The 57,367-nt window shown below is 45.8% G+C and carries 58 protein-coding genes, 2 tRNA genes and 1 pseudogene (2 of these 61 only partly in view); 47 read left to right on the top strand and 14 right to left on the bottom strand.

Features of this window, described 5'->3' with window-relative positions; all coding sequences use genetic code 11:
- The 10 genes from soxB to mnmH all read left to right on the top strand — a co-directional run.
- On the top strand, positions 1–153 hold the end of the coding sequence (gene soxB / locus ICN45_RS01995) for a thiosulfohydrolase SoxB (RefSeq protein ID WP_216172463.1). 1,578 nt of this gene lie to the left of the window's left edge; the window shows 153 of its 1,731 coding nt (coding positions 1,579–1,731); its start codon lies off the left edge, out of view; its stop codon occupies positions 151–153.
- Between the two features lie 32 nt (positions 154–185).
- Positions 186–626 carry a DsrE family protein gene (locus tag ICN45_RS01990; protein WP_216172462.1) on the top strand — a complete coding sequence of 147 codons (441 nt, stop codon included), beginning with the start codon at positions 186–188 and terminating at the stop codon, positions 624–626.
- Between the two features lie 62 nt (positions 627–688).
- Positions 689–1,612 (top strand): MBL fold metallo-hydrolase, encoded by a 924-nt coding sequence (locus ICN45_RS01985; RefSeq protein WP_255531051.1) that lies wholly within the window; start codon positions 689–691, stop codon positions 1,610–1,612.
- A 58-nt stretch (positions 1,613–1,670) separates the two neighbouring features.
- Complete coding sequence (locus ICN45_RS01980; protein ID WP_255531050.1) at positions 1,671–1,988, top strand: c-type cytochrome; 318 nt, start codon at positions 1,671–1,673, stop codon at positions 1,986–1,988.
- 20 nt (positions 1,989–2,008) lie between these two features.
- Complete coding sequence (locus ICN45_RS01975) at positions 2,009–3,130, top strand: YeeE/YedE family protein (protein WP_216172458.1); 1,122 nt, start codon at positions 2,009–2,011, stop codon at positions 3,128–3,130.
- A gap of 49 nt (positions 3,131–3,179) precedes the next feature.
- Positions 3,180–3,617, top strand: coding sequence for a YeeE/YedE family protein (locus ICN45_RS01970; RefSeq protein WP_216172456.1), 438 nt, complete (start codon positions 3,180–3,182; stop codon positions 3,615–3,617).
- 1 nt (position 3,618) lies between these two features.
- The gene (locus tag ICN45_RS01965) at positions 3,619–4,065 is read left to right on the top strand and encodes a YeeE/YedE family protein (RefSeq protein ID WP_216172454.1); all 447 of its coding nucleotides are present in this window, start codon (positions 3,619–3,621) and stop codon (positions 4,063–4,065) included.
- Between the two features lie 53 nt (positions 4,066–4,118).
- Complete coding sequence (locus ICN45_RS01960) at positions 4,119–4,463, top strand: protein tyrosine phosphatase family protein (protein WP_216172452.1); 345 nt, start codon at positions 4,119–4,121, stop codon at positions 4,461–4,463.
- A 13-nt stretch (positions 4,464–4,476) separates the two neighbouring features.
- Entirely contained in the window at positions 4,477–4,899 is a 423-nt protein-coding gene (locus ICN45_RS01955; RefSeq protein WP_216172450.1) for an acyl-CoA thioesterase, read from the top strand.
- A 5-nt stretch (positions 4,900–4,904) separates the two neighbouring features.
- Positions 4,905–5,978 carry a tRNA 2-selenouridine(34) synthase MnmH gene (mnmH, locus tag ICN45_RS01950; protein WP_216172448.1) on the top strand — a complete coding sequence of 358 codons (1,074 nt, stop codon included), beginning with the start codon at positions 4,905–4,907 and terminating at the stop codon, positions 5,976–5,978.
- A gap of 1 nt (position 5,979) precedes the next feature.
- On the opposite strand, the gene ICN45_RS01945 is transcribed toward mnmH, so the two are convergent.
- Positions 5,980–7,158, bottom strand: coding sequence for an acyl-CoA dehydrogenase (locus ICN45_RS01945; RefSeq protein WP_216172446.1), 1,179 nt, complete (start codon positions 7,156–7,158; stop codon positions 5,980–5,982).
- A gap of 93 nt (positions 7,159–7,251) precedes the next feature.
- Between ICN45_RS01945 and ICN45_RS01940 the strand changes: the two genes are divergently transcribed.
- From ICN45_RS01940 to ICN45_RS10395, 3 genes are all read left to right on the top strand, one after another.
- Complete coding sequence (locus ICN45_RS01940; RefSeq protein WP_216172444.1) at positions 7,252–7,962, top strand: queuosine precursor transporter; 711 nt, start codon at positions 7,252–7,254, stop codon at positions 7,960–7,962.
- Between the two features lie 95 nt (positions 7,963–8,057).
- Complete coding sequence (locus tag ICN45_RS01935; protein WP_216172442.1) at positions 8,058–9,665, top strand: ABC-F family ATPase; 1,608 nt, start codon at positions 8,058–8,060, stop codon at positions 9,663–9,665.
- Positions 9,666–9,985: 320 nt separating this feature from the next.
- Complete coding sequence (locus ICN45_RS10395) at positions 9,986–11,401, top strand: hypothetical protein (RefSeq protein ID WP_255531049.1); 1,416 nt, start codon at positions 9,986–9,988, stop codon at positions 11,399–11,401.
- A gap of 458 nt (positions 11,402–11,859) precedes the next feature.
- On the opposite strand, the pseudogene ICN45_RS10500 reads toward ICN45_RS10395, so the two are convergent.
- A pseudogene (locus tag ICN45_RS10500) lies at positions 11,860–12,099 on the bottom strand (filamentous hemagglutinin N-terminal domain-containing protein); the annotation flags it as partial.
- A 311-nt stretch (positions 12,100–12,410) separates the two neighbouring features.
- Here ICN45_RS10500 and ICN45_RS01925 point away from each other — a divergent pair.
- Entirely contained in the window at positions 12,411–14,120 is a 1,710-nt protein-coding gene (locus ICN45_RS01925) for a ShlB/FhaC/HecB family hemolysin secretion/activation protein (RefSeq protein WP_216172440.1), read from the top strand.
- 34 nt (positions 14,121–14,154) lie between these two features.
- Positions 14,155–15,447, top strand: a complete 1,293-nt coding sequence (locus ICN45_RS01920) for an isoprenylcysteine carboxylmethyltransferase family protein (RefSeq protein ID WP_216172439.1) — start codon at positions 14,155–14,157, stop codon at positions 15,445–15,447.
- A gap of 279 nt (positions 15,448–15,726) precedes the next feature.
- On the opposite strand, the gene ICN45_RS01915 is transcribed toward ICN45_RS01920, so the two are convergent.
- The 4 genes from ICN45_RS01915 to ICN45_RS01900 are packed head-to-tail and all read right to left on the bottom strand — an operon-like array spanning position 15,727 to position 19,227.
- Positions 15,727–15,996: a DUF1289 domain-containing protein gene (locus ICN45_RS01915; protein ID WP_216172437.1), complete on the bottom strand. Its 270-nt coding sequence runs from the start codon at positions 15,994–15,996 to the stop codon at positions 15,727–15,729.
- Entirely contained in the window at positions 15,993–17,165 is a 1,173-nt protein-coding gene (locus ICN45_RS01910) for a GNAT family N-acetyltransferase (protein WP_216172435.1), read from the bottom strand. Before ICN45_RS01910 ends, ICN45_RS01915 begins: the two co-directional genes overlap by 4 nt.
- Positions 17,166–17,167: 2 nt before the next feature.
- The gene (gloA, locus tag ICN45_RS01905; RefSeq protein ID WP_216172433.1) at positions 17,168–17,554 is read right to left on the bottom strand and encodes a lactoylglutathione lyase; all 387 of its coding nucleotides are present in this window, start codon (positions 17,552–17,554) and stop codon (positions 17,168–17,170) included.
- A 2-nt stretch (positions 17,555–17,556) separates the two neighbouring features.
- Positions 17,557–19,227 (bottom strand): electron transfer flavoprotein-ubiquinone oxidoreductase, encoded by a 1,671-nt coding sequence (locus ICN45_RS01900; protein WP_216172431.1) that lies wholly within the window; start codon positions 19,225–19,227, stop codon positions 17,557–17,559.
- A 158-nt stretch (positions 19,228–19,385) separates the two neighbouring features.
- Here ICN45_RS01900 and ICN45_RS01895 point away from each other — a divergent pair, with 158 nt between their 5' ends.
- The 17 genes from ICN45_RS01895 to ICN45_RS01815 all read left to right on the top strand — a co-directional run bounded on the left by ICN45_RS01895 (position 19,386) and on the right by ICN45_RS01815 (position 34,830).
- Positions 19,386–20,084 (top strand): CoA transferase subunit A, encoded by a 699-nt coding sequence (locus ICN45_RS01895; protein WP_216172429.1) that lies wholly within the window; start codon positions 19,386–19,388, stop codon positions 20,082–20,084.
- A 17-nt stretch (positions 20,085–20,101) separates the two neighbouring features.
- Complete coding sequence (locus ICN45_RS01890) at positions 20,102–20,752, top strand: CoA transferase subunit B (RefSeq protein ID WP_216172427.1); 651 nt, start codon at positions 20,102–20,104, stop codon at positions 20,750–20,752.
- Positions 20,753–20,788: 36 nt separating this feature from the next.
- Positions 20,789–22,648 (top strand): alpha/beta fold hydrolase, encoded by a 1,860-nt coding sequence (locus ICN45_RS10495; RefSeq protein WP_369411454.1) that lies wholly within the window; start codon positions 20,789–20,791, stop codon positions 22,646–22,648.
- Between the two features lie 16 nt (positions 22,649–22,664).
- On the top strand, positions 22,665–24,713 hold the full coding sequence (locus ICN45_RS01880) for a RelA/SpoT family protein (protein ID WP_216172425.1): 2,049 nt from the start codon (positions 22,665–22,667) through the stop codon (positions 24,711–24,713).
- A gap of 57 nt (positions 24,714–24,770) precedes the next feature.
- Entirely contained in the window at positions 24,771–26,024 is a 1,254-nt protein-coding gene (locus ICN45_RS01875) for an MFS transporter (RefSeq protein WP_216172423.1), read from the top strand.
- A 77-nt stretch (positions 26,025–26,101) separates the two neighbouring features.
- Positions 26,102–26,178, top strand: a tRNA-Val gene (locus tag ICN45_RS01870).
- A 107-nt stretch (positions 26,179–26,285) separates the two neighbouring features.
- Positions 26,286–28,208 carry a threonine--tRNA ligase gene (gene thrS, locus ICN45_RS01865; RefSeq protein ID WP_216172422.1) on the top strand — a complete coding sequence of 641 codons (1,923 nt, stop codon included), beginning with the start codon at positions 26,286–26,288 and terminating at the stop codon, positions 28,206–28,208.
- Between the two features lie 33 nt (positions 28,209–28,241).
- A complete protein-coding gene (gene infC / locus ICN45_RS01860; protein ID WP_439650792.1) occupies positions 28,242–28,775 on the top strand; it encodes a translation initiation factor IF-3 in 534 nt (177 codons plus the stop codon).
- A gap of 153 nt (positions 28,776–28,928) precedes the next feature.
- Positions 28,929–29,126, top strand: a complete 198-nt coding sequence (gene rpmI, locus ICN45_RS01855; protein ID WP_011902674.1) for a 50S ribosomal protein L35 — start codon at positions 28,929–28,931, stop codon at positions 29,124–29,126.
- Positions 29,127–29,151: 25 nt separating this feature from the next.
- Positions 29,152–29,517, top strand: coding sequence for a 50S ribosomal protein L20 (rplT, locus tag ICN45_RS01850; protein ID WP_011902675.1), 366 nt, complete (start codon positions 29,152–29,154; stop codon positions 29,515–29,517).
- A 28-nt stretch (positions 29,518–29,545) separates the two neighbouring features.
- Entirely contained in the window at positions 29,546–30,592 is a 1,047-nt protein-coding gene (gene pheS, locus ICN45_RS01845; protein WP_216172420.1) for a phenylalanine--tRNA ligase subunit alpha, read from the top strand.
- Between the two features lie 32 nt (positions 30,593–30,624).
- Positions 30,625–33,081 carry a phenylalanine--tRNA ligase subunit beta gene (pheT, locus tag ICN45_RS01840; RefSeq protein ID WP_216172418.1) on the top strand — a complete coding sequence of 819 codons (2,457 nt, stop codon included), beginning with the start codon at positions 30,625–30,627 and terminating at the stop codon, positions 33,079–33,081.
- A 45-nt stretch (positions 33,082–33,126) separates the two neighbouring features.
- Positions 33,127–33,450 carry an integration host factor subunit alpha gene (locus tag ICN45_RS01835; protein WP_216172416.1) on the top strand — a complete coding sequence of 108 codons (324 nt, stop codon included), beginning with the start codon at positions 33,127–33,129 and terminating at the stop codon, positions 33,448–33,450.
- Positions 33,428–33,778, top strand: a complete 351-nt coding sequence (locus ICN45_RS01830; RefSeq protein WP_216172414.1) for a MerR family transcriptional regulator — start codon at positions 33,428–33,430, stop codon at positions 33,776–33,778. The genes ICN45_RS01835 and ICN45_RS01830 overlap by 23 nt, the downstream gene beginning before the upstream one ends.
- Positions 33,779–33,803: 25 nt before the next feature.
- A tRNA-Pro gene (locus tag ICN45_RS01825) sits at positions 33,804–33,880 on the top strand.
- 28 nt (positions 33,881–33,908) lie between these two features.
- Positions 33,909–34,361: a PaaI family thioesterase gene (locus tag ICN45_RS01820; RefSeq protein ID WP_216172412.1), complete on the top strand. Its 453-nt coding sequence runs from the start codon at positions 33,909–33,911 to the stop codon at positions 34,359–34,361.
- A 184-nt stretch (positions 34,362–34,545) separates the two neighbouring features.
- Entirely contained in the window at positions 34,546–34,830 is a 285-nt protein-coding gene (locus tag ICN45_RS01815; RefSeq protein WP_216172410.1) for an H-NS histone family protein, read from the top strand.
- Positions 34,831–34,893: 63 nt separating this feature from the next.
- Here the strand turns inward: ICN45_RS01815 and ICN45_RS01810 are convergent, their stop codons facing one another.
- Positions 34,894–35,592 (bottom strand): helix-turn-helix domain-containing protein, encoded by a 699-nt coding sequence (locus ICN45_RS01810; protein ID WP_216172408.1) that lies wholly within the window; start codon positions 35,590–35,592, stop codon positions 34,894–34,896.
- A gap of 299 nt (positions 35,593–35,891) precedes the next feature.
- Between ICN45_RS01810 and ICN45_RS01805 the strand changes: the two genes are divergently transcribed.
- From ICN45_RS01805 to bamC, 9 genes are all read left to right on the top strand, one after another.
- A complete protein-coding gene (locus tag ICN45_RS01805; protein WP_216172406.1) occupies positions 35,892–38,747 on the top strand; it encodes a 2-oxoglutarate dehydrogenase E1 component in 2,856 nt (951 codons plus the stop codon).
- Positions 38,748–38,791: 44 nt separating this feature from the next.
- A complete protein-coding gene (gene odhB, locus ICN45_RS01800) occupies positions 38,792–39,994 on the top strand; it encodes a 2-oxoglutarate dehydrogenase complex dihydrolipoyllysine-residue succinyltransferase (RefSeq protein ID WP_216172404.1) in 1,203 nt (400 codons plus the stop codon).
- Positions 39,995–40,006: 12 nt separating this feature from the next.
- Complete coding sequence (gene lpdA, locus ICN45_RS01795) at positions 40,007–41,443, top strand: dihydrolipoyl dehydrogenase (RefSeq protein WP_216172402.1); 1,437 nt, start codon at positions 40,007–40,009, stop codon at positions 41,441–41,443.
- The gene (gene zapE / locus ICN45_RS01790; protein ID WP_216172401.1) at positions 41,444–42,547 is read left to right on the top strand and encodes a cell division protein ZapE; all 1,104 of its coding nucleotides are present in this window, start codon (positions 41,444–41,446) and stop codon (positions 42,545–42,547) included. It begins immediately after the preceding gene.
- A gap of 9 nt (positions 42,548–42,556) precedes the next feature.
- Positions 42,557–43,405: a 3',5'-nucleoside bisphosphate phosphatase gene (locus ICN45_RS01785; protein ID WP_216172399.1), complete on the top strand. Its 849-nt coding sequence runs from the start codon at positions 42,557–42,559 to the stop codon at positions 43,403–43,405.
- A gap of 34 nt (positions 43,406–43,439) precedes the next feature.
- Complete coding sequence (locus ICN45_RS01780) at positions 43,440–44,642, top strand: tryptophan--tRNA ligase (RefSeq protein WP_216172397.1); 1,203 nt, start codon at positions 43,440–43,442, stop codon at positions 44,640–44,642.
- An 8-nt stretch (positions 44,643–44,650) separates the two neighbouring features.
- Positions 44,651–45,214: a class I SAM-dependent methyltransferase gene (locus ICN45_RS01775; protein ID WP_216861704.1), complete on the top strand. Its 564-nt coding sequence runs from the start codon at positions 44,651–44,653 to the stop codon at positions 45,212–45,214.
- A gap of 78 nt (positions 45,215–45,292) precedes the next feature.
- Complete coding sequence (gene dapA, locus ICN45_RS01770; protein WP_216172395.1) at positions 45,293–46,165, top strand: 4-hydroxy-tetrahydrodipicolinate synthase; 873 nt, start codon at positions 45,293–45,295, stop codon at positions 46,163–46,165.
- Positions 46,162–47,310, top strand: a complete 1,149-nt coding sequence (gene bamC / locus ICN45_RS01765) for an NlpB/DapX family lipoprotein (RefSeq protein WP_216172393.1) — start codon at positions 46,162–46,164, stop codon at positions 47,308–47,310. Before dapA ends, bamC begins: the two co-directional genes overlap by 4 nt.
- Positions 47,311–47,373: 63 nt before the next feature.
- Here the strand turns inward: bamC and ICN45_RS01760 are convergent, their stop codons facing one another.
- Both ICN45_RS01760 and ICN45_RS01755 read right to left on the bottom strand, forming a co-directional pair.
- Positions 47,374–47,562 (bottom strand): hypothetical protein, encoded by a 189-nt coding sequence (locus ICN45_RS01760; protein WP_216172391.1) that lies wholly within the window; start codon positions 47,560–47,562, stop codon positions 47,374–47,376.
- 109 nt (positions 47,563–47,671) lie between these two features.
- Positions 47,672–48,886: a cupin domain-containing protein gene (locus ICN45_RS01755; protein WP_255531048.1), complete on the bottom strand. Its 1,215-nt coding sequence runs from the start codon at positions 48,884–48,886 to the stop codon at positions 47,672–47,674.
- 67 nt (positions 48,887–48,953) lie between these two features.
- On the opposite strand from ICN45_RS01755, the gene ICN45_RS01750 reads away from it, so the two are divergent.
- Positions 48,954–49,562, top strand: coding sequence for an FKBP-type peptidyl-prolyl cis-trans isomerase (locus tag ICN45_RS01750; protein WP_255531047.1), 609 nt, complete (start codon positions 48,954–48,956; stop codon positions 49,560–49,562).
- Positions 49,563–49,581: 19 nt separating this feature from the next.
- Here ICN45_RS01750 and cysE read toward each other — a convergent pair whose 3' ends face one another.
- On the bottom strand, positions 49,582–50,343 hold the full coding sequence (cysE, locus tag ICN45_RS01745; protein ID WP_216172385.1) for a serine O-acetyltransferase: 762 nt from the start codon (positions 50,341–50,343) through the stop codon (positions 49,582–49,584).
- A gap of 23 nt (positions 50,344–50,366) precedes the next feature.
- Entirely contained in the window at positions 50,367–51,125 is a 759-nt protein-coding gene (locus tag ICN45_RS01740; RefSeq protein ID WP_216172383.1) for an RNA methyltransferase, read from the bottom strand.
- Between the two features lie 127 nt (positions 51,126–51,252).
- On the opposite strand from ICN45_RS01740, the gene ICN45_RS01735 reads away from it, so the two are divergent.
- Positions 51,253–52,041, top strand: coding sequence for an inositol monophosphatase family protein (locus ICN45_RS01735; protein ID WP_216172381.1), 789 nt, complete (start codon positions 51,253–51,255; stop codon positions 52,039–52,041).
- An 18-nt stretch (positions 52,042–52,059) separates the two neighbouring features.
- Here the strand turns inward: ICN45_RS01735 and ICN45_RS01730 are convergent, their stop codons facing one another.
- The 3 genes from ICN45_RS01730 to ICN45_RS01720 are packed head-to-tail and all read right to left on the bottom strand — an operon-like array spanning position 52,060 to position 54,193.
- A complete protein-coding gene (locus ICN45_RS01730; protein ID WP_216172379.1) occupies positions 52,060–52,857 on the bottom strand; it encodes a UDP-2,3-diacylglucosamine diphosphatase in 798 nt (265 codons plus the stop codon).
- Positions 52,854–53,357 carry a peptidylprolyl isomerase gene (locus tag ICN45_RS01725; RefSeq protein WP_216172377.1) on the bottom strand — a complete coding sequence of 168 codons (504 nt, stop codon included), beginning with the start codon at positions 53,355–53,357 and terminating at the stop codon, positions 52,854–52,856. The genes ICN45_RS01730 and ICN45_RS01725 overlap by 4 nt, the downstream gene beginning before the upstream one ends.
- Entirely contained in the window at positions 53,357–54,193 is an 837-nt protein-coding gene (locus ICN45_RS01720; protein WP_255531046.1) for a tetratricopeptide repeat protein, read from the bottom strand. The genes ICN45_RS01725 and ICN45_RS01720 overlap by 1 nt, the downstream gene beginning before the upstream one ends.
- A gap of 60 nt (positions 54,194–54,253) precedes the next feature.
- Between ICN45_RS01720 and cysS the strand changes: the two genes are divergently transcribed.
- The 4 genes in view from cysS to tilS are tightly spaced (at most 9 nt apart) and all read left to right on the top strand, a layout consistent with a single transcriptional unit that may run on beyond the window.
- Complete coding sequence (gene cysS, locus ICN45_RS01715; RefSeq protein WP_216172376.1) at positions 54,254–55,675, top strand: cysteine--tRNA ligase; 1,422 nt, start codon at positions 54,254–54,256, stop codon at positions 55,673–55,675.
- Positions 55,660–56,331, top strand: coding sequence for a DNA-3-methyladenine glycosylase family protein (locus ICN45_RS01710; RefSeq protein ID WP_216172374.1), 672 nt, complete (start codon positions 55,660–55,662; stop codon positions 56,329–56,331). The genes cysS and ICN45_RS01710 overlap by 16 nt, the downstream gene beginning before the upstream one ends.
- 9 nt (positions 56,332–56,340) lie before the next feature.
- On the top strand, positions 56,341–57,312 hold the full coding sequence (locus ICN45_RS01705; protein ID WP_216172371.1) for an acetyl-CoA carboxylase carboxyltransferase subunit alpha: 972 nt from the start codon (positions 56,341–56,343) through the stop codon (positions 57,310–57,312).
- Positions 57,278–57,367: the beginning of a tRNA lysidine(34) synthetase TilS gene (gene tilS / locus ICN45_RS01700; RefSeq protein WP_216172369.1), read on the top strand. Its footprint extends 1,197 nt past the window's final position; 90 of the gene's 1,287 nt are visible here — the first part of the coding sequence; it begins with the start codon at positions 57,278–57,280; the stop codon falls past the right edge of the window. The genes ICN45_RS01705 and tilS overlap by 35 nt, the downstream gene beginning before the upstream one ends.

The following is a 57,367-nucleotide window of genomic DNA, read 5'->3' as shown; positions in this document are numbered from 1 at the left end:
CCTGTCAGCGAAGAGGCTAAAAATGCAGGCGGCGAAGCAATCTGGGATGTGATGGAACGCCATTTGCGCGATGTCAAAGTGGTCAAAGCGGTTAAGCTCAACGAGCCAATTATTAAAGGCGTTGCCAATAACCCAGGTATGGCTCCAATTTAATTAGCTACATATCTAACTACACGAGAATCAGCATGAAAAAACTACTTTCTATCATTACCGTTGTTGCGGCCATTACATTTGGGTTTTGCTCTGCTGCTTCAGCTCAATCTACTGGCAATACCAAAGTGGTTTATCACATTGATGATGCAGAAACTCAGGGTCTAAAAGGCCTGCGCAATATTCGTAACCATTTGGATACTTCTCCCAACACCATCATTATTGTTGTGACTCATGCAAATGGTGTTGATGTGCTGATGGAAGGCGCCAAGGATAAGAAAAATAATGTGGAATATGCGCCATTAGTTGGAGCCCTCAAATCGCGTGGAGTGCGTTTTGAAGTTTGTGAAATTACTTTACAGAATCGCAATCTCAAGAAAGATCAATTCACCTTAGATGCGGATTTCACACCATCAGGGGTAGTGCGTGTGGCGGACCTGCAATATAAAGATGGCTTTGCTTACATTAAGCCTTAAGCAATCAAATGCATACTTATAAGGCTAGCAGCCCTTATCTACAGTGTTCAATAGGGATCCTCATGGGATCCTTTCTCTTTTTTACTGCAGCTTACGGGCAGAAAGCAAACACGGTCGACACCATTCAATTAAATCCAGTGCAGGTGGCACCCCACACGTATTTTGTCCAAGGCCTTCCAGAAATGGGGAGTAGCGCTAATCAAAACTTCATCTCTAATGCGGGCTTTGTGGTCACTCCAAGTGGAGTGGTGGTGGTAGATGCTTTGGGCTCGCCCATTCTGGCAAAAAAACTCATTGCGGAGATCAAGAAAGTTAGCAATCAAAAAGTCGTAGCGCTCATTGTGAGTCATTACCATGCTGATCACGTTTATGGTTTGCAAGAATTTAAAAAAATTGGCGCTAAGATTTATGCGCAAGGGGAAGGTAGAAACTACCTTTCTTCAGAAACAGCTAAGCAACGTTTAATTGCCTCGAGAATTGATTTTGCTCCATGGGTAAGCGCCGACACAAAGCTGATTTCAGCGGATGTATGGATTGATCAAAAACTCAAACTATCTATTGGCGGGGTGGATTTCTTCATTAGTCGTGTAGGGCCTGCGCATGCGCCTGAAGATTTAATGGTTTATGTACCCTCAGAAAAAGTACTCTTTGCTGGAGATTTGGTATTTAGAGGGCGGATACCATTCGTAGGTAATGCCGACAGCAAAGGCTGGTTAATCGCTTTGGATGCAATTGAAAAACTCAATCCCAAGATTGTGATTCCAGGTCATGGCAATTATTCGCTTCAGCCCATTACAGATATTGCCTTCACCAGAAATTACCTCAACTATTTGCGGCAGTCGATGTCTGCGGCAGCCATTAATATGGATCCTTTTGAAGAGGCCTATAAACAAGCGGATTGGTCAGAATACGAAGGAATGCCACTGTTTGGGGCGGCTAACCGTATGAATGCCTATAACGTCTACCTGTCGATCCAGTCTGAATAGGGCAATTTTGGTCATTGGGCCTTAAAATAGACGATTAATGCTAAATCCTTGATTTGTAATGAAAATGATTTTTATTCGATTGATCCCTGCAATTGCCTTGAGCGCGCTGATGTGTGCCCCAGCTTTTGCTGCCCCGGATTTGGCTAACGGTAAAACCATTGACCAGCAGAAATGTTATGCCTGCCATGCCAAGAAAACGGGCTTTGGAAATGGTGACATGATTTATACACGCAGTGATAGCAAGGTGAAATCAGTCGCCAACTTAAAGAGGATGGTTGGCATCTGCAATACCGAACTTCGCTTAGATTTATTTCCAGAAGATGAAGCAGATGTTGTGGCTTATCTCAATCAGCAGTTTTATAAATTCAAACCTTAATTTTTCAAAATACAGTCGCTATGGATGTTGTGGATATTCATTCTTTAAGTAGGTCAGTTCTCTGGGCTACCTTTGCCATTACTTTTGTACTTGGCGCCGTCATGCAAAAAACGGGCTTTTGCACGATGGGTGCCGTTTCGGATGTATTCATCATGTCTAGCTGGGGTCGCTTAAGACAGTGGTTCTTAGCGATTGGGGTTGCTATTATTGGCTTTACTTTAATGTCTTATCTTGGCTTGATAGATCCACTGAAAAGTATCTATACCGGCAATAAGTTTTTATGGCTCTCAAGTATTGTTGGGAGCGTGTTATTTGGTTTTGGTATGGTCTTGGCCTCAGGATGCGGTAGTAAAACTTTGGTTCGCATTGGTGGCGGTAATCTCAAATCGATTATTGTGTTTATGGTTCTAGGCTTAACTGCGTATATGACAATGCGCGGCTTTCTGGGTGTGATTCGAATCAATACGCTTGATACTGTCTTTATTGCCTTCAGTACCCCACAAGATTTACCCAGTCTGCTTAGTGGTCCATTAGGTATGGCGCGTGCTAATTTACATCTTGTTTTGGGCTTGATGATTGGTTTTGTATTTGTTGCCTACGCCTTGGCTAGCAAAGCATTTTGGACTGCTGAAAATTTAATTGCTGGCATCGTAGTTGGTTTGGCTATTTGTGCCGTATGGTGGGTATCTGGAAGTCTGGGTTATGTGGCAGAAGATCCTAATACCTTGGAAGAAGTATTCTTGGTGACCAATTCAGGTCGCATGGAAAGTCTATCGTTTGTTGCACCCTATGCTTACTCCTTAGATTGGCTCATGATGTATAGCGATACTTCTAAAGTGTTAACTGTGGGAATTGTTGCAGTACTCGGCATGATCCTGGGTTCAACTGTAGTTGCCTTATTAACCAAAACGTTCCGCTGGGAATCTTTCCGCAATACCGAAGACACTGCAAATCATCTACTTGGTGCAGCCTTGATGGGCTTTGGTGGCGTGACTGCCTTAGGCTGTACAGTAGGGCAAGGTTTAAGTGGCATTTCCACACTAGCTCTTGGATCACTAATAGCCTTGCCTGGATTTATTTTTGGAGCATATGCCGGGATGCGCTATTTGCAATACCGCCTTGCCCCGAATCCCTGTAGTTAATCGTGTAGTTAAGCCTACAGTTAATCATCAATAGATTGGAAACCAAGTAATGCACATTGACTGGATTTCTTTTACACCAGTACCCTCACTACTTGGCGGAATGATTTTGGGAGTGGCAGCAGCGCTTTACGTATTACTACATGGCCGCATTTTGGGTATTAGCGGAATTGTTTCTGGTTTGCTCCATCCAAAATTGACGGACACGGCATGGCGCCTTTCCTTAGTTCTGGGTTTAATCACGGCACCTTTTTTGGGAGCATTATTTTTTGGTATTTTCCCCATTGTGGAAATTGATTCGAGTTGGTTGGCAATTGGGATTGCCGGTCTCCTAGTCGGCTTTGGTGCGCAATATGGCTCAGGTTGCACTAGCGGTCATGGCATTTGTGGTTTATCACGGCTCTCTCCTAGATCACTGGTGGCCACCCTCGCTTTTATGAGCGCGGGTTTCATCATGGTCTTTGTGCTACGTCACTTGATTGGGGTCTAAGATGAAAAAGCATTTTGGCCTCCTTAGTCAGTACGCTATTGGTGTCCTGTTTGGCTGGGGACTCATTATTTCTGGGATGAGCAATCCCCAAAAGGTATTAGGCTTTCTGGATATCACTGGACTCTGGGATCCTTCCTTGATGTTTGTGATGCTAGGCGCAGTCCTCGTGGGCCTGGGTGGTTTCTATGTGGCGAACACAAGATCTGAGGCCTTTTTTGGGGGCGTCCTGCATATTCCGACTAGAAGGGATATCACTAAACCCTTGATTATTGGTAGCCTGATATTTGGGGCAGGTTGGGGTATTGCCGGTTTTTGTCCCGGTCCAGTGCTGGTGGCGCTTGGGGCAGGTCATCTCAAGGCTATGGTATTTGTTATTGCTATGCTAGCCGGCATGGAGCTCTGTGAGCGCTTCTTTTCAAAGCACAAGAACAAGCCAACTCAGGTCTGAACAAGCCTGATTTAGAATCAAGCCTATTGCATATATTCAATGTAGAGGGTTTCATGAGTCTTCCTATTAGTTGCCATACCGCCCAGTTCGGTACTCTTGGTCAGATCGATCACACCCATTTGGCAGAAATTGCCCAGCAAGGCTACAAAAGCGTGATTAATAATCGCCCTGATGGCGAGGGTGGTCCCGATCAACCCAGTAATGCATCGATTCAGGCAGAAGCAGAAAAGCTTGGTCTAAATTACGCCTATTTACCAGTATTGCCTGGTGCCTTCACTCCAGCGCAGGTTCAAGAAATGGCACGTCTCTTAGAGACGATGCCTGGTCCGATCTTGGCATTCTGTCGTTCTGGTGCTCGCTCAACCAACTTATATCAACTTGCCTTGCAACTTGGCTAACGCGTTTAATTAGATGCGCATCACTATTCCAGAAGAGCGCAAGCTTGTACATGAAGTCATCATGCCGATTCGGTGGGGTGATATGGATGCATACGGTCACGTGAATAACACGGTTTACTTTCGGTACATGGAGCAGGCGCGAGTTGATTGGATTCATTCGCTGGGATATCAGGTTGCTCCAGAGGGTGAGTCAGTGATCATGATCAATGCCTTTTGCAATTTCTTTGTGCAACTAACTTATCCAGGCGATCTTATTATCAAAACATTTGTTGGCACAATTGGTAGAACGAGTATGGATGTATTTCACACCATGACCCTAACTTCTGCGCCTGATATCTTGGCTGCGGATGGTGGCACTACTCTGGTGTGGGTGGACATAAACACAAGTCAGTCTGTACCTTGGCCTGAGGATATCTTGCAAAAGGTGCGCGCGTAAACGGCATGCAACCCAGCAATCCGCACATCTTAAAGCTGGATCAATTTCTTTCTGCGCTGGATGAGTTTGATCTCGTCATTGACGTGAGATCACCTGCCGAGTTTGCTTTAGATCATATTCCAGGTGCAGTGAATTTCCCCGTTCTTAGTAATGAGGAGCGTATTCAGATTGGAACTTTGTATAAACAGGTTTCTCCATTTGCGGCTAAAAAGCTTGGCGCAGCATTGGTCTCTCGCAATATCGCTACCCATCTTGAAAAGAATTTATTAGATCTGCCACGAGAATGGCGACCGCTGATTTATTGTTGGCGTGGTGGTGAGCGTAGTGGGGCATTTACCCATATTCTGAATCGCATCGGTTGGAAGGCGCTGCAACTGGAGGCTGGTTATCAAGGCTTTCGACGCACGGTGATTGATGGCTTAGAACAAGATGCGAGTGCTTTCTCATTCCAGGTCATCTGCGGTATGACTGGCAGTGGCAAAACGAGAGTGCTACAAGAAATTGGCGCACTAGGTGCACAGATACTGGATCTAGAGGGCTTAGCAGTGCATCGCGGCTCTGTTCTAGGGAATGAGCCGAACATTGAGCAACCCTCTCAAAAAGGCTTTGAAACTGCCTTGTGGAATGCCTTACGCAAACTTCACCCCTCCAAGCTAGTCTTTGTGGAGTCCGAGAGTAAAAAGGTGGGAGGGCTTCATATACCCGATGCCTTGATGGAAAAAATCCGTAATGGTTCTTGTATCGAATTGAGATCAAGTACACAAACCAGAGTGTCTTGGCTCATTCGTGAGTATCACCACTTCTTAAGCGATACCAATAATTTCAAGCGCAAGTTAGCTTTACTGACTGCCCATTATGGAAAAGCACAAATGAACAAATGGAATGAAGCGATTGATGCAGGCAACTTTCCAGAGTTGGTAGAGGAGCTGTTAGTGAAACACTACGACCCATCCTATCAATCGTCAATCGTACGAAATTTTCCCCAATACAAAATAGACCATTTTGTGCAACTAGAAAATGACAGTGATCAGGCCTTTGCTAAAGCTGCAAAGGCCATCGTGGCAAAGCTAAAAGATTAGATTAGCTAAACGCCTGAATACCGGTTTGCGCACGACCAAGAATCAAAGCATGAATATCGTGCGTGCCTTCATAGGTATTGACTACCTCTAAGTTGAGCATGTGACGTATCACACCATACTCATCAGAGATCCCGTTACCACCATGCATATCTCGCGCCATCCGAGCGATATCTAGGGACTTACCGCAGGAGTTGCGTTTCATGATGGAGGTAATTTCTGGAGCTGCAATCCCTTCATCTTTCATACGCCCTAAGCGCAAGCAGCCTTGCAAACCAAGAGCGATTTCAGTTTGCATATCCGCCAATTTTTTCTGAATCAGTTGATTGGCAGCCAAAGGTTTATCAAACTGTTTACGATCCATAGTGTATTGACGCGCTGCATACCAACACCACTCAGCTGCACCAAGCGTACCCCAGGCAATGCCATAGCGCGCAGAGTTCAAGCAAGTGAATGGGCCTTTGAGGCCAGTCACTTCGGGGAATTCATTTTCAGCAGGCACAAACACTTCATCCATCACGATCTCACCAGTGATAGAGGCGCGTAAACCCATCTTGCCGCTGATCTTAGGGGCGCTTAAACCTTTCATCCCCTTTTCCAGAATGAAGCCACGAATGACGCCTTCATCATTTTTTGCCCAAACTACAAAGACATCGGCAATCGGGGAGTTTGAGATCCACATCTTGGAGCCCGTTAAAGAAAATCCGCCAGGCACTTTCTTGGCACGGGTGATCATGCCGCCAGCATCAGAACCATAGTTGGGTTCAGTTAAACCAAAGCAACCAATCCACTCTCCAGTAGCTAATTTCGGCAGATACTTTTGTTTTTGCGCTTCGCTACCAAATTCATTGATAGGTACCATTACTAAGGAGGATTGCACACTCATCATGGAACGATATCCAGAATCTACGCGTTCGATTTCACGAGCGATAAGACCGTATGAAACATAGTTCAAATTGGCGCCGCCATATTGCTCAGGGATAGTAATACCTAAGAGGCCAAGCTCACCCATTTCACGGAAGATCGCTGGATCGGTAGTTTCATTGCGGAATGCTTCAAGAACACGCGGCATCAGGCGACCTTGGGCATATTCAGCCGCAGCATCCCGAATCATGCGCTCCTCTTCTGACAATTGAGTATCGAGAAGTAGGGGGTCTGCCCAATTGAAACTGGCTTTGCTCATTTGCTTGGTCATCCTATTATTGGTTTAGCCTGCTTCCTGCGAATTTTCAGGAATGCAGATATTCTTATTTCTATTATCCATTTTTCCAAGCTTATGGACTCACCTAGACGACACCACCGCTTCTATGACCTGATTTTGACGGCCTTCGTGGTGGTTTTGCTTTGCTCCAACTTTATTGGCGCGGGCAAGGCGGCAGTGATTGATCTGCCTTACTTTGGTACGGTGCCATTTGGCGGCGGTATCTTGTTCTTCCCCATTGCCTACTTCTTTGGAGACATTCTGACTGAGGTGTATGGTTATGCCTATGATCGCCGTGCGGTCTGGGCTGGCTTTGCCGCTCTGGCCTTTGCAGCGATCATGGCGCAGATTGTGATTGCCTTGCCGATTGCTCCTGGTGCATACATGGAGAACTATCAGCACGGCCTAGAAACCGTTTTTGGTAACTCCTGGCGCATTGCCTTGGCCTCCATGTTTTCTTTTTGGTGTGGCAGCTTAATTAACAGCTATGTACTTGCCAAAATGAAAATTTGGACTGAAGGGCGCCATTTATGGATGCGCACGATAGGTTCAACTGCGGTAGGTGAGTTGGTGGATTCGTCTTTGTTTTATATGCTGGCTTTTTATGGCATCTGGCCAACCCATGAGCTTATTCAGGTAGCTATGGCGCAGTATGTCCTAAAGACTTCCTGGGAAGTTCTGGCTACACCGCTGACTTATTGGGTCGTGAATTTCCTCAAGCGCAAGGAAAATGAGGATTATTACGATATCCATACGAATTTCACCCCATTCAGGGTCAAAGTCTGAATTAGACCTTTGCATCCTGAACCCGTTAAAATAACGGTCTTTGCCCCCAAAAAGGGTATCTGTTGAATTGAATTTCAGAAAGCTAGAAACCATCCGTGTTGTCCGCATCTAATATCACCATGCAGTTTGGGGCGAAACCCCTGTTTGAAAACATTTCCGTCAAGTTCGGCGGCGGTAATCGTTATGGCCTGATTGGCGCAAACGGTTGCGGTAAATCCACCTTCATGAAAATCTTAGGTGGTGAGCTAGAGCCAACCAGTGGCAACGTGAGCCTGGACCCAGGCGTTCGTTTGGGTAAGTTGCGCCAAGATCAATTTGCTTATGAAGATGTGCGCGTACTTGATGTGGTGATGATGGGCCACGAAGAGATGTGGAAGGCTGCTGCTGAACGCGATGCGATCTACGCTAATGCAGATGCTACAGATGAAGATTACATGAAGGCTGCTGAGTTAGAAGGTAAGTATGCCGAGTACGGCGGCTATACCGCTGAAGCTAAAGCAGGTGAGTTGTTGTTGGGGATTGGTATTCCAATTGAGCAACACAATGGCCCGATGAGTAATGTTGCCCCGGGCTGGAAATTACGTGTTTTGCTAGCGCAAGCCTTGTTCTCTGATCCAGATGTACTGCTTCTGGATGAGCCAACCAATAACTTGGATATTCATTCGATTCATTGGCTTGAAGATATTCTGAATGACATTAAGAGCACCATCGTCATTATTTCCCATGATCGCCACTTCCTCAATGAAGTCTGTACGCATATGGCGGATATGGACTTTGGAACTTTGAAGGTCTATCCCGGAAACTACGACTCGTATATGTTGGCATCCGTGCAGGCACGAACACAACAACTCAGTTCTAACGTGAAGGCCAAAGAAAAAATTGCTGAGTTACAGGCTTTCGTGGCCCGCTTCTCTGCAAATGCTTCAAAAGCGCGTCAAGCCACTTCACGCCAACGTCAATTAGAGAAGATCGAGATTGTTGAAGTAAAGCCTTCTTCACGTCAAAACCCCTTTATTCGTTTTGATACAGAGAAAAAACTGCACAACATGGCAGTAGAGTGCAATGGACTGACTAAATCCTATGACCGAGTAATTTTCAAAAACTTTAAGCTTGGCGTTCGCGCTGGCGAAAAGATTGCCATTATTGGTCAAAACGGCGCTGGCAAAACTACTCTGTTGAACTCTATTCTCAGTAAACGTTTTGAAGGTATTGCGGTTGATAGCGGTGATGTGAAGTGGGCCGAGAATGCCAAGGTTGGCGTAATGCCCCAGGACAATACCGAGATGTTCGCTAAAGACGAATTACTCATGGATTGGATGAACTGGTGGCGCAATACTGGCGATGACGATCAATCCATCCGCGGCACTTTAGGTCGCCTATTGTTTTCGGGCGATGACATTGGTAAATCAGTCAAAGTATTATCTGGTGGCGAAAAGGGCCGAATGATTTGGGGCAAGCTCATGCTCCAAAAATACAATGTGCTTGCAATGGACGAGCCAACCAATCACATGGACATGGAATCGATTGAAAGTTTACAGATTGCCCTTGAGAAATTCGATGGCACCTTAATTTTCGTATCCCATGACCGTGAGTTTGTCTCTGCTTTGGCCAATCGCATCTTAGAAGTGAAGATGGATGGTACGGTTGTAGATTACTCTGGTACTTATGAAGAGTATTTGCGTAGCCAAGCCATTACTGGCTAAGTTAAGTAGTTTTTATCTTATAGTGGTGATTGCTTACTGTGGCCGCTATCGGCCAATTAGAGCCATTTAAAATCTCAGTACCCCCCCTTCCGCCAAGTCAATAGGTATTACAAGAGTTTTTAGCGATACAACACCCTTGTTACCAAAAGTGTTACCAAAGCCATCCTAAGGGGTCGCTTTTCTTTGGGGGGAAAGATATTCATCAAGCACGCGATTTCATGTCTTTAATAACTTACCTTCTGGGTCCTGCGCAGTTATTAATTAAAACTCCAGTTCGATCTATGAATAATGTGCAGACCTGAGAGCCCCTAGCATTGGAGGTGTCGCCCGAAGATGAGCCTGAAGTACTAGAACCTGAAGTGCTTGATCCCGAAGTGCTAGAACCTGAATTTCCCGAAGTGCTAGAACCTGAAGTACTTGAACCGGAAGTGCTAGAACCGGAAGTGCTTGAGCCTGAAGTACTAGAGCCTGAAGTACTTGAACCTGAATTTCCCGAAGTGCTAGAACCGGAAGTACTAGAACCTGAAGTACTTGAGCCTGAAGTGCTAGAACCTGAAGTGCTAGAGCCTGAAGTACTTGATCCGGAAGTACTTGAACCGGAAGTACTAGAACCTGAAGTGCTAGAGCCTGAAGTACTTGATCCGGAAGTACTTGAGCCTGAAGTACTAGAACCTGAAGTGCTTGATCCCGAAGTGCTAGAACCTGAAGTACTAGAACCTGAATTTCCCGAAGTGCTAGAACCTGAAGTGCTAGAGCCTGAAGTACTTGATCCGGAAGTACTTGAGCCTGAAGTACTAGAACCTGAAGTGCTAGAACCTGAAGTACTTGAACCTGAAGTTGAGCTTGAAGTACTTGAACCGGAAGTACTAGAACCTGAAGTGCTAGAGCCTGAAGTACTTGATCCGGAAGTACTTGAGCCTGAAGTACTAGAACCTGAAGTGCTTGATCCCGAAGTGCTAGAACCTGAAGTACTTGAACCTGAATTTCCCGAAGTGCTAGAACCTGAAGTGCTAGAGCCTGAAGTACTTGATCCGGAAGTACTTGAGCCTGAAGTACTAGAACCTGAATTTCCCGAAGTGCTAGAACCTGAAGTGCTTGAGCCTGAAGTACTTGATCCGGAAGTTGAGCCTGAAGTACTTGAACCGGAAGTACTTGAACCGGAAGTGCTAGAGCCTGAAGTGCTTGATCCCGAAGTGCTAGAACTCGACTTACCGCTAGAACTTGATTCACCACTTGAGCTGGACTTACCACTAGAGCTGGACTTACCACTAGAGCTAGATTCACCACTAGAACTCGACTTACCGCTTGAGCTGGACTTACCACTAGAGCTAGATTCACCACTAGAACTCGACTTACCGCTAGAGCTAGATTCACCACTAGAACTCGACTTACCGCTTGAGCTGGACTTACCGCTAGAGCTTGATTCACCACTTGAGCTAGACTTACCACTAGAGCTAGACTTACCACTAGAGCTAGATTCACCACTAGAACTCGACTTACCACTGGAACTGGATTCACCATCCGAACTCTTTGACTTCACACTAGGTTTGCTGGACTTAACGACAGAGCTATTTGATTTAACAGTAGAGCTCGATGGTGAAGTACTTGAATTCGAGTTCGGGGTACTGTCGGAACTAGGCTTACCACCCGGATTTGAACCTGGTAAACCCTCCGGTTCTGATTTAGATAAAGCTAAGGAAATTTCTCCAAATTTACTAATCAGACTATTGGCGTGAACTAGTCCTCCATTATTAATGGTTGAGGAAAAGATTTGATTAGCAGCTGGAGTTGAAAAAATAATGGTTCGATCGTCTACTGGAATGCCCCTACGATCATTAATCATCTGAGTCAAAGTTGCTTTATCTACATTAACTCCAATCAGTTGACTTTGTCTGAATACCAATGAAAAGGACTCTCCGTTATCCGAAGTGACGCGATTCATTGGTCCTACACGCGCAACAATTGCTCCATTATTTGTCACTTGCGGACCAAGAAGGGCAATGTAGCCAGATGGATTGGTATTTAATAATGGCTCTGGGTTCAAATTAGTTCTAAGGGTGGTAAGTGGCGATGAGGAAAACCCGTTGCCAAAATTAAGGCCAGATAATCCTATAGTTGAGACAATAGCGCTCGCCAGGTTTGTTTGAGCTCCGCTCCCAAAAATTAAAGGATTTGGAAAGCCTGCTGTTGAAATAAGAGTGCCACCAAAGCTTACTTGAGCTCCCCTGCCAAAAGTAAATCCGTTTGGATTAAGGAGAATAACCTGGCCATTGGCATTTAATGCACCCTCGATTAAAGCTGTCCCTCCACCATTTACTCGATTAAGCAGGACCGAGTTAAAGCCTGGCTGGGCAATATTTACTCTAGCCTCTGATCCAATATTAAAACTCGTCCAATTAATACTTGCTTTAGATGAACTTTGATTGATATTCATCACCCCAGTACTTGGGTTAGAAATACTGACCGAGCCAGTAGTTACGCTTGGATTGGTTGGAAGCGTTGTAGAGGTTTGTCCATGCGCAACCCCTTGTGTCAGTGCTGTAAATATAGGGAATGCTAGTAAGAAAAAAACAGCTAGTTTGATTTTGAGAGAAATGATCAGAGAATTTTCTGAGTTAACTAGTACTAATGTCATGGGCGCTTAGGATGTGGCGTTCTATGTAATACGACATAATACTCACCAATCTTTAAATCGTATCTTAATATTTCTTTCAAAGAATAAATTAACTTAGAAATTACTTTGAAATGCGTCATTACATACTCACTGCTTTTGCACTTAGCCTAATGGTTATGGGGCATGCAGTTTTTGCCCAATCAAATGCTGGTGCTCTACAACAACAGTTAGAAAAGCAATTACCTCTTCCTAGTCCATTACCGCTACCTGAGGCGGTTAAGCCCACTGCTTCCTCGCCTCTTGAAACCAAAAAGAGTCAAGACATTAGCTTTATTTTAAATGGCGTTAACTTTGTAGGCGCAGATGTCGAGTATGTAAACGAGTTCCAAAATTTAGTGAAGCCTTGGATATCTCAAAGTGTCACGATCGCTGACTTAGACAATCTCACCAATCAAATTGTCAGAATATATCAAAGCGATGGGATTCATGTGCTGGTGACATTGCCTCCACAGGAAATTAAAAATGGCATTGTTGAAATTCTGATTACTAAATCTAAGCTCGGGAAAGTTACTGTCACTATGCCCGATGGCGAAACTCGGTTTGGAGAAAAAAGAGTTCTTGCTTATATTGAAAATACGAGTTCTATCGGCGACACAGTTAATTTGCAAAAACTTCAGCATACCTTAATGATCTTGAATGAGACCCCTGGAGTGAACGTTCAGGGGCAAATCAAACGAGGCGAAAATCCTGGCGAGACAGATTTCCAGATCAACTTAATACAACCGAAGCTATTTGAGGGTAAGGTGGATTTGAATAACTATGGCAGTGAGTACACAGGGACAAATCAAGCCTTAATGTCCTTAGTTGTTAATAATCCTCTAGGTTATGGAGATCAGACGATATTGAATGCCCTTGCTTCCCAGGGCTCTCAATATGGTCAATTAGGTTATAACTTTCCAGTGGGCTACAGCGGGCTTCGCTTCGGTTTAGGTTCATCAGTACTGACTTTTAAAGATGTTGGCGACTACGCCTATCCCAATGGTATTGGAGGAAGTGCATGGACGGTTGGAGCAAATGCCGTATATCCATTATTGAGAAGTGAGGGCGCTAATCTTAACGTAGCATTGAGCTATGACATTAAAAGCTATACCAATTATTTATTAATCAACAATCAAACCACCACCGCATACAATATCAAAGATCTTTCCTTGAGTATTTCTGGAAATATCTATGATTCTTTCTTAGGCGGAGCAACTTCTGCAGGAAATCTATCTTTCATTCTTGGCTACTTAGATAATATTTATCCCAGCGTTACTTTTGATTTAACTCCGCCAGCCAATTTTAATAAAGTGACTTTTTCGGGTAACCGAATTCAGGCTTTAAGTTCTTCTGGGGATACTTCCCTCTATATTGCAGCTTATGGACAATATGCATCTGCTAATTTAAGTGCCGCAGAGCAAATATATTTAGGTGGTCCTTATGGAGTTCGAGCCTACCCAGTAGCGCAAGGTGCTGGAGCGCAGGGCGCATTGGGAACGATTGAGTTACGCCAAAAATTACCACAGCAATTTTTAGGCTATGCATTTTTTGATACAGGAATTGTGCAGCAGTATAAAAATACATTTTTTGGATGGCAAGGCCTTACTAATGCCAATAATACGTATTCATTATCAGGTACTGGCGTTGGTATGAAGTGGATCTATCGTGACATTGTCTTGAATGCGATGGTGGCTTGGCGGGTTGGCTCAAACCCTCTCTATACACAGAATGGACAGGCTCTGAATTCTGATAGCACCAATAAAAATCCGCAGACGTGGTTTTCAGGAAGTTTTTTCTTTTAATTGATCAAGATTCAGATCTGAGTTAGTCACAATCATGCCCGCCAATAATCTTGATATTCAAAAACCAAAATCTGCTACACATGGTTTAGTGGCTCTTTCAGGTTTAGCCTTTTTCCTCTTAGGCGCAATTTTTATTAAGTTTGGCAATGATTTGGGTGGCGATATTGTTATCTGCGCTTTATTTCTAATTGCATGCCAGACAATAGGTATTTTTGTGCCGGACCTAGTGTGGCAAAAGACCTATCTTCGGGCCTCAACCGGGCTAAATTGGACAGGTTTTTCACCCAATTGGACTCGAAGCATTATTAAGATTCTTGGCTTTTGGGGCACGATAGGTCTCCTAGCATTTTTTTATTGGGTTTTTCCTGAGTACCGAGGCGGCTTTTATGAGCGGTATTTCAAAGCTTTTGAATTCATTGCCCCTTATTTAGCAATCGCTTCCATACCGTATATTTTTTTCGTTGATGGGGTAATGCGAGAACCTCATGATGGTTATTGGAATATGGGGATGATTCTCATGCTTCAATGGCATCGTGTAGATGAATTGATTTTTCGTCAGCACCTACTTTCCTGGTTGGTAAAAGGGTTCTTCATTCCTCTAATGTTTATCTACATGTGTAATGACTTAGTTAAATTCATTGCTGTTGATTTTTCAACTGTGAATTCTTTTCAGAAGTTTTGGGATTTTTCCTGGGACTTCTTATATTTTATTGATGTAGGCATGGCCACAATGGCTTATATTATGGCGTTCCGAATCCTAGATACGCAAACGCGTTCAACCGAGCCCACCATGTTTGGCTGGGTTGTTGCCTTGTGTTGTTATGAGCCTTTTTGGTCGCTCATCGGTCGTTTATTTTTGGCTTACGATACTGGATTCCCCTGGGGTGAATGGCTCTGGAATTACCCCGTTGCCTATGGAGCGTGGGGTTCGATCATATTATTTTTAACCCTTATTTACGTATGGAGTTCAGTCATTTTTGGAGGGCGTTTTTCTAATCTCACAAACCGGGGTGTGATTACAAATGGCCCATATAGCTTCACTAAACATCCTGCCTATATTGCTAAAAACCTTTCATGGTGGATGCTATCTATTCCTTTTATGGCTGGCATGAATGAGTTTGAAGTATTAAGGCATTGCCTGCTTTTATTGGGCCTTAACCTGATCTATGCTCTGCGTGCTAAAACTGAAGAGCGTCATCTGTCCGCTGATCCAGATTATGTGGCTTATGCCAATTGGATTGATCAGCACGGCATTCTTCGCTGGACTCGCCATATTCCTATTCTGAAATTCTTTGCCTATAAGCAAAATGAAATTGCAAAACTATAGATCGTAGATGCAAACAATCTTATTCATGTTGAATTTTTCATTGAGAATTTGATTTCTTAATAGTCATCTTCTCGCCATTAGTATCAAAAGCCCCTTTAAATCCTGCACAAACTCATCCATCTTATGGAGCTCTGTGGTAGAGCGCAGGTTAATTCTTATTGACTGCTTTCAGTCAATAAGAAACGCTAGGCCCAGATATATATATTCTTGGCGATTGATCTACTATAAATATCCCATTTGACTTACAGTGACCGTCGCTTAAGGGTCAATCAGAGCCACTCAAATATCAAACGATTTAGATTGTTTTGCCTGTCTTTGAAAGCGCATTGCAGTACCGTCTTCACGAATACGTTTCCACACTGAATCTTTCTCTTCCTGAGAAAAGAACACCCAGTTACTCACTTCACCTAAAGAGCGACCGCAGCCTTGACAGATTTCGTCATACAGAGTGGTGCATACGCCTATGCAGGGGGAATCTGACTCCTCATCTCCTGTGGAGAGAGAATGAGACCCATCTTGTTGATTCGTTTTGGCGCTTCCAGAATTCATAGCTGTACTGTAGTCGATTTCAGCGGACTATGCTCGGCGAGCTCATCAACATAAGCACCGATGCCTTGGTGTTCTCTATCTAAAAAGTGTTTTACTGCTTTCGAAAACTGGGGATCTGCAATGTAATGCGCCGACTGAATGGTAGTAGGTAAAAATCCCCTAGCCATCTTGTGTTCGCCTTGAGCGCCGCCTTCAAATGTCTGGATCTGATGACTAATGCAATACTCAATGGCTTGATAGTAGGCGGTTTCAAAATGCAGGCATGGCACATGCTCTATTGCACCCCAGTACCGGCCATAAACCTTAGACGTAATAGGGTCAACAACAAGGAGAGAGGCGGCAATTGGCATTTCTTCACGCTGCGCAATGATGAGATGTAAGTTATCTGGCAAGCGCTTTACCCACAGCTTTAAAAAGGCTTCATTCAAGTAGGGGTTGGAATGGTGATCTCGATAGGTATTCTCATAACACCGATAAAAGAACTCCCAATCTTGATCTGTTGATGTATTGCCAGGCACATGCCTAAACGAAATATGCTCTTTTGCTACTTTTTCGCGTTCACGCCGAATATTTTTACGCCGCTTCATGGTCAGAAAGCTTAAAAAATGTTCGAAGCTTTGGAAGTCTTGGTTATGCCAGTGAAACTGTACTGAGTCACGCAACATAAAGCCTTGTTTTTTGAAAGACTCTAGTTCTCTCGCATGTGGAAAAAGCACATGAGCAGAAGAAAGATTGTTTTGAACAACCAAGGTTTTTAATCCCTCAGCTATTTTTCCCTGTACTAAATCGGCATCACTGGATGCTGCACTTAATATACGTGAGCCTTGAACTGGGGTAAATGGAATAGCGCTGAGTGCTTTCGGGAAATATTGCATTCCTTGTTGCTCATAGGCTTGTGCCCAGGACCAGTCAAAGACAAATTCACCATAGGAATGTTGCTTGAGGTACAGCGGCATTGCGCCAAGCAATACATTCTGATCTTTGACGAGCAGGTGGGCTGCTTGCCAGCCCGTGTTCCCACCAATACAGCCAGTCTCTTCCAAAGTACTGAGAAATTCATGTTTTAAGAATGGTCCTGCATCTGACGGCAGGAGAGCATTCCATTCTTCAGCAGAGATATCACTAAGGCTATCTAGAATCTCTAAATGGTATTGCTCTGAATCTGCCACTGTTAACGCTGAATGAGTTCTATTTTGTAGTTGTCAGGATCAGTTACAAATGCAATGATGGTGTCACCACCTGCTACCGGACCCGCCTCACGTGTGACATTGCCACCCGCCGCTTTAATTTTGTCGCAGGCAGCATAGGCATCGGGAACTTCGATGGCGATATGCCCATAAGCAGTGCCTAGATCATAAGAGGAAACACCATAGTTATAGGTGAGTTCAATCTCAGATTGTCCATCGGCATTGCCCTTGCCATAGCCCACAAATGCGAGGGAGTATTTTTGTTCAGGACGTTCAGTCATGCGCAGTAAATTCATACCCAAGACCTTGGTGTAAAAATCGATGGCGCGTTGCAGATCGCCTACTCGCAACATAGTGTGAAGGATCATCATGATTACATCTCCGCGTAGTTAGGTCCGCCACCACCTTCAGGGGTGATCCAAACAATGTTTTGGGTGGGGTCTTTAATGTCACAGGTTTTGCAATGCACGCAATTTTGCGAGTTAATTTGCAAGCGTGGTTTGCCATCAGTTTCTACATACTCATAAACACCAGCAGGGCAGTAGCGTTGTTCGGGTCCTGCATAAGTTGCAAGGTTGATATCAACTGGCACTGCTGTGTTTTTCAGAGTCAAATGGCTGGGCTGATTCTCGGCATGGTTGGTATTCGAAATAAATACCGAGGAGAGTCGATCAAAGCTAATCTTGCCATCAGGCTTAGGATAATCAATGGGCTGATGTTGGGCGGCGGGTTCTAGGCACTCATGATCTGTATGCTTTAAATGCACAGTCCAAGGCATATTGCCACCTAAGAGCTTTTGTTCAATGCCAACCATGAGCGTGCCAAGGTAGAGTCCTTTGGACATCCAAGGCTTGAAGTTGCGCGCTTGATTTAATTCAGTATGTAACCAACTGTTTTGGAATGCAGCAGGGTAGGCAGATAAAACATCAGAAGAGCGATTTTCATTCAAGGCAGCAACGGCAGCTTCAGCAGCGAGCATGCCCGTCTTAATAGCAGCATGACTGCCTTTAATACGCGAAGCATTTAAGAAGCCTGCATCACAACCAATCAGTGCGCCACCCGGAAAAACCGTTTTAGGAAGACTGTTCAAACCGCCGGCAGTCAGTGCACGAGCACCATAGGCAAGGCGTTTACCCCCTGCGAAGGTTTCACGGATCTTGGGATGCAATTTAAAGCGTTGGAATTCTTCAAAAGGTGAAAGATAGGGGTTCTTATAAGAAAGACCCACTACTAAGCCAACTGCTACTTTGTTATCACCCAGGTGATACAGAAATGAACCCCCGTAGGTATCGCTTTCTAGTGGCCAGCCAGCAGTGTGGACCACCAAGCCAGGTTTGCTTTTGGAGGGCTCTACTTCCCAGAGTTCTTTAATGCCGAGACCATAGCTCTGCGGATCTGCGTCTTGGTCTAAGGCAAACTGGGCAATTAGTTGTTTGCCGAGGTGACCACGCGAACCCTCTGCAAAGAGGGTGTACTTGGCCCGCAATTCCATGCCGAGTTGGAATTGATCGCTTGGATTACCTTCTTTGTCTAAACCCATTGCGCCAGTGATTACGCCACAGACTGCACCTTGATCGTTGTACAAAATTTCTGCCGCAGGAAATCCAGGGAATATTTCAACACCAAGATTTTCTGCTTGCTGACCCAACCAGCGGGTAACGTTAGCCAAGCTCACAATGTAGTTGCCTTTATTCTTAAAGCAATGAGGCAATAGCCAGTTAGGAACTTGAAAGGAGTTTTTCGCTGTGAGAAACAAAAATTGATCTTGGGTCACTTCGGTGTAAAGCGGGGCACCCAACTCTTTCCAGTCGGGGAAAAGCTCGCTGAGTGCTTTTGGATCCATCACGGCCCCTGACAGAATATGAGCGCCAATCTCAGAACCTTTTTCAAGCACGCAGACACTGATTTCTTTACCGGAGGAGTTGGCTAATTGTTTGGCTTTAATGGCTGCTGATAGGCCGGCAGGACCACCACCCACAATGACAAGGTCATAGTCCATGGATTCTCTAGGCCCAAATTGCTCTAGCAGTTCTGCAGGGTTCATTCAAATTCTCCGGAATTTCTTAAAATATAGGCGTTTCAGCCCCCTTTAGTTTAGTTCTAATAGCTAAAAACCAAATGAGTGCCGAGACCGGCTGGGCCGGGAGGTCTGAAGCGTTATGATTACTTTCTTACCCATTTTGGCAATATTAGGACAAAGTTATGAATAAAACCTACCCATCGGCAGTAGACGCCCTGAGGGATATTTTGAAAGACGGACAAAGGCTGGCTGTTGGTGGCTTTGGTCTATGCGGTATTCCTGAAGCACTGATTCAGGCGGTCAAGGATTTAGGCGCACAGAATTTAACTGCGATTGCCAATAACGCCGGTGTAGATGGCTTTGGCTTAGGCTTGCTATTGAATTCTCGTCAAGTAAAGAAGATGGTTGCTTCTTACGTTGGTGAAAACAAAGAGTTTGAACGCCAGTATCTAGCGGGTGAGTTGGAGTTGGAGTTCACTCCTCAAGGCACCTTAGCGGAAAAATTGCGCGCGGGTGGTTGCGGCATTCCTGCTTTCTACACTAAAACAGGTGTGGGTACCTTGGTAGCCGAAGGTAAAGAAGTAAAAGAATTTGATGGTGAGAAATACATCATGGAACGTGCAATCGTTTCAGACATTTCTTTAGTAAAAGCCTGGAAAGCAGATAAATCAGGTAATTTGATTTATCGCTATACCGCACGGAATTTCAACCCAGTTGTAGCCATGGCCGGCAAGATCACCGTTGCTGAAGTAGAAGAAATTGTTGAGAACGGTCAATTGGATCCAGATCAAATTCATACGCCTGGAATTTATGTACACCGCTTAGTGCTAAATACCAGTCCAGAGAAGCGGATTGAACAGCGCACATTGACAGCAGCTTAATATTTAGAAAGATTGATATGCCTTGGACTAGAGATGAGATGGCAGCACGCGCTGCTAAAGAATTAAAAGATGGTTACTATGTGAACCTGGGGATTGGGATGCCGACTTTAGTGGCTAACCATGTACCAAAAGATATGGAAGTGTGGCTGCAGTCAGAAAATGGCTTGCTTGGAATCGGCCCCTTTCCGACTGAAGAGACAATTGATGCGGACTTGATTAATGCAGGTAAGCAAACCATTACTACATTGCCTGGCTCTTCCATTTTTTCATCTGCGGATTCATTTGGAATGATCCGCGGTGGCAAAATTGACATTGCCATCTTAGGTGCAATGCAAGTGAGTGAGTATGGTGACCTAGCCAACTGGATGATTCCAGGAAAAATGGTGAAGGGCATGGGCGGCGCAATGGATTTAGTCGCTGGCGTAAAGCATGTTGTCGTGTTGATGGAGCACGTTGCCAAAAAGAAGGACGGAACTGAAGAGCTCAAAATTTTGCCTAAGTGCACATTGCCACTGACTGGTGTAGGTGTCATCAGTCAAATTATTACGGACCTATGTGTATTGGATATCACTCGCTCGGGTTTGAATTTAGTTGAATTGGCTCCTGGCGTAACGAAAGAGGAAGTGATTGCTAAAACAGGTGCCCCTGTTGACACAACGGGTTTCTGAGCAATTTCTGCGGATGAATGAAATAATGGGACCAATATGATTGATCCCAAATCATCTTCCCAAGCTTCCACAATGAACGCGACTGATCCACATTCTTTACATGCGCACAAAAAGGGTGATGCCAAGCATGCGCACAGCAAACAAGTCTCTAATCAAAACTTACTTTTAATTGCCTTAGTTCTCACCCTGGGCTTCTCTGGGGTAGAAGGAACTGCAGCGTATTTTGCAAACTCCTTAGCGCTAATCTCCGATGCAGGGCATATGGTGACCGATGCTGCAGCCTTAGGCTTGGCTCTACTGGCCCAAATTATTTCTCGGCGTCCACCATCTGCCAAACATTCTTTTGGCTTTGGCAGGGCAGAAGCCCTAGCGGCCTTTGTTAATAGTATTGTGATGTTGGCTTTAGTGGCTTGGATTGTGTTTGAGGCAATAAGCCGCTTCTATGATCCACATAAAGTCGATGGCCTCACAGTCACTGTGGTGGCCGCCATTGGTTTATTAATGAATATTGTTGTTGCTTGGGTTTTATCGCGGGATAAAAAGAGTGTAAATACCCGTGCAGCATTAGTGCACGTCATGGGCGATCTACTGGGTTCTGTTGCTGCTTTAATTGCGGGTGTTGTGATTCAGTTCACTGGCTGGATGCCAATCGATGCCATTCTGTCGATATTAGTTTCTCTCTTAATTCTCAAATCGACCATTTCAATTTTGCGTGAGTCCTATCACTTCCTCATGGAAGGTGTGCCACTGCATATCGATTATTTGGCTGTAGGTAATGATTTGAGAGCGGTGCCAGGTGTCCTAGCAGTCCATGATCTGCACGTTTGGGAGATGACACCGAGCTTTCCGGCGCTGATAGGCCATATAGAAATTAACGAAATGCAAGATTGGCCTGCCATCATGTCTCGTATCAATACGATGCTCATCGATAAGCATGGCATTGACCATGTCACTCTGCAGCCCGAAGTATTTGGTAGTGTGGATGAGCATACGCATCAAGAGCATACCCATGATGAAGTTCGCTCACCACCAGTGATTCATCAAGGCGACACTTTTTATGTTCATTGTGCTCATGGTGATTCAACTCATCGTATGGCTTATCACACTTGGGGCGATCCCAGTAATGACAAGGTATTACTTTGTGTTCATGGTCTCACAAGACGCGGTAGCGACTTCAAGACACTTGCCGAAGCGATGTGTAAAGATTATTACGTGGTTTGCCCAGATGTCGTTGGCAGGGGCGATTCAGATCGCTTAAGTAATCCAATGCTTTATGCAGTTCCCCAATACGTTTCTGATATTGCGCAGTTGGTGAAAGCACTTGGTGTGTCACAGGTAGATTGGTTTGGTACATCGATGGGCGGTCTAATTGGTATGGTGTATGCCGCCATGCCGCATTCCCCAATTCGTAGAATGTTGCTTAATGATGTAGGCCCCAAAATTGAGCCTGAGGCCATTAAGCGCTTAAGTTCTTATGTAGGCCAACCATTTTCATTTCCCAAACGAACCGATGCCTTAAATCGCCTTAATGAAATTTGCTCCACTTTTGGCGAACACACGCCTGAGGAGTGGGAAACCTATAACGGACCCATGTTGATCGAGCGTAATGGCTTATGGGGCATGCATTACGACCCTGATATCTCGGTACCATTTGCCTCTGTGAACCCAATTATGGCCAAGGCCGGTGAAATGGCCTTGTGGCACGCTTTTAAGCAAATCAAAATTCCTATGTTGATTGTGCGCGGTGGTGTATCAGATTTACTTTCTGCAGCAACCGTTGCAGAGATGTGTAAAGTCAACCCTTATGTGCGAAGTATTGAGATTCCCAATGTGGGTCATGCGCCTGCATTTGTAAAGCAAGAACAAATTGCTTTAGCAAAAGAATTCTTCAGCTAAGTACTTTCTGTTGCCAATGGCAAACACTCCCTCATCAGAACCTGCTGTAAATAAGTCATTTAAGGAATCGACTGTTTTCGTTGATGCATGGTATGGAGAGCCACCGGAGCTGCATGCAAGTGGCGTCTTGCAAATTCTGAAGACCTTAAATTTAGATGAGACGACATTAATTGCGGCTAGTAATATTGCGCGCACGCATGGTAAAGAGGCCCTGATCAAACTGATTGGTGAAGAGCCTGCTAAGTTACTGATTGGTTATCGAGGTTTACGTCAGGCGCGCTCAAAGTTGGTTCGTCACGATGGCGGCTTAAGCGTTGCAGGTCAAGAGGAAATGCTGCGCAAGATGCTTCTGGCATTTGGTGATGATCTGCGAGTAGTGCTTATTTATCTTTCATCGCGTTTACAAACCTTACGCTGGATTACACAAGAAAAAATCGCCATGCCTTCAGCTTGGGCTGAGGAGATTCTGAATATCGATGCCTCCTTAGCCAATCGTTTGGGTATTTGGCAAATGAAATGGGAGATGGAGGACTTGGCTTTTAGAGCGATGTCTCCAGACATCTATCGTGATATTGCCAAGATGTTAGATGCGAAGAGAATCGAGCGGCAGCTATTTATTGAGCGCATTGTTTTACAACTGCAAGAAGAGTTAAAAGCAGCGCAGATCGCAGGTGAGGTTCTGGGCCGGCCTAAGCATATCTATAGCATTTGGAAAAAGATGCAGGGCAAATCACTCGACTTTGCGGATTTATACGATGTCAGGGCATTTAGAGTGCTAGTAGCTGATGTGAAGTCTTGCTATGCGGTACTGGGCATTGTGCATAACGTTTGGCAACCAGTACCACGCGAGTTTGATGATTACATTGCAAGGCCTAAGCCCAATGGCTATCAATCGCTCCATACGGTGGTCATGAATGAAGATGGCACCGCATTTGAGATCCAAGTGCGTACGCATGAAATGCATCAACAAGCAGAGTATGGTTTGGCTGCACACTGGCGCTATAAAGAGGGTGCCTATGTAGGGATGGCTACTCCACCCAATCCGACTAAGGTAAACAAACCTCAAGTCACTCATCAACAGGGAACGCATAGTGCTGACGTAGCCTACGAGCGGCAAATTGCCTGGGCAAGACAACTCATTTCCTGGAAAGAAGATGCTTGGGAGCAACTCAAACACCATGAAATAGATGATCACATCTACGTTCTTACGCCATTAGGTAAAGTGATTTCTTTGGAAAAGGGTTCTACCCCAATTGACTTTGCTTATGCCGTTCATACTAGTTTAGGGCATCGCTGTAGGGGTGCTCGGGTTGATGGTGCAATGGTAACCCTAGAAACAGCTCTGCAAAATGGCCAGACGATTGAGATCATTACAGTCAAGCATGGTGGCCCATCACGGGATTGGATTAGCCCCGATAAACACTATCTCCGCTCACAAAGGGCACGCCAAAGAGTGCGCGCTTGGTTCAATGCGCTAGATGATGAAGAAACTGGCCTTACTCACAAACCTACCGAGCACAAGCTTGAAGTAAACGCAGAAGCGAAAGTTGCCGCTCCAGAAATTGTTCTGAGAAGTAGTTCGCGTAAGGCTGCCCAAAGTGGCGATGTATTAGTAGTTGGCGTAGATTCTTTACTAACGCAGCTAGCACGTTGTTGTAGACCGGTTCCTCCGGATGCTATTGCAGGATTTGTTACTCAGGGTAGGGGAGTCTCCATTCATCGGCGCTCATGCAAAACTTTTCGGGGTCTAGTAGAGCGAGCGCCTGAGCGGGTGATTCAAACTGCTTGGACTGCCTCAGCGGCAAGTCCACTTCCTAGTGATGAGCAAAAGCGGGTATTTCCTGCGGATTTAGTAGTGAGTGGTCTGGACCGACCAGAGCTCATGAAAGAGTTATTTGAAATTCTGACGCGCCAAGGTGTGCATGTGATTGATTTGCGTAAATCTGCCAAAAAAGGGCTGACGCAGATCCTTTTAACACTTGAAGTAAAAGATTCTGAAGTGCTACGCGTAGTTCAAAATAGCCTAGAAGAGGTCAAAGGGGTCACCCAAGTGCGTCGCCGGTGATACAGTCTCGATCAATATTGCATTAATGCAGTCTCAACAAGAAATCATAGGCGCCGCATGGAATCTCTCGATCGCTCTCACATCAAAGTACTCAGCCTCTCCGCTTTGGGTGGCGTCCTTGAGTTCTATGACTTCATTATCTTTATCTATTTTGCTCATACCATTGGCGCCCTATTTTTTCCGCCTACGATGCCTGAGTGGTTGAGTCAATTACAGACCTTTTGTATTTTTGCCGCCGGTTATTTAGTCAGACCCGTCGGCGGGATTGTGATGGCGCATTTTGGCGACACCCGCGGTAGAAAGAAGATGTTTACGCTCAGCATCTTTTTGATGGCGGTGCCAACTCTGCTGATGGGTTTTGCACCAACGTATGAAGATATTGGTATTTATGCTCCGATGCTGTTGCTCTTATTTAGAATGCTACAAGGAGCCGCAATTGGTGGTGAGGTTCCCGGGGCATGGGTATTTGTTTCAGAACATGTGCCACCCAAGTACATTAGCTTTGCTTGTGCCGCATTGACCGCAGGCTTAACTGGCGGTATTTTTCTTGGGGCCATGGTGGCTTTGGCAATCAATACCTTATATACCCCAGCTGAGATATTGAGTTTTGCTTGGCGCATTCCTTTTATCGCGGGTGGCGCGTTCGGCATCGTGGCAGTCTTGCTTAGGCAGTGGTTACATGAGACCCCCGTGTTTCAGGCGATGCAAAAAAATATCCAGGGTACTGGGATTCCATTAAAACGTGTTTTGCTAGAGCATAAGCCTGCCGTAATTTTGACGGCACTGGTGAGTTGGGTCTTGGCAGCCTCTATCGTCACCATGATCTTAATCACACCAACGTTGCTACAAACCGTTTTTAAAGTCTCACCAAAACTGGCGCTCGAAGCAAATGGCTTGGCTACAGTGTGCCTCACGATGGGATGCTTAGTATTTGGTGCCTTGGCCGGAAAATTTGGCGTAGGTAAAGTAATGTTGCTGGGTTCAATTGGGCTTGTGAGCAGTGCACTTCTGCTTTACCAGCAAGTGGCTATTTCACATGACCATCTTTTTTTACTCTATGGCCTCAATGGATTTTTTGTTGGTGTGATTGCCCTAACACCCACGATTGGAGTACTTTCATTTCCTCCTGAGGTGCGTTTTTCAGGACTCTCGTTTTCTTACAACGTAACCTATGCCGTATTGGGTGGCCTCACCCCCATATTCATTAGCTTAACAATCCCTTTTACCAGCATGGCCCCAGCCTTTTACGTAGCCAGTTTAGGGGTGCTGAATTTTGGAATTGGTCTCTATCTTTTGAGAAAAAAGTTTTAAGAGACCTTTGCCATTACAAATCCGCTAATGCTGGCGCTGTGCCAAGAAGTCAGTCAATAGGGTAAAATCCTCTTTTTAGGCTCGTAGCTCAGCTGGTTAGAGCACCACCTTGACATGGTGGGGGTCGTTGGTTCGAGTCCAATCGAGCCTACCAACGAATAAGACCCAAGCGCGGTTGCCCAAAGCTACCGCGCTTTCTTTTTAGTAGATGTCTGTAGTGTCGTAGTAAATAATGCCGTTGATAAACAAAATGGAGTCACCATGCTTGTAGTTACTCTGCCCGATGGATCAAAACGTGAGTTTGAGGCCCCAGTTCGTGTTGCGGATGTTGCTCAAAGTATCGGTAGTGGTCTTGCAAAAGCAGCTTTAGGTGGCATCGTTGACGGCAAAATGGTCGACACCAGTTTTGTGATTGATCAAGATAGTCAATTAGCGATCATCACTGATAAAAGTCCTGAAGCACTAGAAATCATTCGACACTCCACTGCGCACTTATTGGCATACGCCGTTAAAGAATTATTTCCGGAAGCGCAAGTAACCATTGGCCCGGTTGTAGAGAATGGTTTTTATTATGACTTCTCTTATCACCGTCCCTTTACACCAGATGACTTAGCCGCTCTTGAAAAGAAGATGGCTGAGCTTGCTAAGAAGGATGAGCCTGTAACACGCACTGTGATGCCGCGTGATGAAGCTGTCCAGTTTTTTAAAGAGCAAGGCGAGCACTACAAAGCAGAACTCATTGCCAGCATTCCGCAAGGCGAAGATGTTTCTCTTTATGCCGAAGGCAAGTTCACCGACTTATGTCGTGGCCCCCATGTCCCATCGACTGGAAAGTTAAAAGTATTTAAATTGCAAAGTGTTGCCGGTGCTTATTGGCGCGGCGATAGCAAGAATGAGATGTTGCAGCGGATTTATGGCACAGCCTGGTTGCGCAAAGAAGATCAAGATGCGTATTTGCTCATGTTGGAGGAAGCAGAGAAACGGGATCACCGACGCCTTGCCAAATTACTGGACCTCTTTCACTTTCAACCTGAGGCTCCCGGCTTAGTGTTTTGGCATCCAAAAGGCTGGTCAATTTGGCAAGAGCTTGAGCAATACATGCGCCGCGTGTATCAGCAAGAAGGCTATCAAGAAGTGAAGGCCCCACAAATTTTGGATCGGGGTCTTTGGGAAAAATCAGGCCATTGGGAGAACTACAAAGAAAATATGTTCACCACAGAGTCAGAGAATCGGGCCTATGCATTAAAGCCCATGAACTGTCCTGGCCATGTCCAAATTTATAACTCAGGCTTGCATAGCTATCGTGAATTGCCATTGCGTTTTGGTGAGTTTGGTCAATGTCACCGCAATGAACCCTCCGGTGCGCTGCATGGCTTAATGCGCGTGCGTGGTTTTACACAAGACGATGGTCACATTTTCTGTACCGAAGATCAGATTCAGCCTGAAGTAGCGGCATTTGATAAGGCGGTACGCGCTGTTTATCAAGATTTTGGCTTTACCGAGGTTGCAGTGAAATTAGCCTTACGTCCCGCAAAGCGGGTTGGTGACGATGCGATTTGGGATAAAGCGGAAGAGGCCCTGCGTGGCGCCCTAAAGGCTTCTGGCCAAGAATGGGAAGAATTACCAGGCGAGGGCGCTTTTTATGGTCCCAAGATCGAATATCACCTTAAAGACTCAATTGGACGTACCTGGCAATGCGGCACGATTCAGGTAGATTTCTCGATGCCAGCGCGTTTGGGTGCTGAATACGTTGCCGAAGATAACAGCCGTAAGACCCCAGTGATGCTCCATCGGGCAATCGTGGGCTCTTTAGAGCGATTTATCGGTATTTTGATTGAAAACCACGCTGGAAACATGCCTGTATGGCTTGCTCCTACCCAGGCGGTAGTCCTGAATATCTCCGGAAATTCTGCTGCATATGCACAACAAGTGCAGCAATTGCTGAAAAAACAAGGGTTTAGAGTGGAATCCGATTTGCGGAATGAGAAAATTACGTATAAAATACGCGAGCACGCATTACAGAAGATCCCATTTTTGCTAGTTGTTGGAGATAAAGAGTCTGAAAGTAATACGGTGGCCGTTCGTGCCCGTGGCGGAGTGGATTTAGGCGTAATGCCTCTTGATGCCTTCGTTGCCCGACTCCAGCAGGATATATCCCAGAAAGTCGGACCCGAGCCTAGCTAGGGGTGGAGTGGTCTTTATTGTTTTTTTAAAGGAATTAAGAATATCGCTACTGAAAAATTGCAGCGCATTAACCGGGAAATTACTGCTCCTGAAGTGCGTTTGATTGGAATTGATGGAGAGCCCATCGGTGTAGTTAAGTTGAGTGAAGCCTTGGCTTTGGCGGAAGAGAAAGAAACCGATTTGGTGGAAATTGCTCCAACTGCTGAACCACCTGTAGTTCGAATCATGGACTTTGGGAAATTCAAGTACCAAGAAGCGAAGCGGATGCATGAAGCGAAGCTGAAGCAAAAGGTGATTCAGGTGAAGGAAGTGAAATTCCGTCCTGGCACTGATGATGGTGACTACGGTGTGAAGCTACGCAATTTAATCCGCTTTTTGGAAGATGGCGATAAGACAAAGATTACGTTACGGTTTCGGGGTCGTGAAATGGCCCATCAAGAAATCGGCGCAAGAATGTTGGAACGTTTGAAGTTGGACCTTGTAGAGCATGGCCAAGTTGAACAGTTTCCAAAAATGGAAGGCCGCCAGATGGTGATGGTATTGGCTCCCATTCGCAAGGCTAAGTAAAAAGGCAACTCGTAAGAGTGATCTTTTTCTTAAGTAGGGAGGCATCAGCAGTGAATAACTGAAGATGCTGGCAGTTTGAAGTGCTTCTAGGTACAGGAAGCGTAACCGTCGGTTACCACCTATGTTGCACAAGTGTAGAAGAAGGGGTGCTTTATGCCCAAGATGAAGAGCAAGAGTAGCGCGAAGAAGCGCTTCACGGTTCGCGCAGGCGGAACGATTAAACGAGGTCAGGCTTTTAAACGCCACATCCTCACCAAGAAGACCACTAAGAACAAGCGTCATTTGCGTGGTTCCACAGAAGTTGCGAAAGCTGACGTTAAGTCAATTCGCTCCATGCTTCCTTACGCTTAACCTCAGACTAGATTAGGAGAATCAAATGCCAAGAGTCAAACGTGGGGTTACAGCAAGAGCCCGTCATAAAAAAATCACTGATGCCGCAACAGGTTATCGCGGTCGTCGTAAGAATGTATTCCGTATTGCAAAGCAAGCAGTTATGCGTGCTGGCCAATATGCTTATCGTGACCGTCGCAATAAGAAACGGGTATTCCGCGCTTTATGGATCGCTCGTATCAATGCGGCAGTTCGTCAGCATGACATGACCTATAGCGTATTCATGAATGGTATGAAGAAAGCTGCGATCGAACTTGACCGCAAAGTCCTTTCGGATATGGCCATTGCTGACAAAGCGGCTTTTGCTGCTTTGGTTACTCGGATTAAATCCGTAGTAAACGCTGCAGCTTAACTCTTAGTTTTTTAAAAACTAAGCTGCAATGGTTGCTCTCGACCACATTGTCGAGGATGCTAAACGCGATTTCCTTGGAGCTGCCGATGCGGCAGCTCTAGAGGACGCGAAAGCCAAGTATCTCGGTAAGTCAGGTGTTCTCACTGAGCGTTTAAAAGCGCTTGGTGGAATGTCGCCTGAAGAGCGCAAGAGTGCTGGCGCCCAAATAAATCAAATCAAAACTCAAGTTGAAGTTGCATTACAAGATCGTCGTCAAGCGTTAGCAGATGCCGTGTTGATGCAACGTCTTGCGGCAGAGTCTATTGACGTTTCCATGCCTGGCCGTGGCCAAGCCGTAGGAAGTTTGCATCCTGTGATGCGCACCTGGGAACGCGTTGAAGAGATCTTCCGTTCCATTGGTTTTGATGTAGCTGATGGCCCTGAAATTGAAACCGACTGGTTTAATTTCACTGCCTTGAACAGCCCTGAGAATCATCCTGCACGTTCGATGCAAGACACTTTTTATATTGATGGCAAAGATGCTCATGAGAAGCCTTTGTTATTGCGTACCCATACCAGCCCCATTCAGGTCCGTTATGCGAGTGAACATGTTAAGAAATATGCTAACGCAGAGGTAATGCCACCAATCAAAGTGATTGCACCAGGCAGAACCTATCGTGTCGATAGCGATGCGACGCATTCACCGATGTTTCATCAGGTCGAAGGTTTATGGATTGCTGAGAATGTTTCCTTTGCAGACCTCAAAGGCGTGTATACCGATTTTTTAAGAACTTTCTTTGAAACAAACGAATTACAAGTGCGCTTCCGTCCATCGTATTTCCCATTTACAGAGCCTTCTGCAGAAATCGATATGGCTTTTGCAAGTGGCAAGCTTGCTGGCCGTTGGTTAGAGATTTCTGGAGCAGGACAAGTGCATCCAAATGTCTTACGTAACATGGGCATTGATCCAGAGCGCTATACCGGCTTTGCCTTTGGCTCTGGTTTAGAGCGTTTATCGATGTTGCGTTATGGCGTAGATGATTTGCGTCTCTTCTTTGAAAATGATTTGCGTTTCTTAGCGCAGTTCCCCGCTTAACACATCAACATTACGAATTTTTATAGAGCACTATGCAATTTTCTGAATCTTGGCTCCGTCAGTATGTGAACCCAGCGCTTGATAGCGATGCATTGGGTCATGCCATGACGATGGCGGGTTTAGAGGTAGAAGAGCAGCATTCAGTTGCGCCTGCATTTACGAAGATCGTTGTTGCACAAATTCTGTCTGCAGAACAACATCCCGATGCAGATCGTTTGCGTGTTTGTAAAGTAGACGCTGGTACTGGTCAAGAACTCCAAATCGTTTGTGGCGCACCAAATGCCCGTGTGGGAATCAAGATACCCTGTGCCTTGGTAGGCGCTGAATTGCCTCCAACAGAAGTCGGGGGCAAGCCTTTCGTGATCAAGGTAGGCAAGCTTCGTGGTGTTGAAAGTCAAGGCATGTTGTGCTCGGGTCGTGAGCTGGGCCTAGGAGATGATCACGAAGGGATCTTAGAGTTAGCTGCGGATGCACCCGTTGGCAAAGATATCCGTGAATACCTAAATCTAGATGATCAAATCTTTGTAATCAAGTTAACCCCGAATAAAGCAGATTGCCTTTCCTTAATGGGAATGGCTAGAGAAGTATCCGCCATTACGGGTGCCGCACTCTGTGCGCCTCAATGGAACACACCAAAATCATCAATCCAAGACAAGCGTACAGTCACTATTGAGAATAAAGACCTCTGTGGCCGCTTTGCCGGTCGTGTAATCCGTGGCGTTAATCCTCAAGCGAAAACACCTGACTGGATCGTGCAACGTTTGGCAGGCGCTGGTCAAAGAAGTATTTCAGCATTAGTGGATTTATCTAACTATGTGATGTTAGAAATGGGTCAACCAAGCCATGTGTTCGATATTGACAAGCTAGCGGGCGATATTACTGTACGTTGGGCAAAAACGGGCGAAACACTGGTGCTATTAAATGGGCAAACAGTCACATTACAAGGCCCAGACTCTGCAGGCAAGATACAAGAGGCCGGTGTGGTTGCGGATCAGAGTGGTCCAGTCGCTCTTGCAGGAATCATGGGCGGAAATCATTGTGCTGTTAGTGACACCACTACAAATATCTATGTTGAAGCAGCTTATTGGTTACCGTCAGCAATTCAGGGGCGAGCCCGCCGTTTTAACTTCAGTACGGATGCAGCGCATCGCTTTGAGCGTGGGGTTGATCCACAAAATACCGTTCATTGCCTTGAGTATCTGTCTTCACTCATTCTCGAGGTGTGTGGTGGTCATGCTGGTCCAGTAGATGATCAAGTTTTAAATGTGCCAGAGCGTAAGCCAGTCAAAATGCGTTTGGCTAGAGCGGAAAAAGTCATTGGTATCCCACTTACTAAAGAAGTAGTCGCCGATGTCTTTCAGCGTCTTGGTTTTGAATTCAAACAAGAGGGTGATGTCTTTGTTGTAACGCCACCAAGCTATCGCTTTGATATTGAGATTGAAGAAGACTTAATAGAAGAAGTCGCGCGGATGTACGGCTTTGAAAATATTCCTGATCAATCACCAGTTGCTGCATTAAAGATGAGTGCCAAAGCTGAAGCGAAGCGCGGTATTCATTTGCTGCGTCAGCGTTTTGCTTTGCATGGCTACCAAGAGGCGGTGAACTTTGGTTTTACTGATCTCGAGAGTGAACAGCGCCTAACAGGGGTAAGCGAAAAAGAGGTCATTGCCGTCCTTAACCCGATTGCAAACCAATATGGCGTGATGCGCAGCACTTTATGGGGCGGTTTACTGCATAACCTCAAGGCTAATTTGAATCGAGGAGCAGGGCGTGTGCGCCTATTTGAGGCTGGCCGGGTATTTAAGCGCGATTCTAGCGTTAAAGAAGAGGCCGGCAAAGTAGCCGGCTTTCATCAAGCTCAGAAGATTGGTGGCTTGGCTTATGGCTCCTTTGTTCCAGAGCAATGGGCAAATGCCACAAGAGCAGTTGATTTCTTTGATGTGAAAGGGGATCTTGAGCGGGTTTTAGATCCTTTACATTTTGTAACTGCAGCCGCACAACACCCAGCTTTGCACCCAGGGCGATCTGCACAAGTTTTGCTACAAACGAATCAAGGAAGGGTTGTCATCGGCTGGATTGGTGAATTGCACCCCGGTTTACAACAGGTCTACGAGTTAGCGCAGGCGCCAGTCTTATTTGAATTTGATTTAGAGCCTATTCGGGATCTTGGCTTGCCGATTCCAGAAGAGTTATGTAAGTTTCCAGCAGTGCAACGCGATTTAGCTCTAGTAGTGAAGCAAACTATTTCGACACAATCATTACTAGATGCAATGGCAGCTACTAAGCAAAATTTTGTTCGTACAATTGAACTCTTTGACGAATTTAAACCTAAGGCTGGATCGAGCAGCATGGCAGATGATGAAAAGAGTTTGGCTTTCCGCATCATCCTGTTAAACCCTAATGAAACATTGCAGGACCCCCAAATTGATGTGGTTATGGCCGCATTATTGGACGCAGTAGAAAAAAAATGTGCAGCCCGTCTGCGCTAGGTTTAGTATTAGATAAACGTCAAAAAGTTACAGAAGAGATATGCAATGAGCGAAATCATGAGCAACGACACCGTTACCAAAAATGAGTTATCAGAGGCTCTCTTTGATCAAGTTGGTTTAAATAAGCGCGAAGCAAAAGATATGATTGATGCCTTCTTTGATCGCATTGGTTACTCTCTTGAAGCGGGTGTTGAGGTTAAGATTTCTGGCTTTGGTAATTTTCAATTGCGTAATAAATCGGCTCGTCCTGGCCGCAATCCAAAAACAGGTCAAATGATTCCGATAGCAGCACGACGTGTAGTTACTTTTCATGCAAGTCAAAAGCTTAAAGATGTAGTGGAGTCACATGCTCGAGAAATCCGAGTTTGAGGCTAGCTCGGCACTCCCGAGCTCCCAACTTCCTCCAATACCGGCTAAGCGCTATTTCACCATTGGTGAGGTAGCCGACCTTTGTGGTGTGCGTTCTCACGTTTTACGTTATTGGGAGCAAGAGTTTTCACAACTCAGCCCCCAAAAACGCCGTGGTAACCGTCGTTACTACCAGCATCATGAAGTCGTATTGATTCGCAAAATCAGAACTTTGCTTTATGAAGAGGGCTTTACGATTAGCGGTGCTAGAAATCGTCTTGATGAAGTCCGCGGCGAACTCCGTCTACGTGATGAATTGCAAGCTGTTCTGCAAATTCTGTCTAAATAGTTACTGATACAATTTTCTTTCTCGTCGGGGCGTAGCGCAGCCTGGTAGCGTACATGCATGGGGTGCATGTGGTCGGAGGTTCAAATCCTCTCGCCCCGACCATTTTTGTTTTGGTGGTCTAATTTAAGCCATGAAAAACACTGTCGATGCTTCTGCCAATCCAAACTCAACTCCCAACTCATCTCCCGACGTAACTCCCACCAGTTACTTCGGTTTACATATTCCGTTTCTAGATCACTTGGGGGTTGTACCTGAGTATGCCAAGGATGGAAAATCTCGAGTGACTTTAGATTTAAGGCCCGAATACACCAATAGTTTTGAGGTTGCCCATGGTGGCCTCATCATGACTTTGCTCGATTTTGCGATGGCTGCGGCAGCCCGAAGCGCTTCGAATCATCCACTAGGCGTCATTACTATCGATATGACCACCAGCTTTTTACGCCCAACTGTGGGCAAGATTGTGGTGGAGGGGGTTGTTCTAAAAGCCGGGAAAACAGTCAATTACTGTGAGGCAGTGGTTTTAAATGAAGCCGGAGAGCTTACGGCTAAATCCACCGGTACCTTTATTCTGAGAAGACCTTAATAGAATAGGCGATTATATTATTTATAATGATTATGTTGGTTAATCATAGGAAACAAGATAAACCTCTAAAAATAAAGGTTTAAATACCTTAATAAGTATTGATTAATTCATTCAGATATATATAATTCTCTGTTAATAGATTAGATTTTCTATTGTAAATAACCTATTCCCGGAGAAAAAATATATGTCTTCTTATAAAGAACTATTGGCTCAGCGCGAGCAATTAGATAAACAGATTAAAGAGGCAATAGCCCACGAAAAGGCTGATGGCATTACCAAGGCAAAGGTCATTATTGAGCAATATGGCTTAAATGCTTCAGATTTATTTAGTCGTAAAGCAGGCGGCAAGAGTGCTGGTGGCAAAGTTGCCCCTAAGTATCGCAATCCTGCTACTGGTGACACTTGGACTGGTCGCGGTAAGGCCCCAAAATGGATTGAAGGTAGGGATCGTAGCAGTTACCTAATCTAACTTAGCACACTTAAAGTCAGTTAAAAGGCCGCGGAAGCGGCCTTTTGCTTGTTATTTTGGCACTTAAGCGCACTTCCTACTTAAGGCCTCCAAGAACAGGGGTTCTAATCGTTCATGCCGACCCCCCTGAGGCCAAGACTGCTCGTTTTCTGGATTGGTGGCGGGGTAGCCAATAATGAGTGGATTGAGATCTATTAGCCCGTTTTCTAGCTCTTTTTTAATGTGCTCATTTAATTGGCTTCTCTGGCTATTATTTTCATCGACGAGCACTACTACTCCCGGATGAAGCTCTATAAAACCTTCATCTACTAGAATAGGTATTCTTTGTGTGTCCTTGTTTTTACTCAGATAATGGATCAAATGAACCTGTTCAACCGGGGGTATGAGGGCATCTAGGAAGATGAGATCGGGGGCAATGGAGACGGCTTTCATTAAGCCCTCCAAGCTATCTACCGCCACTTCCATTTCCACCTTGAGCTGCCATTCTTGCATTGAGTCCAAGAGATCCTGGCTATTCTCAATTCTACGAAAAATGCCCATGGCAATACAGTGATGGCTCGTTTTTTGCCGCATGGCCCTTTTTCTTCTCTGAAGTTGTTGCTCTAAAGAGCTGGATAGGATTCTGCGATGACCCCCACGAGTCTTCCAGGCAACCAATTCTCCTAGTTCAACCATTTTTTGTACGGTACCAAGTGAAACTTGCAAAACCTTTGCGCTTTGCCTTGTACTGAGGTATTCCATTTCTGGGGTGATGGTTTTCATATTTCCCTTAATTTCATTAATTCATTTGAAGATTTAGAGAATAAAAATCAAAACAATTTCTATCTGTCAGTCAATCTTGAAAGCACAGTAGGAAAGTTCTTATTAATGACTGTTCATGGGGAATACCCGCCAAAATCCATGAAATGAGGGAAAGCCCTTTAAGTAATCGTGGTTAATCGTGTTAAATTACTGAGGTAGTAACAGTATTTACATAGAGCAACTCGTAAAGCGGTAAAGCCGTGTAACGAGTGGTTATAACCACAGTTTTTATTCGGGAAACCCGATGAAAGGTGAGCATTATGATGCAGGAACAAAGAGATAATTCCTATCTCTTCGGCGGCAACGCACCCTACGTAGAGGAGCTCTACGAATCCTACTTGCATGATCCGACTTCAGTAGAAGCGCATTGGCGAGATTATTTTGATAACGTGAAACAAGTCCCTGCTGCGGACGGATCCTCTCGAACCGACATCGCGCATGCGCCGATTGTGGCTTCTTTTGCAGAGCGAGCTAAGCAAGGCCCGATCAGAACCATTTCTGATTCGGCTGACTCCGACTTGGGACGAAAACGCGTTGCTGTTCAGCAATTAATTGCCGCATATCGAAATGTCGGTAATCGCTGGGCAGATATTGATCCATTGAAGCGCACTGAGCGCCCAGACATTCCTGAATTGGATCCCGCTTTCTATGGCTTTACTGATGGCGATATGGATATCGTCTTCAATACTAGTAACACCTTCTTTGGCAAATCTGAAATGACCCTGCGTGATTTATTGCAGGCATTGCGTGAGACCTATTGCGGCACGCTAGGTGCTGAATATATGTATATTGCCGATCAAAAGATTAAGAAGTGGTGGCAAGAAAAGCTAGAGTCGATTCGTTCGACCCCGAAATTCAATGTTGAAGAGAAGCGCCAGATCTTGGATCGCGTTACTGCGGCCGAGGGCTTAGAGCGTTATCTCAATGCGAAGTATGTTGGTCAAAAACGCTTCTCCCTCGAAGGTGGTGAAAGTTTCATTGCTTGTATGGATGAAGTCATTCATGAAGCTGGTGCCAAAGGGGTTCAAGAGATTGTCATTGGCATGGCGCACCGTGGCCGTCTCAATGTCCTGATTAATACCTTGGGCAAGATGCCAAAAGACTTGTTTGCCGAGTTTGAGCACAAAGGTCCTGAAACCTTGCCTGCTGGCGATGTGAAGTACCACCAAGGTTTTTCTAGTGACATCTCAACTCCAACTGGCCCAGTTCACGTTTCTTTAGCCTTTAATCCTTCTCACTTAGAGATTGTGAATCCGGTAGTGGAGGGTTCAGCACGTGCTCGCATGGATCGTCGTGGTGATGTATTAGGTCAACAGGTCTTACCTGTGCTGGTTCATGGCGACGCTGCAATTGCTGGTCAGGGGGTTATGCAAGAAACCTTGTCTATGGCAGACGTACGGGGCTACTCTACTGGTGGCACGCTGCACATTGTGATCAATAATCAAATTGGCTTTACAACCTCTGATCCACGTGACTTACGTTCAAGCTTGTACTGCACCGACATCATGAAAATCATCGATGCGCCTGTACTGCATGTGAATGGTGATGATCCTGAAGCAGTTGTATTGGCAACTCAGTTAGCGATAGAGTTTCGCACTCAGTTTCATAAAGATGTGGCCATCGATATTGTTTGCTTCAGGAAACTGGGTCATAACGAGCAAGATTCGCCAGCGATGACTCAACCCTTGATGTACAAGATCATTGCCACGCACCCTGGAACTCGTAAGCTGTATGCCGACAAACTAGAGGCCGAGGGGACCTTGCCTACGGGTTCGGGAGAGCAGATGGTGAAGGATTACCGAGCGGCGATGGACGCTGGGATTCAGACCTCTGATCCAGTCCTGAGTAATTACAAGGGTAAATTTGCAGTAGATTGGTCACCATTTTTAAATAAGAAATGGACTGATGAGGCTGATACCGCTATTCCGTTGACGGAATGGAAGCGCTTAGCGGAACGGGTTTCTACTGCCCGTGAAGGTTTTAAAGTGCATCCCTTAGTTGAAAAAGTTTTAAATGATCGTGCCGCCATGGGACGTGGTGAAGTGAACATTGACTGGGGTATGGGCGAGCACATGGCGTTTGCATCCTTAGTTGCCAGTGGTTACCCAGTCCGCCTATCTGGTGAGGATAGTGGTCGAGGGACCTTTACGCATCGCCACGCAGTTTTGCACAATCAAAATCGCGAAAAGTGGGATACCGGTATTTATATCCCCTTACGCCATATTGCTAAAGATCAAGCACCATTTTTGGTAATTGATTCGATCCTCTCTGAAGAGGCTGTGCTTGGATTTGAATATGGATACGCTTCAGCAGAGCCAAATACCCTAACAATATGGGAAGCCCAGTTCGGCGACTTTGCTAACGGTGCGCAAGTGGTTATTGACCAGTTCATCGCTTCAGGCGAAGTGAAGTGGGGTCGTGCCAATGGTTTAGTCATGATGTTGCCACATGGATATGAGGGTCAAGGTCCTGAGCACTCATCTGCGCGTCTTGAGCGCTTTATGCAGTTGTGTGCTGATACTAATATGCAAGTGATTCAGCCAACCACTGCATCACAGATCTTCCACGTCTTACGTCGCCAGATGATTCGTCAGTTCCGTAAACCGTTGATCTTGATGACTCCAAAATCATTGCTGCGGAATAAAGAAGCTGCCTCTCCTTTATCGGAGTTTACGAAAGGTGGATTTCACACCATATTGGGTGAGGTCGATGACACCATCGATTCAACATTGGTAACCCGTTTGATTATGTGCTCTGGCAAGGTGTATTACGACTTGGTGAAACAGCGTACAGAGAAGAAGATCACTGATGTTGCCATCATTCGTTTGGAGCAGTTGTATCCGTTTCCACATAAAGCCCTGACTGCCGAATTGAAGAAATATCCAAAGTTGGAAGAGGTAATTTGGTGTCAAGATGAGCCACAAAACCAAGGCGCTTGGTTCTTTGTCCAACACAATATCTTGGAAAATATGACTGATGGCATGAAGTTGGCTTACGCAGGCCGTCCTGCATCGGCTTCACCTGCCTGTGGTTATGCTCATCTACACCAAGAACAGCAGAAGTCTCTATTGAATACGGCATTTGCCAAACTAAAAGGTTATGTGATTACGAAATAATCGTGTTCATAACCCACCATACATACATATAACTAGGATTAATCATGGCTATTTTTGAAGTTAAAGTTCCGCAACTCTCTGAATCGGTTGCTGAGGCAACATTATTGCAATGGAAAAAGAAAGTTGGCGATGCGGTTGGTCAAGATGAAATCTTGATTGAAATTGAAACTGATAAAGTCGTACTGGAAGTGCCATCTCCTTCAGCTGGGGTTCTGACTGAGATCGTCGTGGCTGATGGCGGCACTGTTGTTGCCGAGCAATTGATTGCGAAGATTGATAGTACGGCTGTCGCGGCTGCTAAACCCGTTGCCGCTGCAGCACCTGCAGTTGTAGCTGCCGCTCCTGCAAAAGTAGCAGCTCCAGCTAAATCTACTGGTGCCGCCGCCGCTCCTTCGGCAGCAAAAATTCTGGCTGAAAACAATATCGGCGCTGAACAAGTTGCCGGCTCTGGTCGTGATGGACGCATTACAAAGGGCGATGCATTAAATGCCGCTGCTGGTACTACTAAATCTGTTGCCCTACCAAGTGCATCCATTCCAATGGGTAATCGTCCAGAAGAGCGTGTACCAATGAGCCGCTTGCGCGCGCGCATTGCTGAGCGTTTGCTGGAGTCACAAGCAAACAACGCTATCTTGACTACTTTCAATGAAGTCAATATGGCTCCAGTCATTGCCATGCGTAATAAGTACAAAGATCAGTTTGAAAAAGTGCACGGCGTGAAGTTGGGCTTCATGTCTTTCTTTGTTAAAGCGGCTACTCATGCTTTGAAGAAATTCCCCTTGCTAAATGCATCTGTTGACGGTAATGACATCATTTACCACGGCTACTTTGATATTGGTATCGCCGTCAGTTCACCACGGGGCTTAGTAGTACCCATTTTGCGTGACGTTGATCAAATGACCTTGGCTGATATTGAGAAGAAGATTGCTGAGTATGGCGTTAAGGCACGTGAAGGCAAATTATCGATTGAAGATTTAACTGGTGGAACCTTCTCCATCTCTAACGGTGGTGTGTTTGGCTCTATGCTCTCCACCCCAATTATTAACCCGCCACAATCGGCTATTTTGGGTATTCACGCTACTAAAGACCGTGCTGTTGTTGAGGATGGTCAAGTAGTGGTTCGGCCCATCAACTACCTCGCTTTGTCATACGACCATCGCATCATTGACGGCCGTGAAGCGGTACTTGGCTTAGTTGCTATGAAGGATGCTTTAGAAGATCCATCACGTCTTCTTCTTGATTTATAAGAAGGAAAGATCATGAGCCAAGCTTTTGATGTACTCGTAATTGGTGGTGGCCCTGGTGGCTATATTGCCGCAATACGTGCAGCGCAACTCGGTTTTAAAGTCGCCTGTGCTGAATCGAATAGCTTTGACGATCCTAAAGGGGAGACACGCTTAGGTGGCACTTGTTTGAATGTGGGTTGTATTCCTTCCAAGGCCTTGTTGGCTTCTTCCGAAGAATTCGAGAAGATTAGTCATCACGCTGCCGATCATGGTATCAAAGTGGGCTCTGTCAGCATTGACTCCAAGAAGATGGTTGCGCGTAAGGACGACATCGTTACGAAGATGACTAGTGGTATTCAGTTCCTATTTCGCAAAAACAAAATTACCTTGTTAAAAGGCCATGCATCTTTTGAAGGTAAGGGCGCCGATGGCTATCAAGTCAACATTGACGGCAAAGATAAAGAAACGGTTACTGCTAAAAACGTGATTATTGCAACAGGCTCTAAAGCACGTCATTTGCCAGGGCTCACTGTAGACAATGTATTGATCTGTGATAACGAAGGTGCTCTGAAGTTTGATTCAGTCCCAAAGAAGCTCGGCGTTATTGGTGCTGGCGTGATTGGTTTAGAGCTCGGTTCTGTATGGCGTCGTCTCGGATCCGAAGTGACTGTCCTTGAAGCATTGCCCACCTTCTTGGCAGCCTGTGATCAAGGTATTGCTAAAGAAGCACTCAAGCTTTTTGTAAAACAGGGTCTGAACATCAATATGGGTGTCAAGATCGGTGAAGTGAAGGCAGATAAAAAGGGTGTTGTAGTGAATTACACTGACAGCGCCGGTAAAGCCGTCAAGCTGGAATGTGATCGCTTAATTGTTTCTGTGGGGCGCGTACCCAACACCGATAAATTAGGCTTGGATAAGATTGGCCTCAAAGTCGATGAGCGTGGCTTCATTCCGATTGATGACCATACCTGTGCAACTTCCGCGCCGGGTGTATACGCTGTAGGCGACGTAGTGCGTGGTCCCATGCTTGCACATAAAGCAGAAGATGAGGGCGTGTTAGTTGCGGAAGTTATTGCAGGGCAAAAACCCCATATTGACTACAACTGCATTCCTTGGGTTATTTATACCGATCCGGAGATTGCTTGGGTTGGCAAAACTGAGCAAGCACTTAAAGAAGCTGGCATTGCTTATAAGGCAGGTCAATTTCCATTCGCGGCTAATGGACGTGCATTAGGGATGGGTCGATCCGATGGTTTTGTAAAAATATTGGCCGATGCGAAGACCGATGAAATTCTTGGGGTCCATATTATTGGGCCAAATGCTTCGGACCTTATAGCTGAAGCTGCAGTTGCTATGGAATTTAAAGCAGCAGCTGAAGATATTGCCCGTATCTGTCATCCCCATCCAAGTTTGTCAGAGGTGATGCGCGAAGCAGCATTAGCAACGGATCAACGCGCATTAAATATGTAATTGAAAACGATTGAGTATTACCAGCACGAATTAAAGGTGCGCGGGTATCACAGCGATTCCGCGCAGCTTCGTGCTGTAGAGCGCTTGCAGCAATGCGAAGACGAGTGGATTGCCTACAAAGAAATTCGTAGCAATAATCTGAAGAAAGTCATATTTAAACCAGACTTACCTCGTGGACTGTACTTGTGGGGTGGAGTAGGGCGTGGTAAATCATTCCTAATGGACTGCTTTTATGCGGCATCTCCATTAGAGAAAAAGATCCGGATTCATTTTCATGAGTTCATGCGTGAAGTACATCGCGAACTCCATGAGCTTTCTGGTCTATCCGACCCGCTCGATGAGCTGGCTAAACGAATCTCTCTGCGCTATCGACTGATTTGCTTTGATGAGTTTCATATCAACGACATTGCCGATGCAATGATCTTATATCGTCTGCTGAGCGCACTTTTTGAAGACCGTGTGCAATTTGTGATGACCTCGAATTACCGCCCCGATCAGTTGTACCCAAATGGCTTGCATCGCGATCGTTTATTGCCAGCGATCAAACTCCTGGAAGATAAACTGGACGTACTGAATGTAGATGCCGGCAACGATTACCGTCGGGTACAGATGGCACAGGTCGAAGCCTATTTAACTCCAGTGAATGCCATTACGCAGGTGACCCTTGGGCAAATGTTTCAAACGCTGATTGGCAATCAAAGGGAAATTAGTAAACCGGTCTTATATATTGAGTCACGCGAATTACGGCCATTGCATTTAGCTGATGGGGTGGTTTGGTTTGATTTTCAAACCTTGTGTTGTGGGCCGCGTTCGCAGAATGATTATCTAGAAATTGCTAAGCAGTTTCATACGGTGATTCTCTCCGGTGTGCCTTATATGCCCCCTAGAATGACAAACGAAGCACGGCGCTTTATTTGGTTGATCGATGTTTTATACGACCATAAGATCAAATTGATCATCTCTGCAGAGCTTCCGGCCCCGGATTTGTATACCGAGGGGCAAATTACCGCTGAATTCTCCCGAACGGTATCCCGTTTGATCGAAATGCAGTCCCGCGACTACCTAGATGCGCCGCGTCGGGTAATTGATACCAGCTTGACCTAAAATAGGGTCATGAGCCGCTTTTCTACCCTAAATGCCGATTTGCATTGCCACTCAGTTGTTTCTGATGGCACACTGACACCCGAACAATTAGCCGAACGCGCTAAAGCGAATGGTGTCCACCTCTGGGCATTAACCGATCATGATGAGTTGGGCGGCCAACAACGTGCCCGCCTTGCAGCGAATGCATTAAAAATGGACTATCTTGCGGGCGTTGAAATATCTGTCACATGGATGGGACAAACGATCCATATTGTTGGCTTAGGGGTTGATGCCGATCATGTGGGTATTTTGGAAGGTTTGCGACGCACACGCGAAGGTAGGGGTAACCGCGCAAAGCTCATGGCAGAGCAATTATTGCAAGTAGGTATTCCAGGAGCCTATGAAGGTGCCTTACATTTTGCTGGTAATCATGATTTGATTTCAAGAACCCACTTTGCGCGTTTTCTTGTTGAGCAGGGCGTTTGTCGTGATACGGAACAGGTATTTAAAAATTATTTAGTTGAGGATAAGCCGGGATTTGTTCCGCACAGATGGGCTACTCTAGATGATGCTGTTACCTGGATTACGGCCGCAGGAGGCGTGGCAGTGATTGCCCACCCTGGGCGCTATAAACTCAATGCCATGCAAATGGACGAACTCTTTAAGCATTTCAAAGATATTGGGGGGCTTGCAATTGAAGTCATTACGGGCAGCCATAGTCCTGAGCAATATCTTACGTATGGAAAAATTGCACAGCAATATGGTTTTTTAGCATCTCGTGGATCTGACTTCCATGATCCCAACGAAAGTCATATTGACCTTGGGCGCTTACCCCATTTACCCGATCACCTGACGCCAGTTTGGTCGGCATTTCATTAAATAACGCAGTTAATCACATTGATAAAGAATAAAGATGTTTGCTGAACGTGTTCTCTCTGGTATGCGACCTACGGGTAATTTGCATCTCGGCCATTACCATGGTGTACTCAAAAATTGGGTGCGTTTGCAATCGGAGTATCCCTGTTTCTTTTTTGTTGCGGATTGGCATGCATTAACAACCCATTACGAAACCCCAGATGTGATTGAACAATCTGTATGGGAGATGGTGATTGATTGGTTGGCAACGGGCGTTGATCCTAACCAAGCAACCTTATTTATTCAAAGTAAGGTGCCAGAGCATGCCGAACTCTTCTTATTGCTCTCGATGGGAACCCCATTGGGCTGGCTTGAGCGGGTGCCTACCTACAAGGACCAGATCGAAAAATTAAAAGAAAAAGATCTGCAGACCTACGGTTTTCTGGGGTATCCCTTGTTACAAGCGGCAGACATTTTGATTTACCGCGCACAGTTTGTTCCTGTTGGTGAAGATCAAGTACCCCATGTTGAAATGACTCGTGAAGTGGCACGTCGTTTTAATTACTTGTATGGCCGTGAATCTGGATTCGAAGAAAAATCCTTAGAGGCGGTCAAGAAGCTCGGCAGTAAACGTGCCAAGATGTATGCGGAGTTACGTGTAGCTTTCCAAGAGCGAGGCGATGATGAAGCGCTTGAGCAAGCCAAGGCTTTACTTCAAGAAGCGCAAAGCTTATCGATGGCGGATCGTGAGAGACTATTTGGTTTCTTGGAAGGTGCGCGCAAAATTATCCTTCCTGAGCCACAAGCTTTGCTGACAACAGCATCCCGCATGCCAGGTATTGATGGGCAAAAAATGTCTAAGTCCTATGGCAATACGATTAGCATTCGTGAAAACCCAGAAGATGTGATTAAGAAGATCCGCACTATGCCTACGGATCCTGCTCGGGTACGTAGAACCGATGCCGGAGACCCGGCACGCTGTCCAGTATGGCAACTACACACCGTGTATTCCAATGAAGAAACTAAGCAGTGGGTTGAAAAGGGTTGCAAATCCGCGGGTATTGGCTGTCTGGAGTGCAAGCAACCAGTCATCGATGCGATTTTGGCAGAGCAACAGCCCATGTTTGAGCGCGCTCAGAAGTATTTAGATGATCCAAGCTTATTGCGTTCGATTATTGCTGATGGTTGCGATCAAGCACGCAAAGTGGCCCAAGAAACGATGCGTGAGGTTCGTGAAGCTATGGGCCTTGCCTACGATTGAGGAATACCTTGCCTAGTGCGCATGATGGCATTCTGAATGCATCCCCTTGGGTCAGACGTTTTGCTCCTCTGATTCCAAAGGGCGGTGTAGTGCTCGATCTTGCCTGCGGCTCTGGCCGTCATTCTGAATTGTTGGCTGAGCTAGGATACTCAGTAATCGCCGTTGATCAGGATGTCACAGCAGTAGAGAGCTTAAATCATTCTCTGATTACTCCAAAATGCCTTAATCTTGAACAGGAAGATTGGCCTCTCCTCGGCGAAGAGTTCAGCGCTATTGTGGTGACTAACTATCTATATCGCCCGCATTTAGATGAGTTACCAGGAATACTGCAAACAGACGGCGTTTTGATTTATGAGACCTTTTCTAAAGGAAATGGGGAGTTTGGTAAACCCTCAAGCCCTAATTTCCTTCTAAATCCAGGGGAATTACTCAATTTTGCGTCTCGTCACAGCCTTCTGGTAGTGGCTTATGAGGATATTTATGTGGATCAGCCTAAACCAGCCATGGTTCAACGGCTTTGCGCTGTAAAAGGTGCGTTAAAACAGCGCATTCCGTTACAATTTCAAGGTTAAGACAGTCTAAAAATCGGTACATACTTGGTGACAAATACAACTCCAGCTCAAGGTAGTAAAAAGGCGATATCTGGCAGCATGCCAGCAATCGTCACACCCATGTTTGAGGACGGCAGCCTTGACTATCCGAGTTTGCGCTCCTTATTGGATTGGCATGTTGCTGAAGGGTCTGACGGGATTGTGATTGTCGGTACCAGCGGAGAATCCCCAACCGTATCTGTTGAGGAGCATTGTGAACTCATTCGTGTCACGGTAGAGCAGATTGCTGGCCGCATTCCGGTGATTGCTGGTACGGGTGGCAATTCCACTACGGAAGCAATTGAGCTAACGCAGTTCGCCAAAAAAGTAGGCGCTGATGCCAGTTTACAGGTAGTCCCTTATTACAATAAGCCAACGCAAGAGGGCATGTATGCCCACTTCAAAAAGATTGCCGAGTCGGTAGATCTTCCAGTTATTTTGTATAACGTTCCTGGTCGCACTGTAGCAGACCTAGCTGGCGATACGGTAGTACGCTTGGCTGATGTGCCTGGTGTGATTGGCATCAAGGATGCTACTGGGAGTATTGAGCGCGGCACTTTATTAATCGCAGATTTACAGCGTGCCGGTCACCGCGACTTTTCCGTTTTCTCCGGCGATGATTTATCTGCTGCCATGTTGATGCTCATGGGTGGCAAGGGAAATATTTCTGTAACAGCGAATGTTGCACCTCGTTTAATGCATGAATTGTGTGCTGCTGCGATGTCAGATGATGTGAAAAAAACCCGTGAGATCCAATATAAATTATTGGCAGTTCATAAAGCCATGTTTACAGAGGCAAATCCAATTCCTGTGAAATGGGCCCTTCATGAAATGGGTAAGATTACTGCGGGCATCCGCTTGCCGTTAACGCCATTAAGTTCCTCACTCCGTGAGCCTTTAAAGGCAGCATTAAAACAGGCTGACTTGATATGATGAATTTGTTGCAAATACTCCGCCGATCAATAGCTATTTTTACTCTAGTAGTTAGCGTTTCCGCTACATTAACTGCCTGCAAATCGGTAACCTCTAGTGACACAGTAGATTACAAGAGCACTGGGGCAGTGCGCGGCCCTAATCTAGCCTACCCACCTGACTTGATTACAGCTCAAGCGGATCGTCGTTACATTGTTCAAGATGGCACCGCAACCATGTCTGAATACAATGCCGCTGTTAAAAAATCAGTACAGATGAGAAGTAATGTGATGACCGGTATCCCCGGAATGCGTATTGCCAGAGATGGTGAACGTCGCTGGTTAGTGGTAGAAAAGCCAGCCCCAGAGTTGTATCCGCAAGTAAAGGATTTCTGGCAAGAAAATGGATTCTTATTGGTAGTCGATTCACCGTCAACTGGAATCATGGAAACCGATTGGGCTGAGAATCGCGCAAAGATTGCTCAAGATTGGTTACGTTCGGCCCTGAATTCGGTATTAGATTCTATTTCTGATACTGGTGAACGTGATAAATATAAAACCCGTTTAGAGGCTACTAAACCAACTGAAACGGAAATCTACATTACCCAAAAGGGCGCTCTTGAGAAGTGCGTATCAGATACTACTGGAAATTGTTTGTATACGATTTGGACCCCGCGCCCCAATGATCCAGAGTTAGAAGCCGTTTTCTTGGCTCGATTAATGGAGCGCTTGGGAATGACCCAAGAGCAGGCTAAGGCAATGGTTGCAGCACCATTGGGACCCAAGACACCAAAAGCAGTATATGTTCAAGACGGTAATAACCAAGGCCATATTGAATTAAGCGCAGGTTTTGACCGCTCTTGGCGTGACGTTGGTCTTGCCTTAGATCGCTCGAATTTTACGGTTGAAGACCGTAATCGTACTAATGGTGTGTACTTTGTTCGCTATGTGAATGCGAAGGATGTCGGCGACTCCAAGGGATTCTTCTCCAATCTCTTTAGCAGCAAGGATGATTCAAGTCTTAAGGCGAAGAAGTATCAAGTTTTGGTCAAGAGCACGGGTGAGAACTCAGCAAGTGTCTACGTTCAAGATGCCGATGGAAAGCCTGAAAATACGCCTGCTGGTCAGCAATTATTAAACTTACTAACAGACCAGTTGTCAAAGTAAGTTCAATTTTTAGAGACAATAAAAAAGCCGCTTTTCAGCGGCTTTTTTTCTTCAAGAAGAAGATTATTTCTTAGCGTCAGCAGCAGGTGCAGCAGGAGCGGCAGGAGCAGCAGGAGCGGCAGCAGGAGCATCAGCAGCAGGTGCAGCAGCAGGTGCAGCAGCAGGAGCTTCAGCAGGTTTTGCTTCTTCTTTTTTACCGCAAGCGGCCAAGGCGATAGCTAACATTGCAGCGAATACGAGTGACTTCTTCATTTGTAATTTCCTCTAAAAAATTGAACACCATTTACCGGTAACTGTTGTTGGACATATCAAGGGATAATCCCTAGGTAATTTCCAGGATTTATTATATCCATCTCTTTACCTAGTCCTCAAAAACCAGCCAGCCAGCCAGATAAGCCTTATAGAGACTGCCTTCTTGAAGGGCCTTTGTATCTCGAGAAATAAGGCTTTTATTAGCTGAAAGGGTTTGCCAGGCCAGGGTAACCTCCTTCGATTGGTCTTTACTCACCTCTTCCCCGTTACAAAATACTTGCTTTTGATGGCTTAGGATTCGGGTTTGGGGGCTAGGAACTAATTTCCTAGTTGCCAAGCGAGCAGTAAATCGTTTAGGGCTTAAGGGATTGCTTGGACCATCAAATAAGGCTTGTTGTTTGGGCTCAGAAAGATACGCTGTAATTCCAGGTAAAAAACGGTCTATTTGGTCTAACTTCAGTGCGCTCAACTTCACCTTTAGTTGCGCAATTAATTCTTCAGGCAATTGCTCAGCGCAGGCAGTTGCCTTTTGCATCGGGTCTGCAAATTTCTTTTCAAGCTCAGGAATGTCTTCCAGAGATTCGGCTAAGCGCCATAAACCTTCCTGCAAAAGCTCTTTAAAGCTGGGCGAGCGAAAGCCAACGGACCAAGTCTGACATCCGGCATCGAGGGCTACACCATCATGCGCAATATGCGGTGGTAAATAGAGCATGTCACCCGGCTCTAGAATCCACTCTTGCTCTGCTTGAAAGTTATGCAAAATTTTGAGCGGCAGATTAGGGCTCAGGCTTAAATCTTTTTGTTCAGAAATGCGCCATTGCCTTCTGCCAGACATCTGAATTAAGAAGACATCATAGGAATCAAAGTGTGGTCCAACCCCACCTCCCAATCCTGCAATGCTGATCATTAAGTCATCTAAGCGGGCATCTGGAATAAAGCGAAACCAAGATAAGATATTCGCGGCTGAGCGGTGATGGGCCTCCATGCCCTGAAGCAGTAAAGTCCAGTCTGCCTTGCTGAGGGAGGGGATAGATTTTTTGGCAAAAGGGCCACTATCAAAGCGCCACGGATTGGCTTTAATAAGTCGTGACTTAGTGTCTTGTCTCGCAAGATTCATCAGCTCTAAGGTCGAAATAGGGCTAGCTAGTGGCTTACCGCTTTGATTGGCAAGGGAGAAGGCAGGAATGGCAGCACGCACTAATAATGGCTTTTTATGCCAGTATCTTGTCATGAACTGTTCAGGGCTAATACCCCCAAATAGGGCCCATGGCTCATTCAAAGGCAGGTTTTGCGGTGCTTGGGGTGGCTGGTAGGGCTTGCTCAAGTAAAATAATGTCATAAAGTAAAAGACAGTAAAAACCAATTAAAAACAAATGTTCGACAGAATTCGCATGAAGATTGAAAAAAATACTATCGTATCGCTGCGTTACAAGCTAACCGATGCCCAAAACAATGTGATCGAAGAGCCAGATTCTCCGATGGTATACCTGCACGGTGGCTATGAGGGTACTTTCCCCAAAATTGAATCCTTGTTAGATGGGCATGATATCGGCTATGAGGCCACTATTCAGTTAGAGCCCAATGAGGCGTTTGGTGATTACGATCCGGACCTACTCAAGATTGAACCTCGCACACGTTTTCCTGAGCCCCTCGAAGTTGGAATGCAATTTGAAGGGATACCTGATGCCGATGTAGAAAATGCTATTGCAGAAGAAACTGACGCCGATGACGAGCCCTTAATTTATACAGTCACCGACGTTGCAGATAATCAAGTGGTGCTAGATGGCAATCATCCTTTAGCTGGTATGGCTCTGCGTTTTTGGGTTCAGGTACAAGATGTCCGTGCTGCTACTGATGATGAGATAGAAAATCGACACCCAGTAGGTGGCGAGAGTTTTACTTTTGGTATGCCCAATGATGATGGCGATAGTGCTGATGAAGAAGAGTTTCCAGGAGGTGCGCTAGGTAGCAGCAGCGTTAATCCACGCACACTGCATTAAGTTACAACCTTACTTCTTGTTACTCCTTGAGCCATTCTTTAATGGCATCAAGATCACGTTTGGTATCGCTACTGCTGGTAGCAGGGTCCGCAGGCGTATTGCTCAATTTAGCTAAGGCTTTCTCAAGCGCAGCGATCTTTGCTTCCTGCAAAATCGTGGCATCAATTAAACCCTTGAGTGCCATCGATACCGGATCATCCACATTTGGTGTGACACCGTAAGCCGAAAAATACTCTTTGGTTTTACTATCAGCGCCTTGTGGTAAATCGGGATGTAAGATGCGCGCAGGAATACCTACTGCAGTAGCACCAGCAGGAATTTCTTTGAGGACCACTGCATTAGAACCAATGCGAGCGCCATCACCAACCGTAAATCCACCAAGCACTTTGGCGCCTGCGCTTACGACAACACCTGTACCTAAGGTCGGGTGGCGTTTAACGCCTTTATAAAGTGAGGTGCCACCTAAAGTAACGCCTTGGTAGATCGTGCAATCATCACCAATTTCGGTAGTTTCACCAATCACAATACCGAGCCCGTGATCTAAAAATACTCTGCGACCGATCTTGGCGCCTGGATGAATTTCAATACCAGTAATGAAGCGAGAAATCATGGAGAGAACGCGAGCAATCCACTTTAGTCCAAGATTCCACAGGAAGTGGGAAAGGCGATGAAACCAAATGGCATGCAGGCCTTGGTAGCAGGTAATCACCTCAAGGCGATTTCTGGCGGCAGGGTCTCGGGCAATGATGGAGTCGACTGAGTTGAATAGTGAATTAAACATAGTTTGATTTTAACGGGATGTGCTTATTTTCTCTGGAGCATCTGTTTTGCAATGCCCCGCAGAAGATCAATCTCCTCTTTATGAAGACGACTGCGGGCAAAAAGCGACTGCAGACGAGGCATTAGTTTTTTGGGGTTGGCTGGATCTAAGTAACCAATCGCTTCTAAGCCTTCACGCCAATGCTCCAGCATGGCCGCAATTGCAGCAGGATCAGCCAAATCAGCCATTTCTTCGCGATTAGGCATGAATGTAAGGCTTGAGTGCTTAGAAGCCTTCTTCAAGGCCTCTCTCAGGGTGTAGGCGCAGACCATAATGGCTTGGGCTAGATTAAGAGAGGGGTAGTCAGGGTTGGCATCTAACCATACCCGGTGGGTACATAAGGCCAAGTGATCGTTATCCAGACCGGTTCTTTCAGGGCCGAAAAGGAGGGCTACTGCGCCCTGATTCGTCAGGGTTTCTTGAATAAGGATCTGAGCTGACTCCCAATCTAATGCTGGAGGACCAAATTCTCGATCGCGACTAGTGAGTCCAATGACTAAAGAGCATCCTTGTACTGCCGACTCTAAAGAATGCAATTCTTGAGAAGATTCCAAGATATCCACTGCGCCACTAGCCAAGGCAATCGCCTCAGACTCTTTGGCAATGCCCTTGATCTTGGGGTTGATGAGACGCAGATCGCTAAACCCCATGGTTTTTAGGGCACGTGCTGCTGAACCGATATTGCCAGGGTGACTGGTCTCCACCAGAACCCAGCGGAGCATTTGGGATGAGACTGTATTCATGAGCTTGTTTTATCGGGTGATCAGGGTTACAGCGCCAATCGTTTAGAATCAAGGTATTCGCTTTGTATTGTCATGCAGATTCGACAATATTACAGGCCCGTTCTTATTTAATTTGTCCATCAATACTATGCATCCAATGTTAAATGTGGCCGTCAAGGCTGCCCGTCGTGCTGGCACTGTGATTAACCGCGCATCTCTCAATTTAGAGCGCTTGCAAGTTGACCGTAAGCAACACAATGATTTTGTAACCGAGGTGGACAAAGCTGCAGAAGCAGCAATTATTGAAACACTCAGTGAGGCGTATCCAAGCCATGGATTTTTGGCTGAAGAAACTGGTGAGCAAAATATCAATGCCGAGAATATATGGATCATCGATCCCCTTGATGGCACAACCAACTTTATTCATGGCTTTCCACAATATGCAGTGTCTATTGCATTGGCAGTGAATGGGGTTACTCAACAAGCGGTTGTTTATGACCCCACTCGCGATGAGTTATTTACTGCTACACGCGGATCGGGTGCGTATTTAGACCGTCGGCGTTTACGCGTTGCCACTCAAGATCGGTTGACTAATTGTTTAATTGGCACTGGCTTTCCTTATCGTGAAGATCAGGACCTTGAAAAGTATATAAAAATCTTTGCTGAGATGTCACGTCAATGTGCTGGTTTGCGTCGTCCAGGAGCTGCCTCTTTGGATTTAGCCTATGTTGCAGCCGGTCGTTATGATGGATTTTTTGAGAGTGATCTCAAGCCTTGGGATATGGCAGCAGGTGCCTTATTGATTACTGAGTCCGGTGGCTTGGTAGGCAACTATCGCGGCGAGGAAGGTTTTCTCCAAAGTGGTGAAATCATGGCAGCAAATCCGCGTCTCTTTGCCCAAATGGTGCAAAGCCTTTCTAAATATTCCGTTGTTTAAAAAAGCCTGAGCAGCAATTCAATCTGATTCATGCTGAATCAGATCTTTGTAACGCACGCCCTGACTATTTATCAATAGGGCACTAGCCCTCGGTAGGGTGCTTTCAGGGTGGTCTAAATCCCAGTCTGATAAGACCCAGCGTTGCCAGGTTTGATCGCGCAGTTGCTCACGATGATGCGCCGGGAGATGGGTATGCCCATGAATCAAATTGACTACTTCCAGATCTCTTGTGACAGCAGCACAAGCCTCTAGAGTCACATTGGTTCTCACCTGATTAAGTGCAGAAGAAGCGCTGGCTGCCCGTTGATATTGCGCGTGGCTATTAGTACGCATTTGGTTGGCAACTGAGCGGCGCCAATGAACGGGCAAACTCAAAAATAATTTCTGTATCCAAGGTTTTCTAACCCAGCTGCGGAAAACTTGATAGCCTACATCTGCAGTACATAAAGCATCACCATGGCAGATCACATACTGGGTATTGGCAATATCGATACGTGAGGGATCGGGCAATAAAGTCATTCCTGTTTTCTTTAAGAAGCTAGGGCCAATTAAAAAATCCCGATTACCGTGAAGGTAATACACCTTAATTTTTGTAGACAGGTTTGCAAGCGCATGTTGGACTTCTTGCTGAAAGGGGGATTGCAAAGAGGTATCGTCACCCACCCAATATTCAAACAAATCACCTAGAACAAATAACACCTCAGCCTGAGGCGCATCTTTTTCACAGAAGTCAAAAAAGCGCTGCGCCGTCAAGGGCATTGACGGCGTCAGGTGTATATCAGAGATGAGCAGTGCGCTCGTGTATTGCGGAATCATTCCTCGAGTACGGTCGCTTTCTCAATCACTACATCTACTGCTGGTACATCTTGATGAAAGCCTGCGCTAGCCGTCTTTACTTTGCGAATAGCATTTACTACATCCATACCGTCGCTCACTTTACCGAATACCGCATAGCCCCAACCTTGTGCATTAGGTGCAGTGTGATTTAAGAAATCATTGTTATTGACGTTGATGAAAAATTGCGCTGTTGCTGAATGAGGGTCGCTTGTACGGGCCATTGCAACGGTGCCAAGATCATTCTTGAGGCCATTGTTGGCTTCATTTTCAATTTGTTGGCCAGATGATTTCTCCTTCATGCCAGCAGTCATACCGCCGCCTTGAATCATGAAGTTATCAATCACGCGGTGAAAGATAGTGCCATCGTAGTGGCCGCTCTTCACGTATTGCAAGAAGTTCGCCACAGTCTTTGGAGCTTTGACTGCATCGAGCGTTAAGGTGATATCACCCTGATTGGTTTTTAAAAGCACTTTAGCCATTATTTAGATTTACTTTCTGGTAAGTTAGTGGAAGGGTTGGGATTAGCTGGACCTTTAGTCGTTGGCTTTAGCAGATTCATTAAAGCCTTAGATCGGTTTTCATAGAGGCGTTGATTGAGTTGAGTGGATTTGGCGGCATCATCATAGGCCTTTGCACCAAGGCGGACATACACTTCGCCCAAATTTGCCGAAGCAACGGTATAGCTTGGGCGCAATTTCAGGGCGAGCTCTAAATAGTCTCTAGCCTCAATCCATTTATTTTGATTTGCTGCAAGGGCTGCCAGGTTGTTATAAGGCTCTGGTAACTCCGGAAATTGTTGGGTAATTTCAATCAAAGTTTTCTTGGCTTGATCAAACTGACGCATTTCAATTTGGAGGCGTGCCTTTAAGAAGCGCAACTGAACATTTTTAGGCGTCTTTTTGAGACGGGCATCGATTAATAAAATGGCATCATCGTATTGTTGTGCCTTCACCAGTTTTTCAATATCGGATGGAACCGCGTTCTTCGTAACGGGTTCAGGTTCAATAATCAAGAAAGAAAAGAAGGGCAGTGCCACAGTCTCAGAAAGTTCTGGATTGAGAGCGTCATAAGGGGTATCGGTCGTCAACCTAGGGGCGTCTGTGGAGTTATAGCCACCCAAATAAGGGGTACTCGGGCCAGACTTCATTTCTTGAGCGTTGGCCGCCTGAATTTCCTTGCTGGCTAGTTGCTGAGCAGGGGTACTGCAGCCTACAAGTAAGGCAACGGTAAAAATAAGGGCAAGGATCTTGCAGGGTGAAAGACGCAGGGCTAGGATGGTTGCTGGCATAGGAGAAGGGGTGTAAAACTGGCTCATTCGATATACTCAGCGCTCAGTCTAACAAATTGGCGCTACTTGCCTCACCTTTATAGCCCTATGCTGCAAATCTATAACACCCTTAGCCGTTCAAAACAGGTATTTAAGCCCATCGTCCCGGGGAAGGTGAAGATCTACGTCTGTGGCATGACGGTTTATGACTTTTGCCACATTGGCCATGCCAGGGTCATGGTTGTGTTCGATATGGTCGTCCGTTGGCTACGTGCGAGCGGTTATGAGGTGCTGTATGTTCGCAATATTACGGACATCGATGACAAGATCATCCAGCGTGCCATCAAAAATGGTGAGCCGATTGCTGATTTGACTAATCGTTTTATCGAGGCGATGCATGCAGACTCTGATGAGTTGGGTTTAATGCATCCAGATCAAGAGCCCCGCGCTACTGACTACATTAAACAAATGCAAGGCATGATTGGTAAGTTGATTGAAAATGAGCTGGCATATCAAGCCGATGAAGGGGATGTCAATTTTGCCGTGCGCCTATTGCCGCGCTATGGCCAACTTTCTAATAAGTCATTGGATGAACTGCATGCGGGAGAGCGCGTAGCCATCGTTGGTGGTAAACGTGACCCACTTGATTTTGTATTGTGGAAGAGCGCTAAAGCAGAAGAGCCAGCAGATACCCGCTGGGCTTCACCATGGGGTGAAGGGCGTCCGGGTTGGCATATTGAATGTTCAGCCATGGCTTGCGACCTTCTGGGTGAACACTTCGATATTCATGGAGGCGGTGCTGATTTGCAATTCCCGCACCATGAAAATGAAATCGCCCAAAGCGAAGGTGCCTTGTATGGCAAGAATCGCCAAGCAGACGATGCGCCGTTTGTGAATTACTGGATGCACAACGGACACATTCGCGTCAATCAAGAAAAGATGTCGAAATCCTTAGGCAACTTCTTTTTAATTCGGGATGTATTGAAAAGTTTTGATCCAGAAGTGCTGCGCTTTTTTATGCTCAAGGTGCATTACCGCAGCCCAATTAACTACAGCGATGCCCAGTTAGAGGAAGCCCGTTCTGGCTTGGTGAGGCTATATACCGCCTTAGCGCAAACTCCTGGATCTCAAACTGTCACATTGGATCCCCATAATCCATGGGCCAAGCGCTTTGCTGATGCAATGAATGATGATTTCAATACACCAGTGGCGATCGCAGTCCTGTTTGACTTGGCAAGTGAAGTCAACCGGACTCAGGGTGAAGAAAAGCAGATGCTCGCAAGCACGCTGCAAGCTCTCGGTGGTGTATTGAATTTCTTGCAACGCGATCCCACTGCATTTTTGCAATCGGGTTCAAAACAAGCGGATGCCTTAAGCCCAGCAATGATTGAAGAGCATATCGCTGCGCGGGTGGCTGCAAAACAAGCGAAGGATTTTGCTAAAGCAGATTCCATTCGTAAAACATTATTAGATCAGGGAGTTGTTTTGGAAGATAAGCCGGGTGGCATTACAGAATGGCGAAGAGCTTAGTGACTGCTGTTAAAGAAAAAACCATTTTGCAAGAGTCAGCCCCAGAGTATTGGGAACAGGCCTGTCGCGAACTGATGAAACAAGATCGCATCCTAAAAAAATTGATTCCCAAATATGGCTCAGGATTTTTGGTGACTCGGGGCGATGCGTTTACGACATTAGCAAGAGCAATTGTTGGCCAACAGATTTCAGTGGCTGCTGCGCAGTCGGTGTGGAATAGGGTATTTGCTGCCAGCAAAAATAAAGTTAACCCTAAAAATATTCTCGCATTGACGGTTGAAGAACTCCGCGCTGCGGGTTTATCTGGTCGCAAGGTGGAATACATCCGCGATTTAGCAGATCACTTCGATTCAGGTCGTCTTCATGCCAAGCAATGGCAGGACATGGACGATGAAAGTGTTATTAAGGAATTAAGCGCGATTCGGGGAATTGGGCGCTGGACAGCAGAAATGTTCCTCATTTTTAATATGGTGCGCCCCAATATCCTCCCGCTAGACGATGTTGGGCTCATAAAGGCAATTTCTCTCAATTACTTCAGTGGAGAGCCTGTTAGTAGGCATGAAGCCCGTGAGGTATCCGCGAATTGGGCCCCATGGCGCACGGTTGCTACCTGGTATATGTGGAGAAGTATCGACCCAATCCCAGTTGAATATTAAAATCAGGCTATGAAAACGACTTTCCTTGATTTTGAACAGCAAATCGCCGAATTAGAAACAAAGATCGAAGAGCTGCGTTTTGTGCAAGATGAATCATCAGTAGATATTTCTGATGAGTTAAAAACCCTTGCCGAAAAAAGTCTGCAGCTGACAAAAGATGTCTATGCCAACCTCAGCCCTTGGCAGGTATCTCAAGTGGCTCGTCATCCGCAGCGCCCCTATACCTTAGATTATGTTGGCGCCTTGTTCACCGATTTTCATGAGCTGCATGGTGATCGTACGTTTGCTGATGATCAATCGATCATCGGTGGCTTAGCAAGATTTGATAGTCAGCCTTGTATGGTCATCGGCCATCAAAAAGGTCGCGATACCAAAGAACGCGCACTCCGTAACTTTGGAATGAGCCGACCAGAAGGTTATCGCAAAGCAATGCGCCTCATGCGCCTTGCAGAAAAGTTTGGTATTCCAGTATTTACCTTTGTGGATACACCTGGTGCATTTCCGGGAATTGATGCAGAAGAGCGCAATCAATCAGAAGCGATTGGGCGTAATCTGTATGTGCAAGCAGAACTTGAAGTTCCTATCATTGCGACCATTATTGGTGAAGGGGGTTCTGGTGGTGCCTTGGCGATTGCGATGGGTGACGTCGTACTCATGCTGCAAAACTCTACGTACTCTGTGATTTCTCCAGAAGGTTGCGCATCGATTCTGTGGAAGACAGCCGATAAGGCTGCTGAAGCTGCAGAACAGTTAGGCTTAACAGCACAAAGACTCAAAACCTTGGGTTTAATTGATAAGATCGTTGCAGAGCCAATTGGTGGTGCTCATCGCGATTACGACACCATGACGAGTAATATGCGCAAGGCTCTCGCTGAGTCATTAAAAACCTTCGATGGTATGAAAGTAGATGCATTACTAGAGCGTCGTCATGAGCGTTTGATGAGTTATGGCAAGTTCAAGGAAATCCCAGCAAAGTCCTAATTCAGGAAAACGAATTGCGGTTGCCTTAAGTGGTGGCCTCGATTCGGTTGTGCTG

Origin of the sequence: Polynucleobacter alcilacus, from assembly GCF_018881545.1 — a bacterium.
Classification (GTDB): Bacteria; Pseudomonadota; Gammaproteobacteria; order Burkholderiales; family Burkholderiaceae; genus Polynucleobacter; species Polynucleobacter alcilacus.
The sequence above is the reverse complement of the archived record's forward strand: the minus strand, read 5'-3'. Positions and strand labels throughout refer to the sequence as shown.

Coding starts and splice junctions, on each gene's coding strand:
- ICN45_RS01990 (WP_216172462.1), top strand. CDS start 186: ATGAAAAAACTACTTTCTATCATTACCGTTGTTGCGGCCATTACATTT.
- ICN45_RS01985 (WP_255531051.1), top strand. CDS start 689: ATGGGATCCTTTCTCTTTTTTACTGCAGCTTACGGGCAGAAAGCAAAC.
- ICN45_RS01980 (WP_255531050.1), top strand. CDS start 1,671: ATGAAAATGATTTTTATTCGATTGATCCCTGCAATTGCCTTGAGCGCG.
- ICN45_RS01975 (WP_216172458.1), top strand. CDS start 2,009: ATGGATGTTGTGGATATTCATTCTTTAAGTAGGTCAGTTCTCTGGGCT.
- ICN45_RS01970 (WP_216172456.1), top strand. CDS start 3,180: ATGCACATTGACTGGATTTCTTTTACACCAGTACCCTCACTACTTGGC.
- ICN45_RS01965 (WP_216172454.1), top strand. CDS start 3,619: ATGAAAAAGCATTTTGGCCTCCTTAGTCAGTACGCTATTGGTGTCCTG.
- ICN45_RS01960 (WP_216172452.1), top strand. CDS start 4,119: ATGAGTCTTCCTATTAGTTGCCATACCGCCCAGTTCGGTACTCTTGGT.
- ICN45_RS01955 (WP_216172450.1), top strand. CDS start 4,477: ATGCGCATCACTATTCCAGAAGAGCGCAAGCTTGTACATGAAGTCATC.
- mnmH (WP_216172448.1), top strand. CDS start 4,905: ATGCAACCCAGCAATCCGCACATCTTAAAGCTGGATCAATTTCTTTCT.
- ICN45_RS01945 (WP_216172446.1), bottom strand. CDS start 7,158: ATGAGCAAAGCCAGTTTCAATTGGGCAGACCCCCTACTTCTCGATACT.
- ICN45_RS01940 (WP_216172444.1), top strand. CDS start 7,252: ATGGACTCACCTAGACGACACCACCGCTTCTATGACCTGATTTTGACG.
- ICN45_RS01925 (WP_216172440.1), top strand. CDS start 12,411: ATGCGTCATTACATACTCACTGCTTTTGCACTTAGCCTAATGGTTATG.
- ICN45_RS01920 (WP_216172439.1), top strand. CDS start 14,155: ATGCCCGCCAATAATCTTGATATTCAAAAACCAAAATCTGCTACACAT.
- ICN45_RS01915 (WP_216172437.1), bottom strand. CDS start 15,996: ATGAATTCTGGAAGCGCCAAAACGAATCAACAAGATGGGTCTCATTCT.
- gloA (WP_216172433.1), bottom strand. CDS start 17,554: ATGATGATCCTTCACACTATGTTGCGAGTAGGCGATCTGCAACGCGCC.
- ICN45_RS01900 (WP_216172431.1), bottom strand. CDS start 19,227: ATGAACCCTGCAGAACTGCTAGAGCAATTTGGGCCTAGAGAATCCATG.
- ICN45_RS01895 (WP_216172429.1), top strand. CDS start 19,386: ATGAATAAAACCTACCCATCGGCAGTAGACGCCCTGAGGGATATTTTG.
- ICN45_RS01890 (WP_216172427.1), top strand. CDS start 20,102: ATGCCTTGGACTAGAGATGAGATGGCAGCACGCGCTGCTAAAGAATTA.
- ICN45_RS10495 (WP_369411454.1), top strand. CDS start 20,789: ATGATTGATCCCAAATCATCTTCCCAAGCTTCCACAATGAACGCGACT.
- ICN45_RS01880 (WP_216172425.1), top strand. CDS start 22,665: ATGGCAAACACTCCCTCATCAGAACCTGCTGTAAATAAGTCATTTAAG.
- ICN45_RS01875 (WP_216172423.1), top strand. CDS start 24,771: ATGGAATCTCTCGATCGCTCTCACATCAAAGTACTCAGCCTCTCCGCT.
- thrS (WP_216172422.1), top strand. CDS start 26,286: ATGCTTGTAGTTACTCTGCCCGATGGATCAAAACGTGAGTTTGAGGCC.
- rpmI (WP_011902674.1), top strand. CDS start 28,929: ATGCCCAAGATGAAGAGCAAGAGTAGCGCGAAGAAGCGCTTCACGGTT.
- rplT (WP_011902675.1), top strand. CDS start 29,152: ATGCCAAGAGTCAAACGTGGGGTTACAGCAAGAGCCCGTCATAAAAAA.
- pheS (WP_216172420.1), top strand. CDS start 29,546: ATGGTTGCTCTCGACCACATTGTCGAGGATGCTAAACGCGATTTCCTT.
- pheT (WP_216172418.1), top strand. CDS start 30,625: ATGCAATTTTCTGAATCTTGGCTCCGTCAGTATGTGAACCCAGCGCTT.
- ICN45_RS01835 (WP_216172416.1), top strand. CDS start 33,127: ATGAGCGAAATCATGAGCAACGACACCGTTACCAAAAATGAGTTATCA.
- ICN45_RS01830 (WP_216172414.1), top strand. CDS start 33,428: ATGCTCGAGAAATCCGAGTTTGAGGCTAGCTCGGCACTCCCGAGCTCC.
- ICN45_RS01820 (WP_216172412.1), top strand. CDS start 33,909: ATGAAAAACACTGTCGATGCTTCTGCCAATCCAAACTCAACTCCCAAC.
- ICN45_RS01815 (WP_216172410.1), top strand. CDS start 34,546: ATGTCTTCTTATAAAGAACTATTGGCTCAGCGCGAGCAATTAGATAAA.
- ICN45_RS01810 (WP_216172408.1), bottom strand. CDS start 35,592: ATGAAAACCATCACCCCAGAAATGGAATACCTCAGTACAAGGCAAAGC.
- ICN45_RS01805 (WP_216172406.1), top strand. CDS start 35,892: ATGATGCAGGAACAAAGAGATAATTCCTATCTCTTCGGCGGCAACGCA.
- odhB (WP_216172404.1), top strand. CDS start 38,792: ATGGCTATTTTTGAAGTTAAAGTTCCGCAACTCTCTGAATCGGTTGCT.
- lpdA (WP_216172402.1), top strand. CDS start 40,007: ATGAGCCAAGCTTTTGATGTACTCGTAATTGGTGGTGGCCCTGGTGGC.
- ICN45_RS01785 (WP_216172399.1), top strand. CDS start 42,557: ATGAGCCGCTTTTCTACCCTAAATGCCGATTTGCATTGCCACTCAGTT.
- ICN45_RS01780 (WP_216172397.1), top strand. CDS start 43,440: ATGTTTGCTGAACGTGTTCTCTCTGGTATGCGACCTACGGGTAATTTG.
- dapA (WP_216172395.1), top strand. CDS start 45,293: ATGCCAGCAATCGTCACACCCATGTTTGAGGACGGCAGCCTTGACTAT.
- bamC (WP_216172393.1), top strand. CDS start 46,162: ATGATGAATTTGTTGCAAATACTCCGCCGATCAATAGCTATTTTTACT.
- ICN45_RS01760 (WP_216172391.1), bottom strand. CDS start 47,562: ATGAAGAAGTCACTCGTATTCGCTGCAATGTTAGCTATCGCCTTGGCC.
- ICN45_RS01750 (WP_255531047.1), top strand. CDS start 48,954: ATGAAGATTGAAAAAAATACTATCGTATCGCTGCGTTACAAGCTAACC.
- cysE (WP_216172385.1), bottom strand. CDS start 50,343: ATGTTTAATTCACTATTCAACTCAGTCGACTCCATCATTGCCCGAGAC.
- ICN45_RS01740 (WP_216172383.1), bottom strand. CDS start 51,125: ATGAATACAGTCTCATCCCAAATGCTCCGCTGGGTTCTGGTGGAGACC.
- ICN45_RS01735 (WP_216172381.1), top strand. CDS start 51,253: ATGCATCCAATGTTAAATGTGGCCGTCAAGGCTGCCCGTCGTGCTGGC.
- ICN45_RS01730 (WP_216172379.1), bottom strand. CDS start 52,857: ATGATTCCGCAATACACGAGCGCACTGCTCATCTCTGATATACACCTG.
- ICN45_RS01725 (WP_216172377.1), bottom strand. CDS start 53,357: ATGGCTAAAGTGCTTTTAAAAACCAATCAGGGTGATATCACCTTAACG.
- ICN45_RS01720 (WP_255531046.1), bottom strand. CDS start 54,193: ATGAGCCAGTTTTACACCCCTTCTCCTATGCCAGCAACCATCCTAGCC.
- cysS (WP_216172376.1), top strand. CDS start 54,254: ATGCTGCAAATCTATAACACCCTTAGCCGTTCAAAACAGGTATTTAAG.
- ICN45_RS01710 (WP_216172374.1), top strand. CDS start 55,660: ATGGCGAAGAGCTTAGTGACTGCTGTTAAAGAAAAAACCATTTTGCAA.
- ICN45_RS01705 (WP_216172371.1), top strand. CDS start 56,341: ATGAAAACGACTTTCCTTGATTTTGAACAGCAAATCGCCGAATTAGAA.